The 56933-nt window shown below is 69.0% G+C and carries 50 protein-coding genes (2 of these 50 only partly in view); 26 read left to right on the top strand and 24 right to left on the bottom strand.

Annotation, left to right across the window (positions count from 1 at the left end; all coding sequences use genetic code 11):
- The 3 genes from AB6807_RS23650 to AB6807_RS23640 all read left to right on the top strand — a co-directional run.
- Positions 1-593, top strand: partial view of a hypothetical protein gene (locus tag AB6807_RS23650; protein WP_371086460.1) — the 3' portion only. It extends 64 nt beyond the left edge of the window; the window shows 593 of its 657 coding nt (coding positions 65-657); the start codon falls outside the window, past its left edge; the stop codon is at positions 591-593.
- Positions 586-1488: a 2OG-Fe(II) oxygenase gene (locus AB6807_RS23645; RefSeq protein ID WP_371086459.1), complete on the top strand. Its 903-nt coding sequence runs from the start codon at positions 586-588 to the stop codon at positions 1486-1488. Before AB6807_RS23650 ends, AB6807_RS23645 begins: the two co-directional genes overlap by 8 nt.
- Positions 1489-1584: 96 nt before the next feature.
- On the top strand, positions 1585-2991 hold the full coding sequence (locus AB6807_RS23640; protein WP_371086458.1) for a cytochrome-c peroxidase: 1407 nt from the start codon (positions 1585-1587) through the stop codon (positions 2989-2991).
- Between the two features lie 3 nt (positions 2992-2994).
- Here the strand turns inward: AB6807_RS23640 and AB6807_RS23635 are convergent, their stop codons facing one another.
- Positions 2995-3471: a MarR family winged helix-turn-helix transcriptional regulator gene (locus tag AB6807_RS23635; protein WP_371086457.1), complete on the bottom strand. Its 477-nt coding sequence runs from the start codon at positions 3469-3471 to the stop codon at positions 2995-2997.
- Positions 3472-3556: 85 nt separating this feature from the next.
- On the opposite strand from AB6807_RS23635, the gene AB6807_RS23630 reads away from it, so the two are divergent.
- The 4 genes from AB6807_RS23630 (at position 3557) to AB6807_RS23615 (ending at position 6704) form a co-directional block, all read left to right on the top strand.
- Entirely contained in the window at positions 3557-4735 is a 1179-nt protein-coding gene (locus AB6807_RS23630; RefSeq protein ID WP_371086456.1) for an FAD-dependent oxidoreductase, read from the top strand.
- Positions 4736-4834: 99 nt separating this feature from the next.
- Positions 4835-5410 carry a PadR family transcriptional regulator gene (locus tag AB6807_RS23625; RefSeq protein WP_116913092.1) on the top strand — a complete coding sequence of 192 codons (576 nt, stop codon included), beginning with the start codon at positions 4835-4837 and terminating at the stop codon, positions 5408-5410.
- Positions 5411-5458: 48 nt separating this feature from the next.
- Positions 5459-5872 carry a DOPA 4,5-dioxygenase family protein gene (locus tag AB6807_RS23620; RefSeq protein ID WP_116913001.1) on the top strand — a complete coding sequence of 138 codons (414 nt, stop codon included), beginning with the start codon at positions 5459-5461 and terminating at the stop codon, positions 5870-5872.
- Positions 5865-6704, top strand: a complete 840-nt coding sequence (locus AB6807_RS23615) for a siderophore-interacting protein (RefSeq protein ID WP_371086455.1) — start codon at positions 5865-5867, stop codon at positions 6702-6704. Before AB6807_RS23620 ends, AB6807_RS23615 begins: the two co-directional genes overlap by 8 nt.
- 175 nt (positions 6705-6879) lie before the next feature.
- Here the strand turns inward: AB6807_RS23615 and AB6807_RS23610 are convergent, their stop codons facing one another.
- From AB6807_RS23610 to AB6807_RS23595, 4 genes are all read right to left on the bottom strand, one after another.
- Complete coding sequence (locus tag AB6807_RS23610) at positions 6880-8412, bottom strand: DHA2 family efflux MFS transporter permease subunit (RefSeq protein ID WP_371086454.1); 1533 nt, start codon at positions 8410-8412, stop codon at positions 6880-6882.
- Complete coding sequence (locus AB6807_RS23605) at positions 8409-8882, bottom strand: MarR family winged helix-turn-helix transcriptional regulator (RefSeq protein ID WP_371086453.1); 474 nt, start codon at positions 8880-8882, stop codon at positions 8409-8411. Before AB6807_RS23605 ends, AB6807_RS23610 begins: the two co-directional genes overlap by 4 nt.
- Before the next feature lie 79 nt (positions 8883-8961).
- Complete coding sequence (locus tag AB6807_RS23600) at positions 8962-9939, bottom strand: magnesium and cobalt transport protein CorA (RefSeq protein WP_286517423.1); 978 nt, start codon at positions 9937-9939, stop codon at positions 8962-8964.
- Positions 9940-10000: 61 nt separating this feature from the next.
- Positions 10001-10627: a hypothetical protein gene (locus tag AB6807_RS23595; protein WP_371086452.1), complete on the bottom strand. Its 627-nt coding sequence runs from the start codon at positions 10625-10627 to the stop codon at positions 10001-10003.
- A 273-nt stretch (positions 10628-10900) separates the two neighbouring features.
- On the opposite strand from AB6807_RS23595, the gene AB6807_RS23590 reads away from it, so the two are divergent.
- The 5 genes from AB6807_RS23590 (at position 10901) to AB6807_RS23570 (ending at position 15945) form a co-directional block, all read left to right on the top strand.
- The gene (locus AB6807_RS23590; protein ID WP_371086451.1) at positions 10901-11236 is read left to right on the top strand and encodes a type II toxin-antitoxin system RelE/ParE family toxin; all 336 of its coding nucleotides are present in this window, start codon (positions 10901-10903) and stop codon (positions 11234-11236) included.
- A 2-nt stretch (positions 11237-11238) separates the two neighbouring features.
- Positions 11239-11571, top strand: a complete 333-nt coding sequence (locus AB6807_RS23585) for a helix-turn-helix domain-containing protein (RefSeq protein WP_371086450.1) — start codon at positions 11239-11241, stop codon at positions 11569-11571.
- Between the two features lie 90 nt (positions 11572-11661).
- Positions 11662-14259 (top strand): DNA mismatch repair protein MutS, encoded by a 2598-nt coding sequence (gene mutS, locus AB6807_RS23580; protein WP_286517432.1) that lies wholly within the window; start codon positions 11662-11664, stop codon positions 14257-14259.
- Between the two features lie 28 nt (positions 14260-14287).
- On the top strand, positions 14288-15127 hold the full coding sequence (locus AB6807_RS23575; protein WP_116912950.1) for a proteasome-type protease: 840 nt from the start codon (positions 14288-14290) through the stop codon (positions 15125-15127).
- Positions 15128-15132: 5 nt separating this feature from the next.
- A complete protein-coding gene (locus AB6807_RS23570; protein ID WP_371086449.1) occupies positions 15133-15945 on the top strand; it encodes an alpha/beta fold hydrolase in 813 nt (270 codons plus the stop codon).
- Between the two features lie 99 nt (positions 15946-16044).
- Here AB6807_RS23570 and AB6807_RS23565 read toward each other — a convergent pair whose 3' ends face one another.
- The 7 genes from AB6807_RS23565 to AB6807_RS23535 are packed head-to-tail and all read right to left on the bottom strand — an operon-like array spanning position 16045 to position 23748.
- Entirely contained in the window at positions 16045-17517 is a 1473-nt protein-coding gene (locus AB6807_RS23565) for an amidase (RefSeq protein WP_116912948.1), read from the bottom strand.
- Positions 17518-17568: 51 nt separating this feature from the next.
- A complete protein-coding gene (locus tag AB6807_RS23560; RefSeq protein ID WP_207786819.1) occupies positions 17569-17913 on the bottom strand; it encodes an AzlD domain-containing protein in 345 nt (114 codons plus the stop codon).
- Complete coding sequence (locus tag AB6807_RS23555) at positions 17913-18653, bottom strand: AzlC family ABC transporter permease (RefSeq protein WP_371086448.1); 741 nt, start codon at positions 18651-18653, stop codon at positions 17913-17915. Before AB6807_RS23555 ends, AB6807_RS23560 begins: the two co-directional genes overlap by 1 nt.
- On the bottom strand, positions 18650-20320 hold the full coding sequence (locus AB6807_RS23550; RefSeq protein ID WP_371086447.1) for a dipeptide ABC transporter ATP-binding protein: 1671 nt from the start codon (positions 20318-20320) through the stop codon (positions 18650-18652). The genes AB6807_RS23555 and AB6807_RS23550 overlap by 4 nt, the downstream gene beginning before the upstream one ends.
- Positions 20321-20333: 13 nt before the next feature.
- Complete coding sequence (locus AB6807_RS23545; RefSeq protein ID WP_116912946.1) at positions 20334-21206, bottom strand: ABC transporter permease; 873 nt, start codon at positions 21204-21206, stop codon at positions 20334-20336.
- Between the two features lies 1 nt (position 21207).
- Entirely contained in the window at positions 21208-22149 is a 942-nt protein-coding gene (locus tag AB6807_RS23540; protein ID WP_286517426.1) for an ABC transporter permease, read from the bottom strand.
- A gap of 24 nt (positions 22150-22173) precedes the next feature.
- Entirely contained in the window at positions 22174-23748 is a 1575-nt protein-coding gene (locus AB6807_RS23535) for an ABC transporter substrate-binding protein (RefSeq protein WP_371086446.1), read from the bottom strand.
- A gap of 253 nt (positions 23749-24001) precedes the next feature.
- Here AB6807_RS23535 and AB6807_RS23530 point away from each other — a divergent pair, with 253 nt between their 5' ends.
- From AB6807_RS23530 to AB6807_RS23515, 4 genes are all read left to right on the top strand, one after another.
- Entirely contained in the window at positions 24002-25420 is a 1419-nt protein-coding gene (locus AB6807_RS23530; RefSeq protein ID WP_371086445.1) for a PLP-dependent aminotransferase family protein, read from the top strand.
- Positions 25421-25523: 103 nt separating this feature from the next.
- Entirely contained in the window at positions 25524-26126 is a 603-nt protein-coding gene (locus AB6807_RS23525) for a GNAT family N-acetyltransferase (RefSeq protein ID WP_371086444.1), read from the top strand.
- 118 nt (positions 26127-26244) lie between these two features.
- Positions 26245-26967, top strand: coding sequence for a LuxR C-terminal-related transcriptional regulator (locus AB6807_RS23520; RefSeq protein WP_371086443.1), 723 nt, complete (start codon positions 26245-26247; stop codon positions 26965-26967).
- 71 nt (positions 26968-27038) lie between these two features.
- On the top strand, positions 27039-28823 hold the full coding sequence (locus AB6807_RS23515) for an ATP-binding protein (RefSeq protein ID WP_371086442.1): 1785 nt from the start codon (positions 27039-27041) through the stop codon (positions 28821-28823).
- Between the two features lie 4 nt (positions 28824-28827).
- Here AB6807_RS23515 and AB6807_RS23510 read toward each other — a convergent pair whose 3' ends face one another.
- Together AB6807_RS23510 and AB6807_RS23505 are read right to left on the bottom strand one after the other, a co-directional pair.
- Positions 28828-31239 (bottom strand): cytochrome P450/oxidoreductase, encoded by a 2412-nt coding sequence (locus AB6807_RS23510; RefSeq protein ID WP_371086593.1) that lies wholly within the window; start codon positions 31237-31239, stop codon positions 28828-28830.
- The gene (locus AB6807_RS23505; protein WP_116912938.1) at positions 31236-32228 is read right to left on the bottom strand and encodes a tripartite tricarboxylate transporter substrate binding protein; all 993 of its coding nucleotides are present in this window, start codon (positions 32226-32228) and stop codon (positions 31236-31238) included. The genes AB6807_RS23510 and AB6807_RS23505 overlap by 4 nt, the downstream gene beginning before the upstream one ends.
- A gap of 134 nt (positions 32229-32362) precedes the next feature.
- Here AB6807_RS23505 and AB6807_RS23500 point away from each other — a divergent pair, with 134 nt between their 5' ends.
- Positions 32363-33187 (top strand): IclR family transcriptional regulator, encoded by an 825-nt coding sequence (locus AB6807_RS23500; protein ID WP_371086441.1) that lies wholly within the window; start codon positions 32363-32365, stop codon positions 33185-33187.
- A gap of 32 nt (positions 33188-33219) precedes the next feature.
- On the opposite strand, the gene AB6807_RS23495 is transcribed toward AB6807_RS23500, so the two are convergent.
- Entirely contained in the window at positions 33220-34047 is an 828-nt protein-coding gene (locus AB6807_RS23495) for an undecaprenyl-diphosphate phosphatase (protein WP_116912936.1), read from the bottom strand.
- A 156-nt stretch (positions 34048-34203) separates the two neighbouring features.
- On the opposite strand from AB6807_RS23495, the gene AB6807_RS23490 reads away from it, so the two are divergent.
- Entirely contained in the window at positions 34204-35100 is an 897-nt protein-coding gene (locus tag AB6807_RS23490) for a hypothetical protein (RefSeq protein ID WP_371086440.1), read from the top strand.
- Between the two features lie 55 nt (positions 35101-35155).
- Here AB6807_RS23490 and AB6807_RS23485 read toward each other — a convergent pair whose 3' ends face one another.
- The 3 genes from AB6807_RS23485 to AB6807_RS23475 are packed head-to-tail and all read right to left on the bottom strand — an operon-like array spanning position 35156 to position 38156.
- Entirely contained in the window at positions 35156-35827 is a 672-nt protein-coding gene (locus tag AB6807_RS23485) for an aspartate/glutamate racemase family protein (protein ID WP_371086439.1), read from the bottom strand.
- 23 nt (positions 35828-35850) lie between these two features.
- Entirely contained in the window at positions 35851-36768 is a 918-nt protein-coding gene (locus AB6807_RS23480) for a transporter substrate-binding domain-containing protein (protein ID WP_371086438.1), read from the bottom strand.
- Positions 36769-36821: 53 nt separating this feature from the next.
- Positions 36822-38156 carry an aspartate aminotransferase family protein gene (locus AB6807_RS23475; RefSeq protein ID WP_371086437.1) on the bottom strand — a complete coding sequence of 445 codons (1335 nt, stop codon included), beginning with the start codon at positions 38154-38156 and terminating at the stop codon, positions 36822-36824.
- Positions 38157-38341: 185 nt separating this feature from the next.
- Between AB6807_RS23475 and AB6807_RS23470 the strand changes: the two genes are divergently transcribed.
- Positions 38342-39208, top strand: coding sequence for a MurR/RpiR family transcriptional regulator (locus AB6807_RS23470; protein ID WP_116912931.1), 867 nt, complete (start codon positions 38342-38344; stop codon positions 39206-39208).
- Positions 39209-39230: 22 nt separating this feature from the next.
- Here AB6807_RS23470 and AB6807_RS23465 read toward each other — a convergent pair whose 3' ends face one another.
- On the bottom strand, positions 39231-39926 hold the full coding sequence (locus AB6807_RS23465; protein WP_371086592.1) for a GntR family transcriptional regulator: 696 nt from the start codon (positions 39924-39926) through the stop codon (positions 39231-39233).
- Positions 39927-40212: 286 nt separating this feature from the next.
- On the opposite strand from AB6807_RS23465, the gene AB6807_RS23460 reads away from it, so the two are divergent.
- On the top strand, positions 40213-40578 hold the full coding sequence (locus AB6807_RS23460; RefSeq protein WP_371086436.1) for an SPW repeat protein: 366 nt from the start codon (positions 40213-40215) through the stop codon (positions 40576-40578).
- A gap of 115 nt (positions 40579-40693) precedes the next feature.
- Here AB6807_RS23460 and AB6807_RS23455 read toward each other — a convergent pair whose 3' ends face one another.
- From AB6807_RS23455 to AB6807_RS23440, 4 genes are all read right to left on the bottom strand, one after another.
- Positions 40694-42196 carry an efflux transporter outer membrane subunit gene (locus AB6807_RS23455; RefSeq protein ID WP_371086435.1) on the bottom strand — a complete coding sequence of 501 codons (1503 nt, stop codon included), beginning with the start codon at positions 42194-42196 and terminating at the stop codon, positions 40694-40696.
- Positions 42197-42209: 13 nt separating this feature from the next.
- Positions 42210-45503 carry an efflux RND transporter permease subunit gene (locus tag AB6807_RS23450; RefSeq protein ID WP_371086434.1) on the bottom strand — a complete coding sequence of 1098 codons (3294 nt, stop codon included), beginning with the start codon at positions 45501-45503 and terminating at the stop codon, positions 42210-42212.
- Between the two features lie 625 nt (positions 45504-46128).
- Positions 46129-49242, bottom strand: coding sequence for an efflux RND transporter permease subunit (locus AB6807_RS23445; protein ID WP_116912900.1), 3114 nt, complete (start codon positions 49240-49242; stop codon positions 46129-46131).
- Positions 49243-49303: 61 nt separating this feature from the next.
- Positions 49304-50830 (bottom strand): efflux RND transporter periplasmic adaptor subunit, encoded by a 1527-nt coding sequence (locus tag AB6807_RS23440; RefSeq protein WP_371086433.1) that lies wholly within the window; start codon positions 50828-50830, stop codon positions 49304-49306.
- A 296-nt stretch (positions 50831-51126) separates the two neighbouring features.
- On the opposite strand from AB6807_RS23440, the gene AB6807_RS23435 reads away from it, so the two are divergent.
- Genes AB6807_RS23435 through AB6807_RS23415 form a run of 5 tightly spaced genes read left to right on the top strand, consistent with a single transcriptional unit; the run spans position 51127 to position 54966 of the window.
- The gene (locus AB6807_RS23435) at positions 51127-51648 is read left to right on the top strand and encodes a DUF6622 family protein (protein WP_116912898.1); all 522 of its coding nucleotides are present in this window, start codon (positions 51127-51129) and stop codon (positions 51646-51648) included.
- Between the two features lie 57 nt (positions 51649-51705).
- Complete coding sequence (locus AB6807_RS23430; RefSeq protein WP_371086432.1) at positions 51706-52680, top strand: sterol desaturase family protein; 975 nt, start codon at positions 51706-51708, stop codon at positions 52678-52680.
- Complete coding sequence (locus tag AB6807_RS23425) at positions 52677-52991, top strand: 2TM domain-containing protein (RefSeq protein WP_116912896.1); 315 nt, start codon at positions 52677-52679, stop codon at positions 52989-52991. The genes AB6807_RS23430 and AB6807_RS23425 overlap by 4 nt, the downstream gene beginning before the upstream one ends.
- Positions 52988-54094: a sensor histidine kinase gene (locus tag AB6807_RS23420; protein ID WP_371086431.1), complete on the top strand. Its 1107-nt coding sequence runs from the start codon at positions 52988-52990 to the stop codon at positions 54092-54094. The genes AB6807_RS23425 and AB6807_RS23420 overlap by 4 nt, the downstream gene beginning before the upstream one ends.
- Before the next feature lie 38 nt (positions 54095-54132).
- Entirely contained in the window at positions 54133-54966 is an 834-nt protein-coding gene (locus AB6807_RS23415) for a LytR/AlgR family response regulator transcription factor (RefSeq protein WP_371086430.1), read from the top strand.
- 93 nt (positions 54967-55059) lie between these two features.
- Here the strand turns inward: AB6807_RS23415 and AB6807_RS23410 are convergent, their stop codons facing one another.
- Entirely contained in the window at positions 55060-55404 is a 345-nt protein-coding gene (locus AB6807_RS23410) for a hypothetical protein (RefSeq protein ID WP_116912893.1), read from the bottom strand.
- A gap of 149 nt (positions 55405-55553) precedes the next feature.
- Between AB6807_RS23410 and AB6807_RS23405 the strand changes: the two genes are divergently transcribed.
- On the top strand, positions 55554-56933 hold the 5' portion of the coding sequence (locus AB6807_RS23405; protein WP_371086429.1) for a glutamine--tRNA ligase/YqeY domain fusion protein. The gene runs 441 nt beyond the window's last position; 1380 of the gene's 1821 nt are visible here — the first part of the coding sequence; its start codon is at positions 55554-55556; the stop codon falls past the right edge of the window.

Raw genomic sequence — 56933 nt, 5'->3', positions numbered from 1 at the left:
CCGGCTGCGGCCCGCAGCAACCCGAAGCCAACCTGCAGGACATGACGGCCGCGATGAACGCCTACCTCGCGAAGAAGGGCGACCTGTGCCTGGGCAAGACCCAATGGCCCATCGACGTGCCGCAGCGCGAAGTCGGCACGCGCGCGCGCAACGCGGTGCAGATGCCGGTGCTGGAGCACGTGGGGCTGGTGAGCGCGTCCGAGGCGAAGGTCGAGGACGCCAAGGAAGGCGAGCAGCCAACCGAGATCACCGTCACTCGCTATGTGCTGACCGAAGAAGGCAAGAAATACCTCCACACGCGCGGAACACCTGACACGCAAGCCGACTTCTGCGCCGCGCACCTCACGCTCGACAAGGTCGTCGGCTGGGAAGCGCGCAAGGAAACCGGCGACGCCGACAAGGCGAAGAACGCGGCAGCCGCTGCCGTCTCTGTCACCTACACCTACAAGGTCGAGGCCGCGCCGTGGACCGGCGACGCCGACGTGCAGAAGGCCTTCCCCATGGTCGACCGCGTGGTGCGCGGCGCCGGCACGATGCAGCTGAAGCAGAACTTCAGGCACACCGACAGCGGCTGGGTGCCCGAAGGTGTCTGAGCCGGCGGACGCGGTGCTGCGCTTCGCGCCCGCGCTGAGCGAGTGGGTGCTGCACAACCTGCGCCAGGGGTGCGCGCCCGCGCAGGTCATGGAGGCCATGCGCGCGCAGCGCATGCCGGCCGAGGCGGCCCGGTCCATCGTCGATGCCTTCGTGTTCGCGCTGCGCACCGGCAGCCCCGTGCCCGTCGATTCGGTGACGGTGGCGCCGCCCTACCAGTACGAGCCGTCGCGCCTGCCGCAGGGCACGTCGATTCGCGCGGCGGACCGCCTCGTGCGCGTCGCGGCCCGCGCCGCGCAGCCTGCGATGGCCGTGCTGAACGACGTGCTCGACGCGCAGGAGTGCGAGGAACTGATCGCGCTGGCGCGCCCGCGGCTCACGCCGTCGACCACGGTCGATCCGCTGACCGGGCAAGACCGCGCGGGCGGCCATCGCAGCAGCCTGGGCATGTTCTTCAGGCTGCGCGAAAACCCGCTGGTCGCGCGCATCGACGAGCGCGTCTCCGCGCTCATGAACCTGCCGGTGGAGAACGGTGAGGGGCTGCAGGTGCTGCACTACCCCGCGGGCGCGCAGAGCCTGCCGCACTTCGACTTTCTGGTGCCGTCCAACGCCGCCAACCAGGCGTCGCTGGAACGCAGCGGCCAGCGCGTGAGCACGCTGGTGAGCTACCTGAACGACGTGGAGGAAGGCGGGGAAACGGTGTTTCCGGAAACCGGCTGGTCGGTGTCGCCGCAGCGTGGCAGCGCCGTGTACTTCGAGTACTGCAACAGCCTGGGCCAGATCGACCCGGCCTCGCTGCATGCGGGCGCCGCGGTGGTGCGGGGCGAGAAATGGGTCGTGACCAAGTGGATGCGGCAGCGCCGCTTCGTGCCGGCGCCGGCACCGCTGGGTCGCTGACATGCGATTGACACACCGCTGACACACACCCGGCCGATCCTCGCGGCTGCGCTGCGGCCCTGCCCCTTGCTCCGCGCCCCGCTCCTCCAGTTCCACGTGCCTGCGACGTTCTTTTCTTCCACCCGCCTGGGCCACCCGGTGCGCCCGGCTGCAGCTGCCGTGCTCTGCGCCCTGCTGGCCGCATGCGGCCCCGCGCCCGGTGCGGCGTCGCTGACCGCCGCTACACCGGCACCCGCGCCGCAGGCCGCGCCCACGCCGGCCACCCCCGGTACTGGCGAAACAGGCGCGACGGGCGCAACAAGCCCCACCGGCGCCACGCCCGCCTATGTGGGCGCCACCTACGCACCCGTTCCCGGCCGCCCGCAGCCCAGCGCCGCGCAGCTCACCGACATCGGCCGGCGCATCTTCTTCGACGGCAGCCTGTCGGCGTCTGGCAAGGCGTCTTGCGCGAGCTGCCACGATCCGCAGCACGCCTGGGGGCCGCCGAACGCACTGTCGGTGCAGCTCGGCGGCGTGGACGGCAAGCGCGAGGGCCCGCGCGCCGCGCCGTCGTTGCGCTACCTGGAAACGCTCGCCGCCTTCACCGAGCACCACCACGACAACGACGGCGACGACAGCGTGGACGCCGGCCCCACCGGCGGCCACATGTGGGACGGCCGCGCCGGCTCGGCGCACGAGCAGGCCGGCATGCCGCTGCTGTCGCCCGACGAGATGGGCAATGCATCGGTGCAGGAGGTGGCGGCCAAGCTCGAACGCGCGAGCTATGCCGGCGAGCTTCGCAAGGCCTTCGGCGACGACGTGTTCAAGGACCCGAACGCCGCCTTCAAGGCCGCGGGGCTGGCGCTGGAGGTGTTCCAGCAGTCGCCGGGCGACTTCTACCCGTTCACCAGCAAGTTCGACGCGGTGCTGCGCGGCCAGGTCAAGCTCAGCGCGGCCGAGGCGCGCGGGCAGCGGCTGTTCAACGACGCGGGCAAGGGCAACTGCGCTTCGTGCCACATCAGCGAACGCACGCAGGACGGTGCGTTTCCCTTCTTTACCGACTACGGGCTCATTGCGCTCGGCGTCCCGCGCAACCGAAAGCTGAAGGCCAATGCGGACCCCGCCTTTCATGACATGGGCCTGTGCGGCCCATACCGCACCGACATGAAGGACCACCCCGAGTACTGCGGCCTGTTCCGCACGCCCACGCTGCGCAACGTGGCGGTGCGCCAGAGCTTCTTTCACAACGGGGTCTTCCACTCGCTGGAGGAAGCCATTCGCTTCTATGCCCAGCGCGACACCGCCCCCGAGCGCTGGTATGGGCGCACGCGCAACGGCATCGTGCAGAAGTACGACGACCTGCCCGCGCAGTACCACGCCAACGTCAACACCGAAGCCCCCTTCGGCCAGAAGCGCGGCGACAAGCCGGCGTTGACCGAGGCGGAGATCCGCGACGTGGCGGCCTTCTTGCGCACGCTGACGGACGCCGACCAGAAGAACGCGCCGGTCACCGCGGCGCGATAGGGCCTATCGGGCGTCGTTCTCAGCGCCGGTCCCTGCCGCGCCCCCGGCGCCCATGCCCTCGACATTCGCATCGAGCCGCACCAGCAGCGCCGTCAACTGCGCGATCTCTTCCTGCGAGAAGCCGGCCAGCGCGCGTTGCGCGTGCGCATCCATCAGCGCCTTGGCCTTGGGCAGCCGCCTGGCGGCCAGCGGCGTGAGCGAGATGAGGCGGCTGCGGCCGTCCTGCGGGTCGGGCACGCGCTCGACCAGGCCGTCGCGCTCCATGCGGGCCAACAGCTGCGCCATGCTGGGCTGCTCGACCTGCGCGATGCGCGCGAGCTCGGCCTGCGAGAGCGCCTTGCGCAGCTTGAGCGACACCAGCACCGGCAACTGGCCCACCGCCAGGCCCAGCTCGCGCAGGCCGCCGTCGGCAATGCGCATGAAGCCGCGCGTGACACGGCCGATGAGCTTCAGGGGGTTGGGTTCGTGGATGTCGGTCATGCGGGGCATTCTAACTTCATAGCCTCCTATGCTAATATAAATAGGAACCTATCTTTCAACGCGCATTCCCTTCGGAGATCGACCGATGACCCACCCTCCCCGCATCGCCATCGTCGGCGCCGGCCCCGGCGGCCTCACGCTGGCGCGCATTCTTCACCTGTCTGGCATTGCCGCCACCGTCTTCGAGCGCGAAGAAGGCCCGCTCGTGCGGCCCCAGGGCGGCACGCTCGATCTGCACGAAGAGTCGGGCCTGCTGGCCGTGCGGCGCGCCGGGCTCGACGCCGAGTTCCAGCGCATCGCGCGCTACGACGACCAGGGCTCGCGGCTGCTCGACAAGTCCGGCCGCGTGCTGTTCGAAGAGCCCGACGCCTCGGCCGGCAACCGCCCCGAGGTCGATCGCACCGCGCTGCGCGACATGCTGCTGGCGTCGCTGCCGCCCGGCCGGGTGCAGTGGGGCCGCGCGCTGCGTGACGTGCGGCTGCAAGGTGGCGGCAGTGGCGGCGGCTGGAACCTGTTGTTCCCCGACGCCGAAGCCGGCCCCTTCGACCTGGTGGTCGGTGCGGACGGTGCCTGGTCGCGCGTGCGGCCGATGCTGTCGCCGTACAAGCCGCAGTACAGCGGGCTGACCTTCGTCGAGTTCGGCATCGACGATGTCGACCGCCGCCACCCGGCGCTCTCGCAGCTGGTGGGCCGCGGCAAGCTCGACGTGCAGGGCGACGGCAAGATGCTCATCGCGCAGCGCAACGGCAATGCGCACATCCGCGGCTACGCGATCTTCCGGGTGCCGCCGGACTGGGCCGCGAAGCGCTTCGACTTCACCTCGCCCGCCGCCGTGCGCAGCGCCCTGCTCGCGGAGTTCGCGGGGTACGCGGACGCCATCACCGACCTTTTTCGCGCCAGCAACGACCACTTCGTGCCGCGACCCATCCACGCGCTGCCGGTGGGCCATTGCTGGACGTCGCGGCGCGGGCTGACGCTGCTGGGCGACGCGGCGCACCTGATGTCGCCCTTCGGCGGCGAAGGCGTGAACGCCGCGATGCGCGATGCGGCCGAGCTGGCGGCGCTGCTTGCCGCGCAGGACGACTGGGCGGCGGCGGTCGCCACTTACGAAATGCACATGTTCGAACGCGTGGCCGAAGCCGCCGAAGGTTCGGCCGAGGGCGCGGCGGTGCAGATGTCGCATGTGGGCGAGGCGCTGGCGCTGGCGCACCTGCAGGCACATCGGGCGGATCAACCACAAAGGAGTGAGGCAACGACCGCCTGAAGCTTCCGCCACCTCGCGGGGCGTCCTTGCTGTATCGATTTGACTTTATTTTAGATATATCTAAAATAATTCCGATACACATCAAAAAGGATGCCCACCATGAGACATTTCCATCACGCCCATCACCACTGCCGCACCGCCCGCGGCGAACATGAAGACGGCCTTTCCGGTGGCCGCGGACCGCGCGGCGGCCGTGGCGGCGGCGGCGGGCGCGTGTTCGGCCACGGCGGCCTGCGCTTCGTGCTGCTGCAGCTCATCGCCGAAAAACCAGCCCACGGCTACGAGCTGATCAAGGCCATCGAAGACCGCCTGGGCGGCAGCTACGCACCCAGCCCCGGCGTGGTCTACCCCACGCTCACTCTCCTCGAAGAGCTCGGCTACCTCAGCGTGGAAAACGCCGACGGCGGCGGGCGCAAGCGCTACAGCGTCACCGACAGCGGCCAGGAGTTCCTGGCGGCCAACCGCGAGACGGCCGACGCCATGATGGCCCGCATGAACGGCGGCGTGGACGGCGCCGGCCCGCGCGGCGGGCGCCCGCCGCAGGTCACGCGCGCCATCGAGAACCTCAAGCTCGCCATGCGCATGCGCCTGTCGGGCACGCCGCTGACCGAGCAGCAGGCGCACGACTTCGCCGCCGTGCTCGACAGCGCCGCGCAGCAGATCGAGAAGATCTGAGCCGCACCCCGTCGCTGCACGCAACCGCCCTCCTCATTCGCCACGGCCATGCCCCACAACATCGCAACGATCAGGGGCTACCACGCCCATGTCTACTTCGACGCCGCCACGCGCGCCACGGCGCTCGCCGTGCGGCATGCGCTCACCGGCTGCTTCGAGCTGCGGGTGGGCGGCCTGCGCGACGCGCCCGGCGGCCCGCACCCGAAGCCGTCGTACCAGCTCGGGTTCACGCCCGGCCAGTTCGACCACGTGGTGCCCTGGCTCATGCTCAACCGCCAGGGCCTCGACGTGCTCGTGCACCCGCTGACGGGCGACGACGCCGGCGACCACGCTTTTCGCGCGCTGTGGCTGGGCACGCCGCAGCCGCTGGACATCGACTTCCTGCGCGGCCCGCCGGTCACGGCCGCCGCGCCTTCCCCATCTCAACCCGCCCTGCTCACACAGGAAACCTGCAATGACTGACTTCAGTACATCACCTGCTTCCACCGCACCCGACCGCACGCCGCGCCGGGTGCGCCACGACCTGCGGTTTCGCCAGCTCACGGTGAAGACCGCCGAGCGCGTCACGCCGCACCTGATCCGCATCACGCTCACCGGCGCCGACCTCGCGGGCTTCAACAGCCCCGGCTTCGACGACCACGCGAAGATCTTCTTTCCCGATGCCAATACCGGCAAGCTCACGCTGCCGACCGCCGGCCCCGACGGCCCGGTGTGGCCCGCCAGCGGCCGCCCCACCATGCGCGACTACACGCCGCGCCGCCACGACGCCCAGGCCGGCACGCTTGAAATCGACTTCGCGCTGCACGAGGCCGGCCCCGCCACCCAGTGGGCCGAGCAGGCCAAGCCCGGCGACGTGGTCGGCGTGGGCGGCCCGCGCGGCTCGTTCATCGTGCCGACCGAGTTCGACTGGCACCTGCTGATCGGCGACGACACCGCCCTGCCCGCCATCTCGCGCCGGCTGGCCGAACTGCCCGCCGGTGCGCGCGTGGTGGTGCTGGCCGAAGTCGACAGCGAAGCCGACGAGCTGCCGTTCGAGACGCAGGCCGAGCTCACGCTGCACTGGGTGCACCGCCGCGGCGCCGAGCCGGGCACGAGCACCGTGCTGGTCGACGCGCTGAAGGCGGCCAAGCTGCCGGCCGGCGACTTCCATGCATGGGTGGGTTGCGAGTCGGCGATTGCCAAGGCGCTGCGCGCGCACCTGGTCGGCGAACGCGGCGCGAACCCGAAGTGGACGCGGGCCTCGGGGTACTGGCGCAAGGGCGCCGCCGCGACGCACGATTCGCACGACGAGTGATTCGTCTTGCTCCTTCCCCCTTTGGGGGAAGGCTGGGATGGGGGCAAGCGGCGTTCGATAAGCCGCTGATGACGTACAGGCCGTCGTGCAGCCACCCCTGCCCTCCCCCGGAAGGGGAGGGAGAAATACCGCCCCCCTTGCTCCTTCCCGTTCTGAGCGAGGGAGAAATGCAGAGTCAGTGCGGCACTTCCGCCGGCCCCGACGACGCCGCGTTCCGCCGCGGGCTCCTGATCAACAACAGCAGCGGAATCGCCAGCACCGTGATCACCATCATGATCCCGAAGTCGTCCAGGTAGCCGATCAGCGCGCCTTGCCGCGTCACCTCGGCGTTGATCAACGCCAGCCCGGTCATCGTGTCGGGCGACATCATCTGCGGCAGCGTCGACAGCGCCTGGTTGCCGGGCGCCACGGTCGCGGCGATCTGCGCATGCGCCTTGCTCGAACCCTCGGTCAGCAGCGCCTGCACGATCGAAATGCCCACGCTGCTGCCGATGTTGCGCAGCAGGCTGAAGATGGGCGTGCCCTGGTTGCGCAGCCGCGGCGCCAGCGTGGCGAAGGTGGCGGTCGACAGCGGCACGAAGGTGAACCCAATGCCCAGCCCCTGGATGAAGCCCGACATGATGATCAGGCTGCTGTCCATCTGCAGCGTGAGCCGCGTCATCTGGTAGAGCGAGAACGCCGTCAGGCCGAAGCCCACCGCCATGATCGCGCGCACGTCGATGCGCTGCACCAGCCGGCCCACGATGATCATCGCGATCATCGTGCCCACGCCGCGCGGCGCGGTCACCTCGCCCGTATAGATCACCGGATAACCCATCAGCCCCTGCAGGAAGTTGGGCAACAGCGCCATGGTCGCGAACAGGATCATGCCGACGATGAACGCGAACAGCAGGCCGGTGACGAAGTTGCGGTCTTTCAGCAGGTCGCGGTCGAAGAACGACACGCCCTGCACCGTCCACGTGTGCACCACGAAGAAGCCGAAGGCCACCAGCGCGGCGGCCGCCTCGAGCTTGATTTCCCACGAGTCGAACCAGTCGAGCTGCTCGCCGCGGTCCAGGAAGAGCTGCAGCATGCCGATGGCCAGGCTCAGCGTGACGAAGCCGAAGATGTCGAGCTTCTCGCCCTGCGGCCGGCTCTCGGGCAGGTAGCGCGCAATGCCCCAGAACGCGAAGATGCCCACCGGCAGGTTGATGAAGAACACCCAGCGCCAGTCGAAGTTCTCGGTGAGCCAGCCGCCGAGCAGCGGCCCGAGGATGGGCCCGACCATGATGCCCGCGCCCCAGATGGCCATGGCCTGGCCGACCTTTTCGCGCGGGTTGATGTCCAGCAGCACCGCCTGCGACAGCGGCACCAGCGCCGCCCCGAAGATGCCCTGCAGCAGCCGCGCCGCCACGATGCCCACCAGCGAGGTCGCCAGCCCGCACAGCGCCGACGCCACCGTGAAGCCGATCACCGAGATGATGAACACGCGCCGCCGGCCCCAGTGGCCGCACAGCCAGCCGGTCAGCGGCAGCGCGATGGCCGAGGCCACGATGTACGAGGTGAGCACCCAGGTGATCTGGTCCTGCGAGGCCTGCAGGCTGCCCTGCATGTGCGGCAGCGCGACGTTGGCGATGGTCGTGTCCAGCGCCTGCATGATGGTCGCCAGCATGATCGAGATGGTGATCATGCTCTTGTGCGGCACGGTGGTCCCGGGCGCGACGCTCATGGCTTCTGCCCCCCGCCGGTGATGTCCACCAGGCTGCCCTGCACACGGCCCAGCAGGCTCAGCAGCTGCGCGCGCTCGGCCTGCGTCAGCACCGACATCACGCGCGTGTTGAGGCCGTCGCTGATGCTCAGCGCGGCGTCGAGCGCCTTCTCGGCGCTGGGCTCCAGGAGGATGTTGTTGACGCGGCGGTCGGTGGCGCTGGGCTCACGGCGAATCCAGCCGGCGGCGGCCATGCGGTCGCACAGGCCGGCCACGGCCATCGGGGTCAGGTCGAGGCGCTGGGCCAGCTCGGCCTGAGAAAGCGGTTCGACCTCGCCCGGGTCGCCGTGCATGGCCAGCGCGCCGAGCAGGCGGCATTGGGCGCTGGTGAGGCCGATGCGTTCGCGCGCCAGGCGGTCGAACTCTTCGATGTAAAGCTTGCCGACGCTCTTGACGAGAAAGCCGAAACGCTGGGTGAAGTCCCTTTTCATAAGGGACTGGATTATCTACATGTTTATTAGTTTGGCATTAGCAACGCCAAGTCAATGCTCGTCCCCTACAGCCCGCCCCCTACAGCCAGCCTGCGCGCCTGAACCGGTAGTACAGGTAGCCGCAGGTGCTCACGATGAGTGCCAGCGCCACCGGGTAGCCGTAGTGGAATTTCAGCTCCGGCATGTGCTCGAAGTTCATGCCCCAGATGCCGGCGAACGCGGTGCACACCGCGAAGATGCTGGCCCAGGCCGCCAGGCGCTTGGTGACTTCGCTTTCTTCGATGGTCACCATCGACAGGTTCACCTGGATCGCCGTGCCGATGGTGTCGCGCATGGCGTCGATGGAGCCGTTGATGCGCCCCAGGTGGTCGCCCACGTCGCGAAAGTACTCCTGCGAGCTCATGCAGATCTGCGGCACCCGCCCGCCGTGCATCTTGCCGGCCGCCTCCAGCAGCGGCGCCACCGCGCGCTTCAGGATCATGCTGCGGCGCTTCAGGTCGTACAGCTGCTTGATCTTGTCGCGCGCCGCGCCGCCCTGGCCGAAGATCTGCTGCTCGATGCTCTCGAGCTCCACTTCCAGCGCGTCGATCACCGGAAAGTAGCGGTCGACCACCGCGTCCATCAGCGCATACAGCACGAAGCCCGCGCCGTTGCGCAGCAGGTCGGGCTCGCGCTCGCAGCGCTCGCGCACGCCCAGGAAGCCCTGCTTGCTGCGGTTGCGCACCGACAGCACGTAGTTGGTACCGACGAACACGTCGACCTCGCCCACGTTGGTGCAGTGCTCGCCTTCGGGCGAGGGCTCCACCAGGTGCATGACCACGAAGAGCGAATCGCCGTACTCCTCCACCTTCGGGCGCTGGTGGCCGTGGTGGGCGTCTTCGACCGCCAGCGGATGCAGGTTGAATTCCTTCTGCATCTCTTCCAGCTCTTCGTTGGAGGCGTCGCTCAGCGCCACCCACACGAAACAGCCCGGGCGGCTGATGTAGTCGCTGATGTCCTCGACCGAGATGTCGGCGAGCTTGGCGCCGTTTTCATACGCCACGCAGTTGATCAGCATCGGTGCTCCGAATGAATCGCGGTTGGTTGGAATGGCCGGGGGTGGGCCCGTTCAGGACAGTTCAGGGCGCGTCGGCGTCGGCGGTTGCTGCGAGGCGAGCCGTGGCGGCCAGCGCCGCGTCGATGGCTTGCGTTTCGCCGCGAAGCAGGGCAAGGCCCTTCTCGGCGAGAGCGGTATGGCTGGCCACGTCGGCCCACAGGCTGGCAGCGGCCTCGGCGCAGGTGAGCGAGGCGAAACGGATGCGGCCCTTCGCCAGCTCGACGAAGCGTTGTTCGCGCAACGGATCCGCGCGGTCCCAGGCGCCGCCGATGAGCACGCGCTTGCCGCGCTTGACGCGCGGTTCCAGCTCGGCGAAGAAAGGCAGCTTGGCGGAGAGCCAGCCGGCCAGGCCGGTGTTCAGCGCGGTGTCGAATGCCGAAGGCGCGGCATGCGCCCTGGCGAACTCGCGCAGGGTGCCGAGCTGGTAGAGCACCGCGTCTTTCGGGCCGGCCGCGCCGCCTTCGACGGGCCGGATCACCGACGGCGGGCCGCCCGCGCGGCCTTCGGGCCGTTTCGATTTGCGCAGGTCCGCGAGCTGGGCCGGGGACATGCAGAGATAGAGCGCAGCCAGTTCGGCGGGCAAGGTGGCGGTGTCTGGCAGCGCCGGGGCGCCGGCATCAGGGCCTTGGAGTTCGTTCATTTTGGCCATGGGCGCCTTGTTCTTCATACGCGGGTCGCGCTGGCGGATTTTAGGGGGGTGGGTGCGTGCGAGTGGCGCCGGGATTTGGACGAACCTGAGGTCGCTTTCTGACGCCATGCATTTGAACGGTCGAGTCGCCCACAAAGTCACGGTGATCGAGGTAGACAGGCGGCTTGGAGACGCGAAAGCATCGCGACCCTGCTGAGAATAGGAACCGAGGGAGTCAGGGGCATTGGTGTCGCTCGGCTTCGCGTATAAAATTTTATACATCCAGTCGCATCGATGGACGAAAAAGAAATTCGCTGGGTCGGCTCTTCCTTTGCGGACCTGCTGGCCTTTCCCATGCAAACGCGCCGTGCGGCCGGCTTCGAATTGGGCAGGGTCCAGGCCGGGCTGGATCCGACGGACTGGAAACCTTTCAACGATGTGGGCCCCGGCACGCGGGAGATTCGCCTCAGGGAGCCGGACGGCATCTTCCGGGTGATGTATGTGACCAAGTTCGAGGAAGCCATCTATGTGCTGCATTGCTTCCAGAAGAAAACACAGGCAACCAGCCAGCAGGACAAGGCCATCGCAGACGCACGCTATCGGGCAGTGATCAACGCAAGGAAGAACTGACCATGAAGACAGACACCGCAATCCGACATGTCACCAAGCCTGGCGCCAATCTTTTCCTGGAACTGGGCTTTTCGCCAGGCGAGGCCAAGCGCCTGCAGACCGCGTCGAAAAAGCAGATCAACGACACGCAGCTGCTGAAGCAGCAACTGATGGAAGAGTTGTCGAACTGGATCGCCGAGCATCAGCTGAAGCAGGCTGAAGCGGCTGAGATCCTGATGGTTTCCCGCCCCCGCGTTTCCGATGTCATGAACAGGAAAACGGCCAAGTTCACCATCGATACTCTGGTCGAAATGCTCAGCCGCATTGGCAAACCCGTCAACCTGGTAGTCGGCTGAGCCGTCCGCCCGTCCCCGATAATCGCCCGAGTGAAAACGACGACTGCCCAACCCTCCCCCTCGACCAGCGACTTTTCCGGGCATACGCCCATGATGGCGCAGTACCTAGGCCTCAAGGCCAACCACCCGGACACGTTGCTGTTCTACCGGATGGGCGACTTCTACGAGCTGTTCTGGGCCGACGCCGAAAAGGCCGCGCGCCTGCTCGACATCACGCTCACGCAGCGCGGCCAGTCAGCCGGGCAGCCTGTGGTGATGTGCGGCGTACCCTTTCATGCGGTCGACACCTACCTGGCGCGGCTCATCAAGCTGGGCGAATCGGTGGCCATCTGCGAGCAGGTGGGCGAGGTCGGCGCGAGCAAGGGGCCGGTCGAGCGCAAGGTGATGCGGGTGGTCACGCCAGGCACGCTGACCGACTCCGAACTGCTCAGCGACAAGAGCGAATCGCTGCTGCTCGCGGTGCATGCGGGCACGCGCAATTTCTGCGGGCTGGCCTGGCTCAGCGTGACGGGCGCGGAGCTTCGGCTGGCCGAATGCCCGGCCGACGCGCTCGAGACCTGGATCGCCCGCATCGCGCCCAGCGAGTTGCTGTACAGCGCCGAGGTCACGCCCGCCTTCGAGCAGCGCCTGAAGGCCGCGCGCGCCGCCACGCCGTTCACGCTGTCGATCCGACCCGCGTGGCAGTTCGACGGCGGCCTGGGCGAGCGCAAGCTCAGCGAGCAGATGGGCAGCAACAGCCTGGCGGCTTGGAACGCCGAGTCGCTCACCAACGCCCATGCCGCGGCCGCCGCGCTGCTGGGCTACGCAGAACATACGCAAGGCCGCGCGCTCTCGCACGTGCAGCGCCTGTCGGTGGAGCGCGACGGCGACCTGATCGAGCTGCCGCCCACCACGCGGCGCAACCTCGAGCTGGTGCAGACGCTGCGTGGCGAAGAGTCGCCCACGATGTTCTCGCTGCTCGACACCTGCATGACGGGCATGGGCAGCCGGCTGCTGAAGCGCTGGCTGCTGTCGCCGCGCCGTGATCGCTCCGAGGCGCAGGCGCGGCTCGAGGCCATCGGCGCGCTGCAGTCCACGGTGCTCGGCGGCACGGCCGCGCCGTGGCGCACGCTGCGCGAGCAACTGAAGAACACCAGCGACGTGGAACGCATCGCCGCGCGCATCGCGCTGCGCCAGGTGCGCCCGCGTGAACTGCTGGCGCTGCGCCTGGCGCTATCGAAAGCGGAGCAGCTCGCCCCGCTGCTGCCCGCCGCCTCCGAGCTGCTCTCCCGCATCACCGAGCGCCTGGCGCCGCCGCCGGGCTGCGCCGACCTGCTGGTGAGCGCCATCAAGCCCGACCCGTCCGCGCTGGTGCGCGATGGCGGCGTGATCGCCACCGGCCACGACGCCGAGCTCGACGAGCTGCGCGCCATCAGCGACAACTGCGACGACTTCTTGCTGAAGCTCGAAATCAGCGAGCGCGAGCGCACCGGCATCAGCAACCTGCGGGTGCAGTTCAACCGGGTGCACGGCTTCTACATCGAGGTGACGCAAAGTGCGCTCTCCAAGGTGCCCGACAACTACCGCCGCCGCCAGACGCTGAAGAACGCCGAGCGCTTCATCACGCCCGAGCTGAAGGCCTTCGAGGACAAGGCGCTGAGCGCGCAAGACCGCGCGCTGGCCCGCGAGAAGTGGCTGTACGAGCAGCTGCTCGATGCGCTGCAGCCCTCGGTGGGCGCGCTCACGCAACTGGCCGGCGGCATCGCCACGCTCGACGCGCTGTGCGCGCTGGCCGAGCGCTCGCACACGCTGCACTGGCGCGCGCCCAGCTTCGTGTCGCACCCGTGCATCGAGATTTCGCAGGGCCGCCACCCGGTGGTGGAAGCGCGGCTGGCCGAAAAATCGTCGGGCGGCTTCATCGCCAACGACACGCAACTGGGCCCGCAGCAGCGCATGCAGGTCATCACCGGCCCCAACATGGGCGGTAAATCGACGTACATGCGCCAGGTGGCCATCGTGGTGCTGCTGGCCTCCATCGGCTCGCACGTGCCGGCCGCGGCCTGCAGGCTCGGGCCCATCGACGCCATCCACACCCGCATCGGCGCGGCGGACGACCTGGCCAACGCGCAGTCGACCTTCATGCTGGAGATGACCGAGGCCGCGCAGATATTGCACAGCGCCACGGCCCAGTCGCTGGTGCTGATGGACGAAATCGGCCGCGGCACCAGCACCTTCGACGGCCTTGCGCTGGCCGCGGGCATCGCGGCCCAGCTGCACGACCGCAGCAAGGCCTTCACGCTGTTCGCCACGCACTACTTCGAGCTGACCGAGTTCCCGGCCACGCACCACGGTGCGGTGAACATGCATGTGAGCGCGACGGAAGCGGGCCGCGACATCGTCTTCCTGCACGAAATGCAGCCCGGCCCGGCCAGCAAGAGCTACGGGATCCAGGTGGCGCGGCTGGCCGGCATGCCGGCGGCTGTAGTCAACCATGCGCGCCAGGCGCTGGAGGCGCTCGAATCGCAGCATGCGCAAACGCGTGCGCAGGTCGACCTGTTCGCACCGCCTCCGGTGGCCGAAACGCCCTTGTCCAGCGCCGTAGAATCCGCCCTGGCTGCGCTCGACCCCGACACCATGAGCCCGCGCGAGGCACTCGACGCCTTGTACGCCCTTCAAAAATTGAACAAACGCGAACAGGCCGCCGGCTGACCGGGCACTGTTCATGCGAGATGAACTCATGACTTACTGCGTAGGCATCAAACTCAACGCCGGCCTGGTGTTCCTGTCCGACTCGCGCACCAATGCGGGCGTGGACCACATCAGCACCTTCCGCAAGATGATCGTCTATGAGCAGCCAGGCGACCGCGTGATGGTGCTGCTGTCTTCGGGCAACCTCAGCATCTCGCAGTCGGTGCGCGAAATTCTCCAGATCGAAGAGCTGCGCGAAACCCGCGAAGACGGCACGCCCGGCGAGCCCATCACCATCTGGAACGCCAAGAGCATGTTCGATGCCGCCCGCGTGCTCGGCTCGGCGGTGCGCCATGTGTACGACCGCGACGCCGAGGCGCTCAAGCATGCGGGGCTGGACTTCAACGTGTCCTTCATCTTCGGCGGGCAGGTCAAGGGCGAGGGCATGCGCCTGTTCCTGGTGTACGCGGCCGGCAACTTCATCGAAGCCACCACCGAAACGCCCTACTTCCAGGTCGGCGAATCGAAGTACGGCAAGCCCGTGCTCGACCGCGTGCTCACCCCCGAGACCCCGCTGGACGAAGCCGCCAAGTGCGCGCTGGTGTCGATGGACTCGACCATGAAGTCGAACCTGTCGGTCGGCCTGCCGCTCGACCTGGTGGTGTACGAGGCCAACAAGCTCGAGACCGACCGCGTGATCTGCATCGACGCCGACAACCCCTACTACCGCATGATGCACAACAGCTGGGGCCAGAAGCTTCGCGAGGTGTTCGACAGCATCGAAGACCCGGTGTGGGACGACAGCCATACCGAGCATCCGCTGAAGATGCCCGCCACCCGCCACGGCGCGCTGCGCAAGATCTCCACCCCCGACGAAAAGCTGATCTGAACCCCGTGCCCCCGGTCGTTTTCTCGCACGGCAACAGCTTTCCCGCCAGCACCTACCGCGTCGTTCTCGACAGCCTGCGCGCCCGCGGCTTCGAGGTCGACGCCATCGAGAAGTTCGGGCACGACCCGAAGTACCCGGTGACCGACAACTGGCCGCACCTGGTGCAGCAGCTGGCCGACTTCGCCAAGCTGCGCGCCGAACGCGCGGGCGGCCCGGTGTTCCTGGTCGGTCACTCGCTGGGCGGCTTCCTGAGCCTGATGTGCGCGGCGCGGCACCCCGAGCTGGCACGCGGCGTGGTGCTGGTCGACTCGCCCATCCTCGGCGGCTGGCGCGCCAACACGCTCAACGTGGTGAAGCGCACGCCGCTCATGAAGAGCATTTCGCCCGGCGCCATCAGCCGCAAGCGCCGCAACAGCTGGGAGCACTGCGAAGCGGTGTTCGAGCATTTCCGCAGCAAGAAGGCCTTCGCGAAGTGGGACGAGCAGGTGCTGCATGACTACATCGACCACGGCACCTTCGACGGCGACAAGGGCGGGGAAGACGGCCGCGAGCTCAGCTTCGACCGCGACGTGGAAACCGCCATCTACAACACCCTGCCCCACAACCTGGGCGCCTTGCTGCGCGCGCACCCGCTCAAGTGCAAGGCGGCCTTCATCGGCGGGCGCCAGTCGGCCGAGATGAAGCGCGTGGGCATGACGATGACCCAGCTGGTCACCAAGGGCCGCATCGCCATGCTGGACGGCACGCACCTGTTCCCGATGGAAAAGCCGCTCGCGACAGCGGCGGCCATCGAGGCCGCGCTGCGCAACCTGCTCTGAGCGGCTGCAGGCGCCGCGTCATCACCCCGTGATGACGCACGCGCAGGTCACGTGTCGGTGAGGTGCAAGCAGGTCACGCGTTCGTGAGGTGCAAGCAGGTCACGCGTTCGCGACGTGCACCCCCGGCCGCTGCCCCGCGTTCCACTTGCCCCCCAGCGCCCGCTCGATCTGCGCGGCCAGCTGCAGCAGCAGCCCGTCGTTCGCCTGCGCCGCCTGCGCCTGGATGCCCAGCGGCAGGCCGTTTTCCTGCGCCGCCATCGGCAGCGAGATGCCCGGCAGCCCGCACAGGTTCGACAGCGGCGTGTACGCAAAGTTTTGCCACAGGTTGGCGAACCAGTCGTACACCGAGGGGTTGGTGCTGGTCGTCAGGTATTCGCTGGTGCCCACCTTGGGCGTGGGCAGCGCGGTGATGGGCGTGAGGATGATGTCCCAGCGCTGGAAGAAATTGCCGAACGCGCGCGAGGTGGTGTTGAACACCGCCTGCATCTTCGAGCGCTCGGTGTACGAGGTGTTGAGCCCGGCTTCCCAGATCTTGATGTTGATGGGCTCCAGCAGCTCGGCCGGCGGGCGCTCCAGCCCCAGGCGGTGCAGGTGGCCGTCGATGACCTGCGCGAAGTTGCTGATGTAGCAGGTGGTCTGCGCGGCAAAGGCGGTCTGAAAGTCGACTTCGGGCAGCACCCACTCCACGTGGTGCCCCAGCCCTTCGAGGAACTTGCCCGTGCGCTCCAGCTCGGCCACGAAATGCGGCGTGGCGCGAAAGTCGCCCCACTCGTGCGACAGCGCGATGCGCAGGCGGCCCGGGTCTTTGCGGATGAGTTCGCTGTACGGCTCGGCGGGCGACCAGAAGGGCATGAACTCGCCCGGTGCGCCGCCGCGGCAGTGGTCGACAAAGGCGGCCGTGTCGCGCACGGTGCGGCTGTGGCAGCCCTGGATGGACACCAGCCCCGACAGGTCCGACAGCCCCGGCGCCAGCGAGAACACGCCGCGCGACACCTTCAGGCCGATGTTGCCGTTCACGCCCGCCGGAATGCGGATGGAGCCGCCGCCGTCGGTGGCGTGCGACAGTGGCAGCACGCCCGCGGCCACGGCCGCCGCCGTGCCGGCCGACGAGCCGCAGGTGGTGTATTCGAGGTCCCACGGGTTGCGCGTGACGTGCAGCGCGTTTTCCACCGAGCTGCATACGCCGAACTCCGGCGTGGTGCTGCGGCCGACGATGTTCAGGCCGGCCTTGCGCAGCTTTTCCGTGAGGAAGCTGTCGGCCGCCGGGCGGTTGCCCTGCATGATCATCGAGCCGAACTCCTGCAGCCGGCCCTTCAGCGTGGGGCCCAGGTCCTTCATGAGGTACGGCAGGCCGGCGAACACGCCTTCGGGGTCCATGCCGTCCTTCAGCGGGTCGGCCACCACGTCGTCGAACACCTCGACCACCGCGTCGAGCCGCGGGTTGACCTTGGCGATGCCGGCCGCGGCCTGCGCGGCCAGTTCGGCCGCCGTCACGTCGCCCTTGCGCACGCGCTCGGCCAGCGCCATGCCGTCGTGCGCGGCCCATTCGTCCCAGCTCATTGCCAGCGTCATCTCATGTACTCCAGTTCGCTTCAAAAAAATGTGGATCGGTCGTTGTTCGTTTCATGGCCAGCCGAAGCCCAGCCGCAGGAGCATCAGCGTACCCGTGCCGACCAGGATCGTCCCGGCCACGTCGTTTCGCCGGACCAGGTAGTAGGCCAATGCGGCGCCCACTGCAAAAAGCCGCGCATCGTGCCAGTCGGACAACAGGCGCCCGTTGCTCAGGAACACGTCGGGCACCACCATGGCGAGCAGCGCCGCTACCGGTGCGTGGCGCAGCCCGCGCCACAGCCAGCCGGGCAGCCGGGGTTCGCTGTCGGGCAGCAGGAAGAAGCTGCGCGTGAGCACCGTCACCACCACCAGCGCGCCCACGGCCAGCCACACGTAGGCCTCGTGCCCCAGGTGCATCAGCGCGCACCCCAGCGGCGGTCGGCCCAGGTGCCCGCCACGAAGGCGGTGGCAATGGCCGCGACCACATTGAGCCCCATCGGCAGCGATGCTGTCGCCAGCGCCACCGCGCCCGCGGCCAGTGCCGAGCAGCGCACCGCGCGATCGGTGAGCATCGGCAAGGCCAGCGCCAGCAAGGCGAGCACGCCGATGAAGCGCAGGCCCCACGCAGCCGGAATGGCGTCGGCCAGGAAGATGCCCGCCAGCGACGCGACGTGCCACGCCGCCCAGTTGGTCAGCGCCAGCCCGAGAAAGTAGCCCTGCTGGCGCGCCGTGGCGCGCCCTTCGGGCGAAGGCTGCGGATGCCGGTGCACGAACTGCGCATACACCGGGTCGCCCGCCAGGTACGACAGCAGCACGCGCGCGAGCCGGCGGTGCGCGCCGAAATAGCGCCGCCAGTTCACGCTGAACACCACGAAGCGCAGGTTCAGCACGCACGCGGTCGCCACGATCACCCACAGCGGCGCGCCGGCCGCGATGAGCGGCAGGCAGGCCAGCTGCGAGGCGCTGGCGAACACCAGCAGCGACATCGCCAGGATCACGCCCAGCCCGACGCCGCTCTTGGCCATGGCCACGCCGGCCACCAGGCCCATGGCCATGGTGCCCAGCGCCGCGCCCGCGATGTCACGCCGCCCTTCGGCGAAGGCGCCGCGCCAGGCGGGGTCGTCGATGGCCGCGCGCCAGGCGCCCCGCAGGCTCACTGCGCGCTCGCGAGTTCCGCGCGCGGCGCCGCCGCCAGCAGCCGTCGCGTGTACGCGTCGGCCGGCGCGTTGAACACCTGCCCCGTGGGCCCCTGCTCCACGATGCGGCCCTGGCTCATGACGATGACGCGGTCGCACAGCTGCGCGGCCACGCGCAGGTCGTGCGTGATGAACAGAATGCCCAGCCCCAGGTCGCGCTGTATCTCGCGCAGCAGGTCGAGAATCTGCGCCTGCACCGACACGTCGAGCGCCGACACGGCCTCGTCGGCCACCAGCACCTGCGGCTGGCAGGCAATGGCGCGCGCGATGGCCAGTCGCTGGCGCTGGCCGCCGGAGAACTGGTGCGGGTAGCGCTCCAGCGCGGTGCGCGGCAGCTGGATGCGGTCCATCAGCTCTTCGGCGGTCTGGCGCGCGTGCAGCTTGCTCAGCCCGAAGTTCATCGCGCCCTCCACCATCGACGAGCCCACGGTGCGCCGCGGGTTCAGCGAACGGTTCGGGTCCTGGAACACCACCTGCACGCGCGAGCGCAGCGGCCGCAGCCGGCCCTCGGGCAGGTCGCGCACCTCGGCGTCGCCCCACAGGATGCTGCCCGCGCTGGGCGCGATCAGCCGGATCATGCAGCGCGCGAAGGTCGACTTGCCCGAGCCCGACTCGCCCACCACGCCCACCGTTTCGCCGCGGTGCACGGCCACGCTCGCGTCCTGCAGCGCGGTGTTGTGCTTCGCGCGGCCGAGCCAGTCGCGCCGCGTGTAGACCTTGCCGACGCCAGTGCCGCTCAGCAGCGGCTTGCCGCCGGGCAATGCGCGCGCGGGCGGCGGCGTCATGCCGGGCACGGCGTCGAGCAGCATGCGCGTGTAGGCCTCGCGCGGCTGGCGCAGCACCTGTTCGCACGGGCCCTGCTCCACCAGCGCGCCGCGGTGCATCACCATCACGTCGTCGGCAATTTCCGCGACCACGCCCATGTCGTGCGTGATGAAGAGCACCGCGCTGCCCTGCTCGGCCTGCAGCTCGGCGATGAGCTTCAGTATCTCGGCCTGCGTGGTCACGTCCAGCGCGGTGGTCGGCTCGTCGCAGATCAGCAGGCGCGGCTTCAGGATGATGGCCATCGCGATCACGATGCGCTGGCGCTGCCCGCCCGAGAGCTGGTGCGGGTAGCTCGCATGAATGCGCGCCGGCTCGGGCAGCCGCACGCGCTCGAAGATGGCGATGGTGTGCGCCTTGCGCTCGGCCGCGCCCCACGCGGTGTGCGTGCGCAGCAGCTCGTCGACCTGCTCGCCGCAGGTGAGCACCGGGTTCAGCGCCGTCATCGGCTCCTGGAACACCATGCCCATGCCGGTGCCGCGCAACTGGCGCAGCCGCTTGTCGGAGGTGAAGCGGCCCTGCGCCACCAGCTTCTCGCCGCACAGCATCACGTCGCCGGCCTTCAGCGTGAGGCCCTTGGCCAGCAGGCCCATCACCGTGGTGGCCAGCACGGACTTGCCCGAGCCCGACTCCCCCACGATGCACAGCGTGCGCCCGGCCTCGATGCGCAGGTCGAGCCGTTCGATGGCGTGCGGGCGGTCGGCGTCGGAGGGCAGCGCCACCTGCAGGCCGCGCACTTCGAGGATGGGGGCGCCCGGGTTGGAACCGGGTGCGGAACCGGATGTGGAATCGGATGTGGGGGTCATGAAAATCTGCGCCTCACACGCGTTTGGAGAACTTGGGGTCGAGCACGTCGCGCAGGCCGTCGCCCAGCATGTTGATGGCCAGCACCGTGGGCACCAGGAAGAGCGCGGGGAACAGCACGTTGCCCGGGCTCTGCGAGAACTGCACGCGCCCCTCGGCCATGATGTTTCCCCAGGTGGGCACGTCCGACGGCAGGCCCAGCCCGAGGAAGCTCAGGATGGCCTCGGTCAGCACGGCCGAGGCCGCGATGAAGGTGCCCTGCACGATCAGCGGCGCCAGCGCGTTGGGCAAGATGTCGCGCCACAGGATGGTCGCGTCGGCCGTGGCCAGCGCACGCGCGGCCTCCACGAAGGGCTCGTCGCGCAGGCTCATCACCAGCGCGCGCACCAGGCGCGTCACGCGTGGCACCTCGGGCACGGCAATGGCCAATATCACCGTCGGCAGGCTGGCGCCCAGCACCGCCACCAGCGTGATGGCCAGCAGCACGGCGGGAATGGCCATCACGCCGTCCATCACGCGCATCAGCACCGCGTCGACCGCGCGGAAGTAGCCCGCCAGCATGCCCAGCAGGCAGCCGAAGGCGATGGCGACGAAGGCGGTGAACAGGCCCACCGTCATCGAGATGCGGGTGCCGTAGAGCACGCGGCTCCACACGTCGCGGCCCACGCTGTCGCTGCCCATCCAGAAGGTGTGGGCGAACTGCGCGCCGTCGGGCAGCGTCACCTGGCCCGCGGTACCCGCGCCCACCGAGATGAAGCTCGGGTCCATCACCGAGGGGTCGAAGGTGCCCAGCCAGGGCGCGAACACGCCCAGCAGCGCCAGCACCACCAGCACGACGATGCCGCCGCGCACGGCGCTGTTGCGCCAGAGTCTTTTCAAGGTGCTCATGTCAGTAGCGAATGCGTGGATCGATGAACAGGTAGCTCACGTCCACCAGCAGGTTGACGGCCACGTACACCACGGCGAAGAACAGCACCACGCCCTGCAGCACCGGAAAGTCGCGGTTCAGCACCGCGTCCACCGTGAGCTGGCCCAGGCCCGGAATGGCGAACACCGTCTCGGTGACCACCACGCCGCCCAGCAGCAGCGCCGCGCTCACGCCGATCACCGTGACCACCGGCACCGCCGCATTGCGCAGCGCGTGGTGCTTGAGCACCTGCAGCTCGGTGATGCCCTTGGCGCGCGCGGTGCGAATGAAGTCTTCGGTCAGCGCCTCGCTCACCGCGGCGCGCGTCACGCGCGACAGCAGCGCCACGTAGGTGATGGCCAGCGTGAGGCACGGCAGCACCAGCTGGTTCAGCCACGGCCCCACGCCTTCGCCGATGCGCCGGTAGCCCTGCACCGGAAACCACTGCAGCTTCATCGCCAGCAGGTAGATCAGCACATAGCCGACCACGAACACCGGCACCGAGAAGCCCGCCACCGAGAACGCCATGACGGCCTTGTCGAGCCAGCCGCCCATGCGCCACGCGGCCAGCGTGCCCAGCGGCAGCGCGATGGCCACCGCCAGCAGCAGCGTGCCGCCGGCCAGCGAGAGCGTGGGCTCCATGCGCTGGCCGATGAGCTCCAGCACCGGCTTGTTCAAAAAGAACGAGAAGCCCAGGTCGCCGTGCAGCACGCCGTTGCCCCAGATCGCGAACTGCTCCCACAGCGGCCGGGTCAGGCCGAGCTGCACGCGGATGCGGTCCAGGTCTTCGTTGGTGGCGCTGTTGCCGCCAATGACGGCCGCCGGGTCGCCGGGCGTGAGGCGCACGATCATGAAGATCGCCACCGCCACCACCAGCAGCACGGGAATGGTGGCGAGCAGGCGCTTGCCGAGGAAGGTCAGCATGGACGGGCCCTCTTCTCTTCGTTCTTATTGCTTCTTGATGTTCCAGTACACCTGCGCACCGGCCGGCACCAGGCCGCTCACGTTCTTGCGCACCGCGGCGGGCTGGTTGTACTGGCCCACGGGCACGTGCGTGGCGGTCTCGAAGGCGCGCAGCTGGGCGGCCTGCGCCAGCTTCTTCTTGTCGGCGTCGGTCTTGGCCTGCGTGAACTGCACCTTGATTTCCTCGAGCTTGGCGTCGGTCTGCCAGCCGAACCAGCCCTTGTCGCCGGTGGCATTCATCATGGCCATGGTGATCGGGTTCAGGATGTCCGAGGCGGTCCACGAGGTCATGAACGCGCTCCAGCCGCCGGCCGCGGGTGCGTCCTTCTTGGCGCGGCGCGCCACCAGCGTGGACCAGTCCATCGACTGCATGTCGACCTTGAAGCCGGCCTGCTCCAGCTGCTGCTTGGCCACCAGCGGCAGCTTGCCGATGGTCGGGTTGTCGGTCGGGCGCATCAGCACCACCGGCTCGCCCTTGTAGCCCGCCTCTTCGAGCAAGGCCTTGGCCTTCTGCGGGTTGGCCACGCCGGTGTAGTCGCCGGTTTGCTCCGACTCGAACAGCGTGCCGCAGGGGAACATGCTCTTGCAGTAGCGCGTGAGGCCGGGCGTGCCGACCTGGGTGCGCAGGAAGGCTTCCTGCCCCAGCGCCAGCAAGGCCGCGCGGCGCACCTTCTCGTTGTTGAAGGGAGGCTGCAGGAAGTTGAAGCGCAGGATGAACTGGTTGCCCGCGGGTTGCGCGTCGACCAGCTTGATGTCGGGGTTGGTGCGCAGCGTGGCGTACTGCTCGAACGCCGGCTGCTCCAGGATGTCGGCCTCGCCGTTGAGCAACGCGTTCATCTGCGTCTGCGCGTCGCGAATGATGAGCCACTCCACGCGGTCCACGTACACGTTCTTGCCGCCGGCGGTGCCCGAAGGTGCTTCGGCGCGCGGCTTGTAGCGCGTGTTCTTGGTGAACACCACGCGCTCGCCGGGGCGGAACTCGTCGGCCTTGAACACGTAGGGGCCGGAGCCGATCGACTCCTTGATCTGCACGTCGCCCGAGGTGTCGGCAATGCGCTTGGGCATGATGAACGGCACGTTGGAAGACGGCTTGCCCAGCGCCTCGAGCACCAGGCCGAAAGGCTCCTTCAGCACGATGACGAAGGTCTTGGCGTCGGGCGTGTCGTAGCGCTCGGTCACCTTCGACAGCTGCGCGCCGAAGGTGTCGCGGCTGGCCCAGCGCTTGATGGACGAGACCACGTCCTCGCTGGTGACGGGCTTGCCGTCATGGAACTCCAGGCCGTCGCGCAGCGTGAAGGTCCAGGTCTTGTTGTCGGGCGACACCTTCCACTTGTCGACCATCTGCGGGCGGATGTGGCCTTCGAGGTCGGTGGCGAACAGCGTGTCGTACACCATGTAGCCGAAGTTGCGCGTCACGTAGGCGGTGGTCCAGATCGGGTCGAGCACGGTGATGTTGCTGCTCGGAATGATCTTCAGCGTGGTGGTCTGCGCCATCGCCGGGGCAATGAACGCACCGGCCAGCAGCGCGGCGGCGCCCCATCGGGCAAGGCGGCGCGACAAGATTCCTGCCGGGCGGACAGGCGAAGGCGAGAAGGGCTGCGGTTGCATGTGATTTCCTGACAAAGGATGAACGGGGAACGCCGTGCCGGGGAGCCTCGGAAGGCGTGCGGCGGCGAGGTCTCCATTGAGACATCTGCCAGGGGAAATGCATATATACAGTTGAGAGGGTCTGTAGTAGAACAGTCGCTCTTCTTCCCTGTGTTCGTCCCCGTGTTGGGGCTTTTTCGTGCACACGAAACGTGCATGCCATGCCGTGATCACTGTCAACCCTTCGCTGCCCACGCCCCTGGTGCGCCAGGTCTACGACGCGCTGCTCGCGCAGATCGCCTCCAGCGCGATGAAGCCCGGCGACAAGCTGCCCTCGGTGCGCGCGCTGTCCACCGACTGCGGCGTGAGCACCATGACCATCACCAACGCCTACCAGCGGCTGGTGGCCGAGGGCCATGTGGAGGCGCGGCGGGCCAGCGGCTACTACGTGGCCGAGGCGGAGCGCTCGGCCGCCACGCGGCGCAAGCCCTTCCTGGGCCGCACCTCGGTCGACTCGCTGTGGCTGCTGAAGCACGTGTACGAAGACGACCGCACGCTGCTAAACGCCGGCTGCGGCTGGATCCCGCCCGAGATGCTGCATATAGACGGTGTGAAGCGCGCGCTGGCGGCGCTGTCGCGCAAGTCGGCCGCCGGCCTGGCGAACTACGGCACCCCCTACGGCTACCTGCCGCTGCGCCAGCAGGTGCAGACGCTGCTCGCGCAGCAGGGCATCGAGACCGCGCCGCACCAGATCGTGCTGACGCACGGCGCCTCGCAGGCGCTGAACCTGGTGGCGCGCTGCCTGCTGCAGCCGCGCGACGTGGTGCTGGTCGACGAGCCCGGCTCCACCAACCTGTACGCGATGCTGCGCTCGCTCGACCTGAAGCTGGTGGGCGTGGAGCGCACCGTGCACGGCCCCGACGTGGCCGCGCTGCAGGCGCTGGCGCAGCGCCACGGGGCCAAGGCCTTCTTCACCACCACCAACCTGCACAACCCCACCGGCGGCCACTGCACGCCGGCGGTGGCCTACCAGATGCTGCGGCTGGCCGAGCAGTTGGACTTCCACATCGTCGACAACGACGTGATGGCCGGGCTGGAGCCGCCCGGCGCCGCCACGCCGCTGGCGAGCCTGGACCGGCTGCAGCGCGTGATCCACGTGGGGAGCTTTTCGAAGACGGTGTCGCCCGCGCTGCGCGTGGGCTTCGTGGCGTGCAACGAGGAGTTCGCGGAAAAGATGATCCTGCAGAAGATGGTCAACAGCCTCACCACCTCGGAACTCACCGAGCGGCTGCTGCACGGCGTGCTGGTCGAGGGCCGCTACCGCGCGCACGTGTCGAAGCTCGCCGAGCGGCTGCAGGCCGCGCAGCACACGGTGTGCGACAGGCTGGAAGCCGCGGGCATGCAGCTGTTCACGCGGCCGGCGGGCGGGCCCTTTCTGTGGGCGCGCTTCGAGCGCGACGACGTCGACATGCGCGCGCTGGCGCAGCGCGCCATTGCCGAGAGCTTTCTGCTGGCGCCGGGCGACCTGTTTCGCACCGACCTGCGGCCCACGCCGTGGCTGCGCTTCAACGTGGGCTACGCGGACGACCCGAGGCTGTACCGCTTCCTGGCGCAAGAGGCCAAGCGGCTGCGCGCCAGGGCCTGAGCGCGCGCCTTTCGCCACACAGGCGCTTCCTAGAATCACACGGGTTCCGCCGCCCCCCCAAAGTCCAGTCCAGTCCAGTCCCGTCCCGTCTCTGCAGACCCGCATGCCACCCCCACATCTCTCCACGCCCGCGCTGGCCGACGCGCTGATCGTCGATCCGTTCTACCTCGCGATTTCCGTCGACTTCGCGCACGACATGCACCAGCGCAAGGCGGTGCTCGCCGCGTACTTCGGCTACTCGATGGGCGAGGCCGCGCGCACCGGCCGCTGCCTGGTGCCCGATGAGCCCACGCTGGGCGCCGCGGCGTGGCTGCTGCCGCGCGCGGACGATGTGGACGCCACGGAGTCCGCCGCCAAGAGCGCCTTTCTGGCCGACACGCTGGGCCCGCGCGGCCTGGCCAACTACGAGCGCATCGTCGCGTTCATGTCGGCGCGCGCGCCGACCGTGGTGCCTGCGGGTGCGTGGTACCTGTCGATCCTGGGCATCGCGCCGGCGGCGCAGAGGCGCGGCATCGGCGCGCGGCTGCTCGCGCCCACGCTGGCCGAGGCCGACGCGGCGGGCGCGCCCTGCTTCCTGGAAACCTTCACGCCGCCGAGCGTGGGCTTCTACGAGCGGCTGGGCTTTCGCAGCGAGGCCGCGCACCATGAGCCGATGTCGGGGGCGCAGTACCTGATCATGTGCAGGCCGCCTTTCAAGCCCCTTTGATCCGCGCGCGCGGCGGGGTCGATAGATACAGCTGGCAATACTTGGCAACATTTCCGGGACAATGGCCGCCCAGGCCCCACCCACCTCGGGCAAACGGCCTGGCAACAGAATCCGCCGCATGTCCGCCGTCGCTTTCACCGAAGAAGTCCAGCCCGTCTCGCTGAGCCCCGCGCTCATCGTCGAAGACGACCCTGCCATGCAGGCCCGCCTGCGCCACGTGCTGTCCACGCTGGGCTGCAACGCCGCGCACATCGCCGTGACCGACAGCGTGGCCGGCGCGCAGCGGCTGCTGGCCGACAACCGCTACAGCGTGGCGCTGGTCGACATCGGCCTGCCCGACGGCAGCGGCGTGGAGCTCATCGGCTGGCTGCAGGCGCACCACCCGGGCGTGCCGGCGGTGGTGATCTCGGCCTGGCGCACCGAAGAAGTCATCTTCGCGGCGCTGCGCGCGGGCGCCATCGGCTACCTGCTGAAGGAGCGCGACGACCTCGAGCTGGGCCTGGCGCTGCGCAGCATCGAGCAAGGCGGCGCGCCCATCGACCCGACCATCGCGCGGCGCATCCTGGCCTGGGTGGCCGCGGCGGCGCCGCCGACTGCCGCTACGGCGTCCACCCCGGCGCAAACGCCCCCGGTCGACGCGCTGCGCTCCGCGCTCACGCCGCGCGAACGCAAGATCCTCGAGCTCGTGGCGCAGGGCCTGAGCAACCGCGACATGGCGGAGTCGCTGTCGATCTCCAGACTGACCGTGGAATGCCACACCAAGAACATCTACCGCAAGCTGGCCGTCAACTCGCGCACCGAAGCGGTGTTCCAGGCGCGGCGGCATGGCTTGCTGCGCTGATCGGCGCGCTGCCTCCCGTTCTCGCAGTCCTTTTCGCGTTCTTTCTCGCGCTCTTTCTCGCGGCCACGCCCGTGCCTGTGTTCGCGCAGGAGGCGGCCACGCCCGCGTTGCGCGTGGAGGCCGTGCGCGCCGCCGGCTGGCACGACACCGCGCCGCCCGCCGAGGGCTGGACGCCCGTCGCCCTGCCCGACAGCTGGGCCCAGCGCTGGCCCGGCTTCGACGGCGTGGTCTGGTACCGGCTGAGCTGGACGCAGCCTGAGCCGGTGCACGAAGCCGGCCTGCTGCTGCGCTACCTGAACATGGCGGGCGAGGTGTCGCTCAACGGCACGCCGCTTTCGCGCGACGACAGCCTGGTGGAGCCGCTCAGCCGCGCCTGGAACACGCCGCGCTACTGGCTGCTGGCGGCGCCGCTGCTGCGCCCCGGCGCCAACACGCTGCTGGTGCGCGTGTCGGGCCTCGCGGCCTACCAGGCCGGGCTCGGGCCGGTGGAGCTGGGCGCGCCCCGCGCCATGCAGGCGGCGTTCGACCGCGAACGCCTGCTGCGCCGCGACCTGCAGGTGCTGGGCCTGGCGGTGAGCGCGGCGGTGTCGGCCTTCTTCGCGGCGTGGTGGTGGCTGCGCCGGCGCGAGACAGCCTACGGCTGGTTCGCGGCCATGTCGGTGCTGTGGCTGCTGTTCGCCTACAACCAGATCGCGACCAGCCCCTGGCCCTTTGCGTCGAACCATGGCTGGCAGGCGCTGAACACCTCGCTGCTGCTGGTGTTCAGCCTGTCGTACCTGGTGTTCGCGCTGCGCTATGCCGGGCGGCGCAAGCCGCGCCTGGAAGGCGCGGCGCTGCTGGTGGTGGCCGCGGGCGTGGTCGACCTGTGGACCGCGCCGCTGGCCGACCTGATGGCGCACCGCGCGCTGTGGACGCTGGTGGGCGGGCTGACCATCATCGTGGTGAACAGCGTGGCCGTCGTGCACGCGTGGCGCCACCCGGGCAGCCCGATGCGCGCGCTCACGCCGTTCATGGCGCTGTCGGCCATCACCGGGGCGCACGACCTCCTGGTGTTCACGCAGGTGATCGACAGCAACATCTACTACACCAACATGTCCTCGTACGTGCTGCTGCTGGGGATGGCGCTGGCGCAGGCCGCGCGCTTCGCGCAGAGCCTGCGGCGCATCGAGAACTTCAACACCGAGCTCATCGAGGAAGTGAACGCCGCCAAGGCCGAGCTGGCGGCCACGCTGGCGCAGCAGCACGCGCTGGAGCTCGCGCACGCGCGCATCGGCGAGCGCGTGAACCTGGTGAGCGACCTGCACGACGGCCTGGGCGGCATGCTGGTGGGCAGCATCGCCACGCTGGAGCGCGCGCCCGAAAACCTGAGCGCGCCCGAGCTGCTGGCCATGCTCAAGCGCCTGCGCGACGACCTGCGGCTGATCATCGACGCCACCGGCCGCGACGACGGCGCCCGCACGCTGGGCGAGCTGCTGGCGCCGATGCGCCACCGCAGCGCGCAGCTGCTGGAGGCCAACGGCATCGACTGCCGCTGGCAGGTGGCGAACATCGACACGCTGGAGCTGCCGCCTTCGCAAAGCCTGGACCTGATGCGCTTCCTGCAGGAGGCGCTGACCAACGTGCTCAAGCACAGCGCCAGCGCGCGGGTGGACGTGAGCGTGGCGCGCGCCGGCGCCGAGCTGCGCCTGAGCGTGCGCGACGACGGGCGCGGCTTCGCGTTGGAAGACACGGCTCGCAACGCGGGCGCCGGGCTGCGCAACCTGCGCGCGCGGGCACGGCGCCTGGGGGGCGAGCTGCAGCTGCAGTCGCGCCCCGGCGAAACGCAGGTGGCGCTGCGGATGCCGCTGGCGCCCTAGGCGTTCAAAGCTCCAGCACCAGCCGGCCTTGCCCCTCGCCCTGGGCGCTACAGGCGCGCGAGCAGCAGGCCATCATCTTGGTGTTGGCCTCGCGCTCCATGCGCGTGAGCACCACGTCGCGGTGGTCGACCTTGCCCGACAGCACGCGCACTTCGCAGGAGCCGCACAGGCCCTCTTCGCAGTCGCTCTGCACATCGACATTGGCGGCGCGCAAGGCGCTCAGCAAGGTCTGGTCGGGCGGCACGGTGAGCACCAGGCCGGAGTCTTTCAGCTCGACCTCGAAGGCATGCTCCTTCGACGGGTCGAGCGTGGCCAGCGTCGATTCGAAATGCTCCACGCGCAGCGCGCCCTCGGGCCATGCGGCGCACGCGTCTTCCAGCGCCTCGAGCATGCGCAGCGGGCCGCAGGCGTACACCTGCGCGCCGGGCACGGGCTGCGCGAGCAGCGCCTGCAGGTCGTTGCGGCGGCCTTCGCTCGCGGCGTGCAGGTGCAGGCGCTCGCCGTGCAGCGCGACCAGCTCGTCGACGAAGGCCATGCTGGCGCGGCCGCGGCCGCTGTAGTGCAGCTCGTAGTCCATGCCCAGCGCCTTGGCGCGCCGCGCCATCGCGCTCACCGGCGTGATGCCGATGCCGCCCGCGATGAAGATGGCCTTCTTCAGCGACTCGTCCAGCCTGAAGTGATTGCGCGGGCCGCGAATGCGCAGCCGGTCGCCAGCTTTCACGTTCGCATGCACCCAGGCCGAGCCGCCGCGGCCCTCGGGCTCGTGCAGCACGGCGATCTCGAGCACGCCGGCCTCGTCCGGGTCGCCGCACAGCGAGTACTGGCGAGACAGGTCGGCGGTGCCGCATTCCACGTCGATGTGCGCGCCGGGCGTCCAGCGCGGCAGCGGCTTGCCGTCGGGCGAGGCCAGGCGCAGCCTGACGATGCCGTCGGCCACCGGCGTCACGCGCTCGACCACCACGGGCCGCGCGATGGCGCCGGCGGAAGGTTCGCCAATGCGTACCGGTACCGGCACCTGCACATCGCGCAGGGCCTTGTTCGCGCGCTCGGGGTTCGCCGCCGGGTCCCATTCCACGAGCAGGTGCTCCGGCCCGCGAAACGAGGTGTTCGGCACGTAGGTGAAGCGCTGCGCCGACAGCTTCATGTGCGGCAGGCGGCGCGTGAACTCCTCCAGGAAGATCTGCATTTCCATGCGCGCCAGGTTCTTGCCCATGCACTGGTGCGAGCCGTAGCCGAAGGTGAGGTGGTCGCTGGCGTTGTCGCGGCGAATGTCGAACAGGTCGGCGTCCTCGAAGTGGCCTTCGTCGTGGTTGGCCGACGAGGTGACGATCAGCAGGCGCGAGCCCGCGGGCAGGTCGACGCCGTCGATGCGCGTGTCCCTGGTGACCAGGCGGCGCCACGCGGCCACCGAGCCGTTGTGGCGCAGGCACTCTTCCACCGCGTTGGGAATCAGGCCCGGGTCTTCGCACAGCTCCTGCCACACCTGCGGGTGCTGCAGCAGCAGCTTCATCGCGTTGGCGGTGGCGTTGGCGGTGGTCTCGTGCGCGGCGACGATGCCGGCCATCATCATCGAGTGCAGGTACGAGTCGGTCACCACCTCGGGCTGCAGCGCCTGCTTGCGAATGCCGTACTGCATCCAGCCGGGCGCGTCGGGGTCTTGCCGCATCTTCTCGAGCACCTTGCCGGCGTACTGCCAGAAGTTGCCCACCGCGTGCGCCACGGCCACCTGCTCTTCGGGCCTGGGGCGGCCCCAAGTGTTGACGGTGTGGGCAATGGAGTACTTGCGCAGCGTGTCCATGTCTTCCTCGGGCACGCCGAGAAAGTGCAGCGCCACGGTCAGCGGAATTTCCCACAGCATCTGGTCGACGAGGTCGGCCTTGCCGTCGTCGATGAAGCGGTCCACATACGTGCGCGCCAGCTCGCGCACCATCGGCTCGTGGTGCTTCAGCGCCTCGGGCGTGAACGGGTCCATGAGGGCGCGGCGGCGCGGCATGTGCGCGGGCTCGTCCTCGTTCACCAGCGTGCGGTTCAGCGCGAAGCCGTACGACGCCAGCACCGCGTTGGCCTCCTCGCCGGTGGGCGTGATCTTTTCCAGCGCGTTCGACGGGCTGAAGGTGATGTTGTCGCGAAACACCGCCTTGATGTCCGCATAGCGCGTGAGCACCCAGTAGCCCAGCTTGGGGCTGTAGAAGACGGGCTCCTGCTCGCGCGCCCAGCGCACGTACTCGGGCGGGTCCTGCTGGTAGCCGTCTTCGAAGGGGTCGAAGCCGGCGGCGCGCTGGCTCACCGGGCAGCCGGTGGGCGTGCGCTCGGTAGACAGCGCGCCGTGCGCGACGGGGCAGCCCGAACGCCGCGGGGCGCTCGTGCTCGCGGCTGGCTGGGCGGGGGCGGTGTCTGGCATGGCGTGGGTTCTCAGTCGAGGGTGATCTTGAGATCGCGGATGAGCTTTTGCCAGCGCACGGTCTCGTTCTTGAGCAGCTCGGCGTACTGCGCGGGCGTGTTGCCCACCGGCTCCACGCCGAAGTCGACCATGCGCGTGCGCACCGACGGCTCGTTGATGGCCGCGACGATCTGGCGGTTCAGCGTCTTCACCACGTCGGGCGGCGTGGCCGAGGGCACGACCACGCCGACCAGCGCGGCGGCTTCGACATTCTTGTAGCCCAGCTCGGCGAAGGTGGGCACGTCGGGTAGCTGCGGCAGGCGGGTGGCGTTGGCCACGGCCAGCGCGCGCACCTTGCCGCCCTTGATGAAGCCCGAGCCCGCGGCCAGGTCGACCATCATGGCCGGCAGCTGCCCGCCGACCACGTCGGCCAGCGCGGGCGCCGCGCCGCGGTACGGCACGTGCACCATGAAGAGCTTGGCCTCCACCTTCAGCAGCTCCATCGCCAGGTGGTGCGGGCTGCCCGCGCCGGCCGAGGCGTAGTTGATGCCGCCGGGCTTGGCGCGCGCCTGCGCGATGAAGTCCTTGGCCGAGGCGAAGCCCGAGTTGGCGCCCACCACCAGGATCATCGGGAACTTGCCCATCAGCGTGACCGGGGCCAGGTCCTTGGTGGGGCTGTAGGTGAGCGACTTGTACAGCGCCGGGTTGAACACCAGCGTGCCGTTGTCGGCCGAGAGGATGGTGTAGCCGTCCGCCGGCGCGCGCGCCGTTTCCGCGGCGCCCAGGGCGGTGTTGCCGCCGGGCTTGTTGTCGACCAGCACCGGCTGGCCGACCTGCGTCGAGAAAGTCTGCGCGACCGTGCGCGCGAGAAAGTCGGAGCCGCCGCCGGCCGCGTACGGAACGATCCAGCGGATCGGCTTGGCGGGGTAGGTCTGCGCGCTGGCGGCGGTGGCGCCAAGGCCGGCGACGGCCGCGATGCCGGCGAAGGAAATGACCGCGAGGGCGCGGGCGGCGTGCTTCTTCATGGGGGTGTCTCCGGGATGGATATTGTGTATTGCGTAATTATCATACGCATTGCGTAATATGCAGATCACGGGTTTACCCGGCCTCCTCGGCCGTTTTCAGGGCGCCCCGGACCTGCACCTAACATCGGGCGCACATGACCTCATCGCCGGAACCCATCGCCGCCCCCACCCCCGCACGTGAACGCCGCCAGCGCGTGCAGGCCGCCGAAACCGGCATGGCCGTGCTCAAGGGGCTGGCGCACCTGGGTGGGCGCAGCAGCCTCACCGCCCTGTCGACCCACGTGGCCGAAAGCCCGGCCAAGGTGCACCGCTACCTCGCCAGCCTGATGGAAGAAGGCCTGGTGGCGCAGGATGCCGCCTCGCAGCACTACTACCTGGGCACCGAGGCCATCCAGATCGGGCTGGCCGCCATGCGCCAGGCCGACCCCATTCGCGCGGCCGAGCCCTGCCTGATAAGCCTGCGCGAAATGCTGGAGGTGACCTGCTTCGTCGCGGTCATGGGCAACAAGGGCCCGACCATCGTGCGCTTCGAGGAACCGGGCCTGCCGGTGACGGTGAACGTGCGCGTGGGCTCTGTGATGTCGATGCTGTGGTCGGCCACCGGGCGGGCCTTCCTGGGGCTGCTCGACGAGTCGCGCGTGCTGGCGCTGGCCGAGCAGGAACTGGGCGACGCCACGCCCGACATGCGCGCGCTGCTCGACGCGAAAGACCCGATCGGCAGCTTGCGCCGCGAGGTGCAGCAGGCGCGCTGCGCCAGCGTGAAGGACACCTACCTGCGCGGCATCAGCGCCGTGGCGGCGCCGGTGTACGACTACGCGGGCCGCGTGAGCGCGGTGATTACCGCGCTGGGCGCCACGGGCGGGTTCGACCCCGCCATCGACGGCCCCATCGCCGTGGCGGTGCGGCAGGAGGCCCGGGCCGCCAGCGCCCTGTTGGGCGCGGCCGTGGCCTCGGCCTGAAGTTTCAAACGCTCAAGTTTTGCGCAGGCGGCTCAGTCCGCCCACACCACCACGCCGCTCCAAGCGGTCGCCAGCACCACGATGCCGAAGGCGATGCGGTACCAGGCGAAAGGCACGAAGCTGTGGCTGCTGATGTAGCGCAGCAGCCAGCGCACGCACAGCCAGGCGCTGATGAACGAGAACACCAGCCCCACCGCGAACAGCGGCAGGTCGGCCATCGACAGCGCCGCGCGCTCCTTGTAGACGCTGTACACGCCCGCACCGATGAGCGTGGGAATGGCCAGGAAGAACGAGAAATCGGTCGCCGCCTGGCGCGACAGGCCCAGCAGCATGCCGCCGATGATGGTCGAGCCGCTACGGCTGGTGCCCGGGATCATGGCGAAGCATTGCACCAGGCCCACCTTGAGCGCGTCCCACGGCGTCATGTCGTCCACGTGCTCCACGCGCACCGAGCCGGGCGGGCGCTTCTCGGCCCACAGGATGATGAAGCCGCCGATGATGAAGGTGCTGGCCACCACGGTCGGGATGAACAGGTGCGCCTTGATGACCTTGCCGAACAGCAGGCCCAGCACCACCGCCGGCAGGAAGCCGATGAAGATGTTCAGCGCCAGGCGCTGCGCCTTGGGCTGGCGGGGCAGCGCCACCACGGTGGAGCGGATCTTCTGCCAGTACACCAGGATCACCGCGAAGATCGCGCCGGTCTGGATGGCGATCTCGAAGACCTTGCCCCGGTTGTCGCCGAAGCCGCCGAGCAACGAGCCCGCAAGAATCAGATGGCCTGTCGACGAAATCGGAAGAAATTCGGTCAGCCCCTCCACGATGCCCATGATGGCGGCCTTGACCAGCAAAACGATGTCCACGCGTACTCCTTGAAAGAGCGGCAATTATGGCGAGGCGGGTGGTCAGCCGGCGTTCAGGTGAGCACCCCGGATACCCAGTTCTGGTGATGTTCGGATGCATTGTGTTGACACATAGTCACAAATGCGCGGACCCCGCGGTCCGCAGGAGCCTCACCCATGCAGACGTTCACCCCCGGCAACGGGCTCGAAGAACACGTCTCCACCGCCGACGACCACGGCGAAGACCGGCGCAAGAACGTGCACGACCTGGAGCGCGAGCAGTGCGAGTCGATCCGCCGCGTGAGCCAGGCCACCGGCGCCTCGGCCGGCGAGCTGCGCCGGCTGATGCAGCGCCTGCTCGACATCGACCGTTCGGGCACCAGCGCGGGCATCGTGGCGCAGGGCCACATCGCGGCCGACCGCATGCAGTCGGCGATGCCGCTGCTCGACCTGGGCGACGGGCGCACCGCCGACCAGCGCAGCGACGCGGTGCAGAGCCTCGACTTCTGGCTGCTCGAGCCGCTGGACCCGGCGCACGACAAGAAGTGGTACGCGCGCTGGAAGTTCTGGAGCTTCGTGCTGGGCGCCTCGGGGCCCGACGTGGCGCTCACGCTGCAGGGGCTGGCGCTGCGCCCCACCGAGCCCGGCGACACGCATGCCGACCTTGTGGCCAAGGCGCGCAAGGTGCTGGAAAGCTGGCGCCGCACCTCGGAGCCGCTGTTCTGGGCGGCGGTTGAGTGCTACGTGCGCCAGCATTCGTTCTCGCTGGAAACGCAGGCCTACCTCATGCACTGCATTGCCGCCATGTTCCCGGGCGACGGCATGAAGCTGTCGAACGCGCAGAGCGAGCAGCTCACCGCCGTGCTGGCCGACACCTGGTGCAACGCCCTGGGCAACGCCGCGGCCATGCCCTCGGCCGACATCTACCGGCGCCTGTCGCAGGGGCTGCAGGCCACCGACCGCGAAAGCAACATCACCCGGACGCTGGGGCGCAGCGACGCGGCGCAGATCGCGATCACGGCGCTGTTCTCGATCATCGAGAGCAGCCGCGCGGCGATGAAGCAGCGGGCCTGAGCTTGCGGGCCTGAGCTTGCGGGCCTGAGCTTGCGGGCCTGAATCAGCGGCTGGATCAGCGCTGCGTGGCGCGGCGCCGCAGCGCGCGCACCGCGCTGTCCACCGTGGTCAGCACCGGCAACCCGCTCGCAGCCTCGCAGGCCGTGCGCGCCCGCGCCATGCTGAACTGCGCCAGCGCGATGCGCGTGCAGCCGCGCTCGCGCAAGGCGGCCGCCTGCGCGGCGATGAGCGCGTCGTGCCGCTGCGTGTCGCCGGCGTTCAACGCGTCGAGAGCGCCTTCGGCCAGCGCCGTTTCCAGCTCGGTGTCCGACGCGAACTCCGGCGGCATCGAGGCCAGCGTGGGCGCGAAGGTAGCAATGAGCCCTAGCCTGCCCTGCCCTTGCGCCATCGTCTCTGCCACTTTCTCGGCAGCTTCCTCGACCATGGCCTCGTTCGGCTTGAGCACCGGAATGCCCGCGTGCCGGCGCGCCACCGCCTCGATGCACGGCCCGAAGGCCGAGCAGGTGAACAGGATGCCGCGCGCGCCCGTGTCCACCGCGTACTGCGCCAGCCGCTGGAAGCGCTCGTGCATGGCCGCGTCCAGCCCCTTGCCGTCGCGCGCCAGGTCGGCGGAGAGGCTGTCGTCGAGCAGGTTCATGCGCACCGCCTCGGGCCAGTCGCGCGCAAAGGCTTCGTTGATGGGCGCGACGGAGTGCGAGAGCGCGTGGATCAGGGCAATGCGGGTCATGGTGCGGCGAGCTTCGGATGCGCTCAGATGCCTTTGGACGACGGGTTCGCGAACGCGTCCTTCGTCTCGGCATTCAGCGGGTAGTTGATGTTGATGCCCTTCGGCGGAATGGGCGACATGAACCACTTGTTGTACAGCTTTTCCATGTCGCCCGACTTCATCATGCCGGAGACCACGCGGTCCACCAGCGCCTTGAAGGCCGGGTCGTCCTTGCGGAACATGAGCGACTGGTTCTCGGTGCGCAGGCTCTCGCCGGTGATGACGAAGTCCTTCGGGTTGCGCGCGTTCGCGAGCTGCCCGGCCAGCAGGATGTCGTCGAGCACGAAGGCCTGCGCGCGTCCACTCTCCACCAGCAGGAAGGAGTCGCTGTGGTCCTTGCCCGCGAGGTTGGTCACGTCGAGGCTGCGGCCGCGGTCGGCCTCGCGCAGCAGGCGGAACGAGGTGGTGCCGGTGGTGGTGGCCACGGTCTTGCCCTGCAGGTCTGCGATGCCCTTGATGCCCGAATCGGCCTTGACCAGCATGCGCACGTTGTAGCGAAAGATGTCGGGCGAGAACGCCACCTGCTTCTGCCGGTCGACCAGGTTGGTGGTGGAGCCGCACTCGATGTCGACCGTGCCGTTCTGCACCAGCGGCATGCGGTTGGCCGAGGTGACGGCCTGGTACTTGATTTCGATGGCGGGCATCTTCAGCTCGGTCTTCAGCGCCTCGACGATGCGGTTGCAGATCTCGATGCTGTAGCCGACGGGCTTCAGGTTGCCGTCGAGGTACGAGAAGCCGAAGGACGACTCGCGGTAGCCGAAGGTGATGGCGCCGCTGGCCTTGACCTTGGCGAGCGTGTCGGTGTCCTGCGCGCGGGCGGCGAAGGCCAGCGCGAAGGAAAGCGAAAGGGAGAGCGACAGTGAAAAGGCACCGCGCGAAAACGACAGACGTGGCTTGGGCATGGAACGCTCCTTGGAACGACGGTTGAAGGAAAAAGCGGAAAGAAAAAAGGCGCTCAGCGCACGGCCGCGCGCGTGACCGCGTCGATGGACTCGGCCAGCCGCTCGGCAATGGCCTGCAGGTGCTGCCGCGTGGCGATGAAGGGCGGCGCCAGCAGCACGTGGTCGCCCTGGCGCCCGTCGACCGTGCCGCCGAAGGGGTAGCACAGCAGGCCGCGGGCCATGGCGTCTTTCTTCACGGCGGCGTTCAGCTTGAGCGCCGGGTCGAACGGCGCCTTGCTGGCGCGGTCGGCGACCAGCTCCAGGCCCCAGAAGAAGCCGCGGCCGCGGATGTCGCCCACGTGCGGGTGCCCGCCCAGCGCCTCGCGCAGCATCGCGCCGAAGGCCACGCCGTCTTCGCGCACCTTGGCGACCAGCCCGTCGCGGCGGATCACGCGCTGCACCGCGAGCGCGGCGGCGCAGGCCATCGGGTGGCCCAGGTAGGTGTGGCCGTGCTGGAAGAAACCGCTGCCCTGCGACATGGCCTCCACGATGCGGCGCTGCGCCAGCACCGCGCCCACCGGCTGGTAGCCGCCGCCCAGGCCCTTGGCGATGGTGATCAGGTCGGGCACCACGCCCTCTTGCTCGCAGGCGTGCAGCGTGCCGGTGCGGCCCATGCCGCACATGACCTCGTCGAGGATCAGCAGCACGCCGTACCTGTCGCACACCGCGCGCACCGCCTTGAAGTAGCCCGGCACCGGCGTCAGCACGCCGGCGGTGGCGCCGCCGACCGTCTCTGCCACGAAGGCGATCACGCGGTCGGCGCCCTGCGCGAGGATGGCCGCTTCGAGCTCGGCCGCCAGCCGCAGGCCGTACTGCTCCGCGCTTTCGTCGTCGCGCTGCTCGCGGTACGGGTAGCACGGCGCCACGTGCGTGGCCGGCACCAGGATGGGTGCGAAGGGCTCGCGCCGCCAGGCGTTGCCGCCCACCGCCAGCGCACCCAGCGTGTTGCCGTGGTAGCTCTGGCGTCGCGCGATGAAGTGGGTGCGCTGCGGCTGGCCGGTTTCCACGAAGTACTGGCGCGCCATCTTCAGCGCGGACTCCACCGCCTCGGAGCCGCCGCTCACCAGGTACACGTGGCTCATGCCCTCGGGCGCGGAGCCGATGAGCTCGTCGGCCAGCTGCTCGGCCACCTCGCTGGTGAAGAAGCTGGTGTGCGCGTAGGCCAGCGTGTCGAGCTGCGCGTGCATGGCGGCCAGCACCTCGGGGTGCGCATGGCCCAGCGAGGAGACCGCGGCGCCGCCGGAGGCGTCGAGGTACTCGCGGCCTTCGGCGTCGCGGATGAACATGCCGTGCGAGCCGGCGGCGACGGGTGGGGTCTGGCGGAGGTGGCGGTGGAAAACGTGCGTCATGGCGGGTGGGGTCGGGTACGGAAGAGTCCGGGACGGTCCGGGTGGCAGTTCGGGTAGCGGTCAGGTTTCTTTTGGAACTAACGTTTCGGTTGAATTATTGTTTGAAACATTTGTTCCGTCAACTGTTCCATTCGAACCCCTCCGGTACATTTGTTCCAGACACAGCCGAAGAGAGACACCACGCCATGGGCGCCAGAGACCAGATCCGCCAGCGCTTCAACGAACTGAGCCCCGCCCTGCAGCAGGTGGCGCGCTACGTGCTCGACCACCCGAACGAGGTGGTCACGGGCTCGATGCGCAACGTGGGCACGCGCTCGCAGAGCACGCCGGCCACGCTGGTGCGCTTCGCCCAGCACCTGGGCTTCGAGGGCTGGCCGCAACTGAAGGAGGCCTTTGCCGCGGACATGGGCCTGGGCACCGACACCTACGGCGGTCGCGCCAAGCAGCTGGTGGGCCGCGCCCAAGACCAGAGCCTGACCGGCGAGATGTTCGAGGTGCAGCGCCGCAACCTCGAGGCCACGCACCAGCAGAGCGAGCAGGCGCTGCAAAAGGCCTGCGCGCTCATCGAGAAGGCGCCGGCCGTGCATGCGGCGGGGTTCCGGGCGTGCTTTCCGATCGCGTTCTCGTTCGTGTACGTCTACCGCATCTTCCGCAGCAGCGTGCACCTGGTCGACGGCCAGGGCGGCTCGCTCGAAATGCAGCAGCGCGCCTTCGCCAAGGGCGACGCGCTGGTGGTGGCCAGCTTCGCGCCCTATTCGCGCGAGGCGCTGCAGGTGACGCAGGCGGCCAAGGCGGCGGGCTGCCGCATCGTGGCCATCACCGACAGCCTGGGCTCGCCGCTGTCGCTGCTGGCGGACGAGACGCTGCTGTTCACCATCCACAGCCCCTCGTTCTTCCCGTCGGTGGCGGCGGGGGTGGCGCTGTCGGAGGCGCTGGTCGAGCTGCTCGCGAGCCGCGCGGGCAAGCCGGTGGTGCGGCGCATCGACCAGGCGGAGGCGCAGCTGTTCGAGTCGGGCGCGTACCTGGCGCCACCGGCGTCGCGCGGCGGGTAGGCGCGCGGCAACGGGCGCAGGGTCAGACCCTGGCCATTGCGCGCGCCTCGGTCGCGTTCTTGCGCAGGTGGTGCACCAGCAGGTCGCGGTGGCCCAGGATGTGGTCGCGCATGGCCGCCTCGGCCTCCACGCCGTCGCGCTGGCCCAGCGCCTCCAGGATGCGGGTGTGGTCGTCCAGCGCCTGCAGCGCCTGCTCGTGGCGGTAGAGCTGCATCGACGCGTCGCGGTTGTGCGGGCGCAGGTTGCTGTCGAAGATGATGGGCAGCTGGCAGGCCCGGTACACCGCCTCGGTCAGCCAGCGGTTGTCCGCCGCCTGCAGCAGCTTGCGGTGGAAGTCGAGGTTCAGCTCGTGCCAGCGCAGCGCCCGCGCCGAGGTCCAGTCCCTGTTCTGCAGCAGCCGGGCCTGCTCGCCCACCAGGGCCGCCAGCTGGGCGAACACCTCGTCGTCGATGCCGCGCTCGCCCAGCAGCCGGCAGGCCATGCCTTCGAGGTTGGCGCGCAGGGTGAAGGCGTCGAACACGTCCTTGGCGTTGAAGCGGCGCACCTGGAAGCCCTTGTTGGGCAGGTACACCAGCAGCCCCTCGTCCGCCAGCCGCGCCATGGCGCCGCGCACCGGCGTGCGCGACACGCCTAGCTCGGTGGCCAGCGCAATCTCCATAAGGTGGCAGCCGGGCGCGAACACGCCGTCGAAGATCTTGTTGCGCAGCGTTTCGGCCACGGACAACGCGCGTGTCCGGGAAGGATCTGGGGGGGTCATCGAGGGTCGAGAACGGGTGGTGTCAGCCAGGGCTCGGGAATGAGCCGGGCGCATGGTACGGCCCCGTATCGAAGCTTCATATCCCCGGTTTCCGTAAAAATTCGAAGAAAGTTGATTTTTCGAAAATTGAGGAAAAGTTCCTAACTGCTGTCTGCATTCATATGGCATGCACGCCGTGGAACCTCGCCGCGCCGAAACGGGTCCAACACCGCGTCGCGGCGTCGTGTCGCGACAGGAGGCAATGACCATGAAGCAATTGAAGCACTGGCAAGACCCCGTCAACGCCGTCGCCGGCGCCTGGCTGATCGTCTCGCCCTGGGTCCTGGGCTTTTCGGACATGACGCCCGCCATGTGGACCATGGTGGCGACCGGCATCGTGCTGGGCGCCGTGGCACTGGGCGCGACCTTCGTGCCCCGACAGTGGGAAGAGTGGACCGAGGTCGCGCTGGCGGCCTGGCTTGCGGTGTCTCCCTGGCTGGTCGGTTTCCGCGGCCTGGAGCCGGCGCTGGTCAACGCGGTGCTGGTGGCCGCGGTGATATTGGTGCTCGCGCTCTGGGTGCTGGTGACCGACAAGGACTACCTGGGACACACCATCGACCGTCCGGCGCATTGACCATCGGTGCGCCGCGACATGACAAGGCCCGCCCCGGCGGCATGCGCGCCGGCCAGCGGGCCTGAGGACGGGCAAGGCCGGCATTGGCGCCCTGCCCGCCCGCCAGATCAGCCGTTCACTGCGCGCGGGGCGTGGTGGCGGGATCCGTTTGTTGCGTGTTTGCGCTGCCGCCCATCCACCCCGCCTGCCAGCCACCGCCCATCGCCTGGACCAGCGCGATGGCGGTGGTCTGGCGGTTCACCTGCAACTGCACCAGCGTGCGCCGCGCGCTCAGCGCAGCTGCCTGCGCCGTGACCACGTCCGTGTAGCTCACCTGGCCCGCGCGATAGCGGTTGAGCAGCTGCTGCTCGGTCTTGTCGGCCGCCGCCGAGGCTTCGCGCCGCAGGCCCTCCTGCTGCGCCAGCGTGGCGCTGGCGGTGAGCTGGTCTTCCACCGCCTGGAAGGCCGTGAGCACGGTCTGCCGATAGCGCGCCACGCTCGATTCGTAGCCGGCCTTGGCCGAATCGACATTGGCCGCGATGGCGCCCGCGTCGAACACCACCTGCGCCACCGAGAAGCCCAGCGACCACAGCGAGTTGGCCGAGCTGAACAGGTCCTTCACGCGGCTGGCGTTGCTGCCCACCGAGGCCGTGAGGTTGATGTTGGGAAAGTACGCCGCCCGCGCGATGCCGATCTGCGAATTGGCCGAGGCCACCGTGCGCTCGGCCGCGGCAATGTCGGGCCGGCGCTGCAGCAGCGTCGAGGGCACGCCGGTCGGCACGCCCGGCACGCTGGGCGTCCATTTGTCGGCCGGCAGGCTGAAGTCGGCCGGGGCCACGCCCAGCAGCGTGGCGATGGCGTGCTCGTAGGTGGCGCGGCTGCGCTGCAGGCCCACGCGGTCGGCCTTGGCGTTGACCAGCTGGGTCTGCGCCTGCAGCACGTCGGTCTGCGCGGCGATGCCTGCGGCGTAGCGGTTGCTGGTGATGTCGAAGGCGCGCTGGTAGCCCTGGATGGTTTCGTCCAGCAGCACCATTTCGGCGTCGGCCTCGCGCAGCGAGAAGTAGTTGATGGCCAGGTCGCCTATGGCCGAGAGGCGCGCCGCGGCCAGGTCGGCCTCGCTGGCCTGCGCATTGGCCTGCGCGCTGCTCACGGCCTCGCGCAGGCGGCCCCACACGTCGGGCGTCCAGCTGGCGCCCAGCGTGGCGGAAAACGCGTTCGACGGGCTCGATCCGCTGGTGCCGCCACCGCCCACCGTGCCCGTGCGCTTGCCCGAGCCGTCGAGCGACACCGACGGGAACAGCGCCGCCCGCTCGCCGCGCACCAGCGCCTGGGCCTGCGAGTAGTTGGCCACCGCCGCGGCGATGTTCTGGTTCGACACCTGCACACGGCCGGCCAGGTCGTCGAGCGTGGCGTCGTTGAACAGCTTCCACCATTCGCCGCGGTCCAGCGCGTCCGCCGGCGCGGCCGGCAGCCAGCCTTCGGCGGTCTGCAGCTCCTTCCAGTTGGAGGGCAAGGCGGTGGTGGGCTGCTCGTAGCGCGGGCCCACGGCGCAGCCGCTGACGGTGAAAGCGATGGCAAGGGCCGCGGCCAGTGCGAGCGCCGAGCGCGGAAAACGGGAGGCGAAAGGCAATGCGTTCATGGTGTCGTTGTTCTCAGGCGGGCGTGGCGCGGCTCAGTTCGTGTTCGTTCTTGCCGCGGCGGCGCAGCTTGTCGAGCAGCAGGTAGACCACCGGCGTGGTCAGCAGCGTCAGCAACTGGCTCGCGATGAGCCCGCCGATGATCGCCACGCCCAGCGGCCGGCGCAGCTCGGCGCCCTCGCCGAAGCCGATGGCCAGCGGCAGCGCGCCCAGCGCCGCGGCCAGCGTGGTCATCAGGATGGGGCGAAAGCGCAGCAGGCAGGCCTCGCGCACCGCCTCCAGCGGCGTGAGCCCGCGCGAGCGCTCGGCCTCCAGCGCGAAGTCGATGATCAGGATGGCGTTCTTCTTCACGATGCCGATCAGCAGGAACACGCCGATGAGCGCGATGATGGAGAACTCCATGCGGAACATCAGCAGCGCCAGCACCGCGCCCACGCCGGCCGAGGGCAGCGTCGACAGCACCGTGATCGGGTGCACCAGGCTTTCGTACAGGATGCCCAGCACGATGTAGATCACCACCAGCGCCGCCGCGATCAGCATCACCTGCTGGCCCTGCGACTGCTGCGCGCTGGCGGCGGTGCCCGCGAAGGCGCCGCGCACGTTGGTGGGCATGGCGATGTTGGCCTCGGCCTTGGCGATGGCCTCGCGCGCGTCGCCCAGGTTGGCGCCTTCGGCGAGGTTGAACGAGATGGTGGTGGCCAGCTCGCCGTCTTCGTGGCTCACCGAGGTGGCCACCGACTGCTCCTCGAACTTCGCGACCGCCGACAGCGGCACCAGGCTGGTGGCCGTGTTGCTCAGCACGTTGCCCGACGAGGCATTGCGCAGCGCCGGGTTGGCGGACACGGGGACCGCGGCGCTGGCGGCGCTGGAATTGCTCGAAGAAGAAGAAGAAGAAGAAGAAGAAGAAGAAGAAGACGACCCCGTCGAAGTGGCTGCCGCCACCTGCGTGGTCACCGTCTGCCCCGCCACCACCGACGTTTTGGTCGCCGGCACGTAGATGTCCTTCAGCGCGTTCGGGCTGCGCGTGTAGCGTGGCGCCCATTCCATCACCACGTGGTACTGGTTCAGCTCGGTGTAGATGGTGGCCACCTGCCGCTGGCCGAAGGCGTTGTACAGCGCGTTGTCGATCGAGGTCGAGGTCAGCCCGAGCCGGCGCGCGCTGTCGGGGTCGATCTTGGCCACCGTTTCCACGCCGTTCTCGTCCTGGTCGGTGTCGATGTCGGTGAGCACCGGCTGCTGCTTGAGCTCTTCGGACAGCTTCAGCGCCCAGGTGCGCAGGTCGGCCAGGCTGTCGCTCTTCAGCGTGTACTGGTAGGTCGAGTTGCTCGACCGGCCGCCCGAGCGCACGTCCTGCACCGTGCCCAGGAACACCCGCAGCCCCGTCACCTCGGCCAGCTGCGGGCGCAGCCGCGCGATGACGGCCAGGCCGCTTTCGGTGCGCTGGTTGGCCGGCTTCAGGTTGACGAACATGAAGCCGCCCCCGGCCCGGCCGGCGCCGGTGAAGCCCACCACCGTGTCCACGGCCGGGTCCTTGCGGATGATGTCCACCACCTGCCGCAGCTTGGCCGCCAGCGCCTGCGAAGAAATGCTCTGGTCGGCGCGCAGGCCGCCGTTGAGCTGGCCGCTGTCCTGCTGCGGAAAGAAGCCCTTGGGCGCGGCACTGAACAGGTACACGTTCAGCCCCACCACCGCCACCAGGATCAGCATGACCAGGCCCTTGCTGTCGAGCGCCCAGTCGAGGCTGGTCTCGTAGCGCTTCAGGATCCAGTCGTAGCTGCGCGCGGCCATGCGGCCCAGGCGGCCTTGCGGCTTGTTCTTGTCGTGCTCGCCGCCCGGCTTGAGCAGCCAGGCGCACATCATGGGCGTGGTGGTGAGCGAGATGACCAGCGAGATCAGCACCGCCGCCGACAGCGTGACCGCGAACTCGCGGAACAGCCGCCCCACCTGCCCGCCCATGAACAGCAGCGGAATGAACACCGCCACCAGCGACACGCTGATCGACAGCACCGTGAAGCCCACCTCCTTCGCGCCGAGCAGCGCCGCCTTCATGCGCGTCATGCCCGACTCGATGTGGCGGCTGGTGTTCTCCAGCACCACGATGGCGTCGTCCACCACGAAGCCGGTGGCCACCGTGAGCGCCATCAGGCTCAGGTTGTTCAGGCTGAAGCCCAGCAGGTACATGACCCCGAAGGTGCCCAGCAGCGCCGCCACCGTGGCCACCGCGGGCACGATGGTCGCGCGCACGCTGCGCAGGAACAGGCTCACCACCAGCACCACCAGGATCACCGAGATGACCAGCGTGAACTCCACCTCGCGCAGCGAGCCGCGGATGGAGTTGGTGCTGTCCGACGCCACCTGCAGCGTGACGTCCGGCGGCAGCTGCGCCTGCAGCTCGGGCAGCAGCGCGCGCACGCTGTCGACCGTCTCGATGATGTTGGCCGAAGGCTGGCGCGTGATGAGCACGATGATGGCCGGCTCGCCGTTGAAGAGGCCGAGCGTGCGCGTGTCTTCCACGCCGTCGATCACCTCGGCCACGTCCTGCAGCCGAACCGCCGCGCCGTTGCGCCAGGCGATGACCATCGAGGCGTAGTCGCTCGCGCGCAGCGCCGGCGTTTGCGTGTAGATCTGCAGCTTGCGCCCGTCGCCCTGCACCGTGCCCTTGGGCCGGTTGGCGTTGGAGGCCTGGATGGCCGCGCGCACGTCGTCGGTGCTGATGCCGTAGCGGCTGAGCGCGAACGGCAGCAGCTCGATGCGCACCGCCGGCAGCGAGCCCCCGCCGATTTCCACGTCGCCCACGCCGTCGACCTGCGACAGCCGCTGGCTGACGATGTTGGACACCGCGTCGTAGATCTGGCCCGGCGTCTTGGTCTTTGAAGTGAGCGCCAGGATGATGACCGGGGACGCGGCCGGGTTGGCCTTGCGGTAGGTCGGGTTGCTGCGCAGGGTGGCGGGCAGGTCGACGCGGCTGGCGTTGATGGCGGCCTGCACTTCGCGTGCGGCGCCGTCGATGTTGCGGCTCAGGTCGAACTGAAGCGTGACACGGGCGGAGCCCACCGAGCTGGTGGACGTCATTTCGTTGACGCCTGCGATGGTGCCCAGGTGGCGCTCCAGAGGGGTTGCCACGCTGGTGGCCATGGTCTCGGGGCTGGCGCCGGGGATGGAGGCTCTGACGGAGATGACGGGGTAGTCGACCTGGGGGAGCGGGGATACCGGCAATACGAAGAATGCCGCTATGCCGGCCAGGGCGATGCCTATGGTCAGGAGGACTGTGCCTATCGGGCGCTTGACGAAGGGGAGCGACAAGTTCATGGTCGCGCTCCTTGCGGAGGGCAGAGGCCGGGTCTCGCCCCGGCAGGCGATCTACTTTCTTTTGCTTCGCCAAAAGAAAGTAGACAAAGAAAAGGCGACCCTGCTGTCCGCGTCCCTCCGCTTCGCTGCGGGCAACCTGCGGTGCTCACGTTTCGCGGGGTCCCGCCCAAACTCGCTTCGCTCAAACAAGGGCGAGCCCTGATCCGCGAAACGCTCCGCTCCTCGGCACGGCCAGAAGGGAGGTGAATGCCAACAGGCCATCGCTGCGCTCGGCCTGCCTGTTTCCAACAGCCGATAGCAGTACCAGGCATCGCAGCCGCAAAGCGGCAGCGATGCCTTGGGGGCCGAGCGCAGCGATGGCCCGTCTGGTTCCCTGCCCCTCTGGCTGCGCCGAGGAGCGGAGTGTTTCGCGGATCAGGGCTCGCAGCTGTTTGAGCGAAGCGAGTTCTGCGAGACCCCGCGAAACGCGAGCACCGCAGGTTGCCCGTAGCGAAGCGCAGGGTCGCAGACAGTGGGGTCGCCTTTTCTTTGGCAACTTTCTTTTGGCGAAGCAAAAGAAAGTGGCTCGCCCGCCGGGGCGAGACCCGGCCCCGGACAGCAAACGGCAAGCAGGAGCAAAAACGATTCAAACCGCTTCCTCCTCAACCACCCGCCGCGTACTCCCCCCACCCATCCGATCAAACGCCAGATAAATCACAGGCGTGGTGAACAGGGTCAACAGCTGGCTGACAATCAGCCCCCCAAAAATCGCAAGCCCCAGCGGACGGCGCAACTCCGCCCCATCCCCGAAGCTCAACATCAATGGCACGGCGGCGAACAACGCAGCCAGCGTCGTCATCAGGATAGGCCGCAACCGAAGCAGCGCAGCCTGGTGAATCGCCTCCCGAGGCGACTTCCCCTGCGTACGCTCCGCATCGATCGCAAAGTCGATCATCATGATCGCGTTCTTCTTCACGATGCCGATCAGCAAAATGATCCCGATGATGCCGATCACCCCCAGGTCGTTGCCCGTGATCATCAGCGCCAGCAACGCGCCGACGCCGGCGGATGGCAGCGTCGACAAGATCGTCAGCGGATGCACGTAGCTCTCGTACAGCACGCCCAGCACGATGTACACGCACACCACCGCCGCAAGAATGAGCCAAAGCTGGTTCGACAGCGACCGTTCATAAGCGCCCGACGCCCCCAGGAAGGTCATCGTCACGCTGCTGGGCAGCCCGATGTCCTTGGCGGCCGCGCGAATGGCGTCCACCGAATCGCCGAGCGACACGCCCGGCGCGGTGTCGAAGTTCAGCGTGCTGGCCGGGTACTGCGCCACGTGCGTGATCTGCAGCGGCGCCTGCTGCTCTGAAATCTGCGCGATGGCCGACAGCGGCGTGGCCGTGCCCGAGCCGGCGATGAGGTTCAGCTGGCCCAGGGTCTGCGGCGTGTTCACCATGCCGGGCTGCGCCTCGAGGATCACGCGGTACTGGTTGGTCTCGGTGAAGATGGTCGAGACGATGCGCTGGCCGAAGGCGCTGTACAGCGCGTCGTCAACAGTGCTCGCGGTGATGGACAGGCGCGCGGCGGTGTCGCGGTTCACGTTCACGAAGGCGGCCAGCCCCTGCGCGCCGGCGTCGCTGCTCACGTTGCGCACCTTGCTGGAGTCCTGCAGCCTGGCCACGAGCTTCTTCATCCACTCGGTGATGGCCGCGCTGTCCACGCCTTCGAGCGACACGCGGTACTCGGTGGGGCCGGTCTCGGCGTCGATGGTCAGGTCTTGCGTGGGCTGCAGGTACAGCGTCACGCCGGCCACCTGGTGCACGCGCTCGCGCAGGCGGTCCATCACCTCCTGCTGGCTGCCGCGGCTCTTCTTCAGGTTGATGAGCATGCTGCCGGTGTGCAGCATGGTGTTGTTGGCGGCGTCCACGCCGACGAAGGAGCTCAGGTTCTCGACGTCGGGGTCTTCGAGCACGGCGTGCGCGGCCTGCAGTTGCAGCTGCGCCATGCGGTCGAAAGACACGTCTTGCGCGGCCTGCACGCGGCCTTGCAGCTGGCCGGTGTCCTGCGTGGGGAACAGGCCCTTCGGAATGCTCAGGTAGAGCACCACGGTCAGCACCATGGTCAGCAGCGCGACCAGCAGCGTGAGCGGCTGGTGGTCGATCACCCAGTGCAGCGAGCGGTCGTAGCGCACCATCACGCGGTCGAAGAAGCGCTGGGCGCGCGCGCCGAAGCCCTTGCCGCCGGGCTCTTTCTTCGGCTCGTGCTTGAGCCAGCGCGCCGACATCATCGGCACCAGCGTGAGCGAGACCACGGCAGAGATCAGGATGGTGATGGCCAGCGTGACCGCGAATTCGCGGAACAGCCGCCCTACCACGTCGCCCATGAACAGCAGCGGAATCAGCACCGCGATGAGCGACACCGTCAGCGAGATGATGGTGAAGCCGATTTGCGTGGCGCCCTTGAAGGCGGCCTGCAGCGGCTTCTCGCCCTCCTCGATGTAGCGCGCGATGTTCTCGATCATGACGATCGCGTCGTCCACCACGAAGCCGGTGGCGATGGTGAGCGCCATCAGGCTCAGGTTGTTCAGGCTGTAGCCCAGCAGGTACATGAGCCCGAAGGTGCCGATGAGCGAGATGGGCACCGCGATGCTCGCGATGACGGTGGCGCGCAGGCTGCCCAGGAAGGCGAAGATCACCAGCACCACCAGCACCACGGCCAGCACCAGTTCCATTTCCACGTGTTCCACCGAGGCGCGGATGCCGGCGGTGCGGTCGCTGAGCACGTCGATCTTCAGGCCCGCCGGAAAGCCCGCCTGCAGCTCGGGCAGCTGCTTCTTGATGGCGTCGACCGTGGCGATCACGTTGGCGCCGGGCTGGCGCTGCACGTTCAGGATGATGGCCGGGGTGAGCTTGTTGTCGGTGGCCTTGCTGCCGGCCCAGGCGCCGAGCTGCGTGTTCTCGGCGCTGTTGACCACCTGCGCCACGTCGACCATGCGGATCGGCGCGCCGTTCTTGTAGCTGACGATGAGGTTCTTGTAGTCCTCCACCGTGAGCAGCTGGTCGTTCGAGTTGATGGTGTACGCGCGCTTGGGGCCGTCGAAGCTGCCCTTGGCGCCGTTGGAGTTGGCCGCGCTGATGGCGGTGCGCAGCGTGTCCAGCCCGATGCCGTTAGCCGCGAGCGCCTGCGTGTTGGCCTGGATGCGCACGGCCGGGCGCTGCCCGCCGCTGAGCGACACCAGCCCCACGCCCGAGACCTGGCTGATCTTCTGCGCGAGCCGCGTGTTGACCAGGTTCTGCACCTCGGTGAGCGGCAGCGTGTCCGAGGTGATGGCCAGCGTGAGCACGGGCGCGTCGGCCGGGTTCACCTTGGCGTACACGGGCGGCGCGGGCAGGTCGGCCGGCAGCAGCGAGCCGCCGGCGTTGATGGCGGCCTGCACCTCCTGCTCGGCCACGTCCAGCGTCTGGCCCAGGGTGAACTGCAGCGTGATGATCGACACGCCCGCGGCGCTGGTCGAGCTCATGCGGTCCAGCCCCGACATCTGGCCGAACTGGCGCTCCAGCGGCGCGGTGACGGTATTGCTCATGACCTCGGGGCTGCCCCCGGGGTAGAGCGTCTGCACCTGGATGGTCGGGTAGTCGACCTGCGGCAGGGCCGACAGCGGCAGGAAGCGGAACGCCACCAGGCCGGCCAGCACGATGGCCACCATCAGCAGCGAGGTCGCCACCGGTCGAAGAATGAACGGGCGTGAGGGACTCATCGGGCGCGGCGCTTGCTGTCGTTCGGGGTGTCGGGGGAATCTGCGGCGGTGCCTGCCGGGCTCAGCGGATAGCGCCGCCCGGAGCGGCGGGCGGGGTGCCCGGCGTCAGGTTGGGCGCGGCCGGCGGCGTGGACGTGGCCGGTGGCGAGGTGGGCGATTCGGCCGGAGGGGCGCTGCGGGCGCCGCCTGTGCCGCCGGTACCGCCTGGGCCACCTTGCCCGGCACCGCCTTCGCGGCGACCCGCGCCGCGTTCGCCACGCTCACCCCGGTTCCCGCGCCGCGCCCCCGACGCCGCGCCGGCCGCCGGCACCGCCGGCCGGTCGACCGAGGTCTGCACGCGCGCGCCGTCCTTCAGCCGGTCGCCGCCTTCGGTCACGACCTGCTCGCCGGCCTTCAGGCCCGACATGACCGCCACGTTGTCCACGCTCGACTCGCCGCGCGTCACCGTGCGCTGCGACACGGTGCTGTCGTCGTTCAGCACGTACACGTAGTCGCCGTTGGGCCCGTGGCGCAGCGCCGTCACCGGGATCACCACCGCCCCGCTCACGGTGCGCAGCAGCAGCCGCAGGTTGACGAACTGGTTCGGAAACAGCGCGTTGTCGGTGTTGGTGAAGCGCGCCTTGGCCTTCACGGTGCCGGTGGCGGTGTCGACCAGGTTGTCGAGCGTGGCGAAGGTGCCGTTGGCCAGCCGCCGCGTGCGGGTGCGGTCGAAGGCGGTGGCGTCGAGCCTGGCGCCCTGGCCCAGGCGCTCCTGCACCTCGGGCACGCGGTCTTGCGGAATGGAAAACTCCACGTCGATGGGCGCGATCTGCGTGATGGTCGCCACGCCGTTGGTGGTGCCGGTCGAAATGTAGTTGCCCGCGTCGATGGGCCGCAGGCCGATGCGCCCGCTCACAGGCGCGGTGATGCGGCTCCAGGCGAGGTTGAGCTTGGCGGTGTTCTCGTTGGCGCGGTCGATGGCCACCGTGCCTTCGAGCTGCTTGACCAGCGCGGCCTGGGTGTCGACGTCTTGCCGGGCGATGGAGTCCTGCCCCAGCAGGGTCTGGTAGCGCTGCAGCGTGACGCGTGCGGCGGCCAGCTGCGCCTCGTCGCGCTGCCGCGCGCCGCTGGCCTGCGCCAGCGCGTTCTGGAACGGCGCGGGGTCGATGGTGGCGAGCACGTCGCCCTTCTTCACCATCTGCCCCTCCTGGAAGAGCACGCCCGTGAGCACGCCCGACACCTGCGGCTGCACGATCACGTTGGCCAGCGGGGTGACCGTGCCCAGCGCCTCGAGCTGCACCGGAATGTCGGCCTGCTTGGCCGTGGCGATGCCGACGGTGCTGGAAGCGGCGCCGCCGCCACCTCTCCCACCAGGGCCGCCGGGGCCACCAGGCCCCCCGGGCCCACCCGCGCGGGCGCCGCCCCCAGGGCCCGCCCCCGGACCGGCCGCGGGCGTCTTCGACCGCTGGATCAGGTACCAGGCCCCGCCGCCCAGCGCCACGAGCAGCAGCAGGGTCAGCAAGGCGCCGACCCAGCGGCGCCGGCGCACCGGCGGATGGGTTGGCGACACGTTGGAGGGCAAGGCTTCGGGTTGTTTTTCTTGTTCCATGGACGGTGCGTGCGAAGGATGCGGAGGTGCGAACCGGGGTAGTACAGCGCGGAATGGTAGTCCGGCTGTTTGCTGGGCCGTAAAGCGACGGTAAAGCTGTCACATGTCGGTGCGGGACGCCCGATCGTGCCTGCAATTCGCGCCGCCCCGATGCAACTCGCGCCCCCGTCCTGCATTCCGTCGCACGCCCGTGGCGAGGCGGCGCGCGCCCCGGCACAGTCCGCTCCATCGATCCCCGTCCCTTGCCCTCGTTCTTCCAGATTCCTTCAACCTTCAACCGTCAACGGAGCGCCACCATGCTGATGCAAGTCATCCTCCATACGCCCAAGTGGGTGTTCGCCGTCTTCTTCCTGCTGCTGTGGCTGGGCGCCAAGCAGCTGCTCACCAACCAGGTGAGCCTGAGCCGCGTCACCCTGATGCCCGTGGCCATGGGCGGCCTGTCGGTGTACGGCATGGTGTCGGTGTTCGGCGATGCCGTCGGCCCGCTGCTGGGCTGGGCCGCCGCCGCGGTGGTGATGCTGTCGCTGGTGCTGCAGCGCCCGCTGCCCGCCACCACCCGCTACGACGCGGCGCAACGCCGCTTCCACGTGGCCGGCAGCGCGGTGCCCCTGGCGCTGATGATGGGCATCTTCCTGACCAAGTACGTGGTGGGCGCCGCCCTGGCCATGCACCCCGAGCTGCGCCAGCAGGCCGCCTTCGGCCTCGTGGTGCCGGTGCTTTACGGCGCCTTCACCGGCGTGTTCGTGGGCCGTGCGGTGCGCCTGTGGAAGCTGGCCATCCGTACCGACGCCATGGCGGGCCAGGTCAGCGCCGCCTAAGATCTTCGAGCGGTACCCAAGCAGCCCTGTCGCTCCAGCCTTCCAGGAACAGCCACCATGAACGCCCTCCTGCTGATCCTCAAGATCTCCGTCGCGGTGGTGCTCGTCGCCTCCATCGCCGAAGCGCTCGTGCTGTCTTTTCGCCATGGCTGGCGCGGCTACGACTGGAAGGCCTCCGCCATTTCGGTGGTCGACTTCCTGGTGCGGGAGTACCCGCTGCGCTGGGTGCTGCCGCTGGCGTTCTGGACGGGCGCCATGGACTGGTTCTACGCCCACCGCCTGTTCAGCCTGCCCATGGACCACTGGAGCGGCTGGGTCGCCTGCTTCATCGGCCAGGAGTTCTGCTACTACTGGTACCACCGGGCGGCGCACCGGGTGCGCTGGTTCTGGTGCACCCATGCCATCCACCATTCGCCGAACCAGCTGAACCTGTCGGCCGCCTACCGCTTCGGCTGGACGGGCCGGCTCACCGGCACCCTGGCCTTCTTCATGCTCGCGCCGCTGCTGGGCATGCCGCCGAAGGTGGTGCTGCTGATGTTCACGCTGAACCTGCTGTACCAGTTCTGGATCCACGCCACCTGGATCCCGCGCCTCGGCCCGCTGGAATGGGTGCTGAACACGCCCTCGGCCCACCGGGTGCACCACGCCTCGAACCTGGAATACCTGGACGGCAACTACGGCGGCGTGCTCATCGTGTTCGACCGGCTGTTCGGCACCTACATTCCCGAGCGCGCCGACCTGCCCTGCCGCTACGGGCTGGTGAACCCGATCACCTCGTACAACCTGCTGGAGATCGAGTTCAGCCAGTGGCGCGCGCTGCTGCGCGACCTGGCCTCGGCCCGCTCGCTGCGCGCCTTCGCCGGCTACCTGGTGAAGCCGCCAGGCTGGAAGCCCGAAGGGCCCGGCGACACGACCGAGGAGCTGCGCGAGCGCGCTGCGTTGCAGGCCGCGCCGGTGCCACCGGCGGCACCGGCTCCGGCGGGCCCCCTCCCCGACTTCATTCCCGTGCAGTACAACAAGGAGCTGTCATGAACTACACCTCTTCCAATCTTCCGAACGCCTCCAGTGCCTCGCCTTCCGAGGTCGAGCGCCTCGCCCGCCGCCGCGCCGGCGCCAAGATGGGCTGGTACATCCACGCCTTCGTCTATGTGCTGGTCAACGTCGGGCTGGTCGGGCTGTCGGCCTCCAGGGGCCACACCTGGGCGATCTACCCGCTGATGGGCTGGGGGCTGGGGCTGCTGATCCACGGGGCCGTCATCTGGTTCGTGGCGCCGGGCGGCGGCTTCTACGACCGCCTGGTGGAGCGCGAACGCCGCGCGCTGGCCGGCAGGAACCACGGATGAGCGTGGGCCCGCTCGCGGCCAGTCCGAGGCCGCCCGTTCCCCGGTTCGGGGCCGAGAACCTGCGGGACATGCTGCGGCATGGGCTGATCACGGCCGTGTTCTGCTGCCTCATCGCCGGGGCGCTGACGCTGAGCGAGCACGGCAACGGCAACTGGGCCGACCACCTCGTCTACTCGCTGGCGATCGGCATGCTGAGCTGGCTGTTCATCGACATCAGCCGCCTGCTGGTCACCGGGCACCGCGACATCCGCTGGCCGCTCGGCGGCTGGGGCTACCTGCTGGTGGCCGTCGGCGTGACCTTCGGCTTCGTGGGCGGCAACTTCATCGGCGACGCATGGATCGGCGCGCCGATGCTGGATTTCGCCGGGCAGAAGCTGGCCACCGGCGTCGTCATCACCATCGCCGCGACCATCGGCATGTGCTACTTCTTCTACAGCCTGGGCAAGAGCAAGCACCTGCAGGTGCAAATCGACCTGGCGCAGCGCGCGGCCACCGAGGCGCGGCTGAAGCTGCTCGAAACGCAGCTGGAGCCGCACATGCTGTTCAACACGCTGGCCAACCTGCGCGTGCTCATCACCCTCGACCCGCCGCGCGCCGTGGCCATGCTCGACCGGCTGAACAGCTACCTGCGCATGACGCTCAGCGGCTCGCGCGCGCTGTCGCATCCGCTGTCGGCGGAGTTCGACCGGCTGGGCGACTACCTGGAGCTGATGTCGGTGCGCATGGGCGAGCGGCTGCGCTACACGCTGGAGCTGCCCGACGCCCTGCGCGACGTGCCCGTGCCGCCGCTGCTGCTGCAGCCGCTGGTCGAAAACGCCATTCGCCACGGGCTGGAGCCCAAGGTGGAAGGCGGCCTTGTCGCGGTGCGCGCGCGGCGCGAGGCCGACCTGCTGGTCATCGAGGTGAGCGATACGGGTGTCGGTGTCGGTATCGGTGTCGGACTCGATGCGGCGCCGTCGTCCGAGGGTGGCGGTTTCGGCGTCGAGCAGGTGCGCGAGCGGCTGGCCACCGTGTACGGCGACCGGGCGCGCATGCGCCTGGCGCCGTCGCAGGAACCCGAAGGCGGCACCTGCGCCACGCTGAGTTTTCCGCTGCCGGGCTGACCCCGCAAACCAAGAACACACCTGACGACTTCCCCAAGATGCAACCCACCGCCCTCATCGCCGAAGACGAACCCCTGCTGGCCCAGGCCCTCAAGGCCGAGCTGGCCGCCGCCTGGCCCGAACTGCAGGTGGTGGCCACCGCGGGCGACGGCCGCAGCGCCGTGCGCGAGGCGCTGCGGCTGCTGCCGCAGGTGCTGTTCTTCGACATCCGCATGCCCGGCCTCGACGGCCTGGGCGCCGCCGCCGAACTGGCCGACTGCTGGCCCACCGACGAGGCGCCCATGCCGCAGCTGGTGTTCGTGACCGCCTACGACGAATACGCCGCCCGCGCCTTCGAGGCCCAGGCCATCGACTACGTGTTGAAACCCGTGCAGCCCGAGCGCCTGCGCAAGACGGTCGCGCGGCTGCAGCAGGCGCTGGCGGTGCGGCAGCCCTCCACTCCAGCCACGCCGGCCGTGGCCGACGAAGCGCTGGAACGCACGCTCGCGCAATGGCGGCAGGTGCTGGGCGCCGCCGGTGCCGGGGCCGGGGCGCCGACCGCCCCGCTGCGCATGATCGCCGCCAGCGATGCTGGCGGCAGCACCGTGCGCATGGTGCCCATCGACGAGGTGCTGTACTTCGAGGCGGCCGACAAATACCTGCGCGTGCTGACGGCGTCGCACGAGTACCTGATCCGCACGCCGCTCAAGCAGCTGCTGCCGCAACTGGACGCTGACACCTTCTGGCAGGTGCACCGCGCGGTGGTCGTGCGCAGCGCGGCCATCGAGTCGGTGCACCGGGACGAGGCCGGCAAGATGCACCTGGCGCTGCGCGGGCGGGCGGAGAAGATTCCGGTCAGCCGGCTGTACGCGCACCTGTTTCGCGCGATGTGAAATTGCACCGCTAAGCCAAAAGAAAAACAGGCAAAGAAAAAGCCGGCCCTTGCGGAGCCGGCTTTTTCAATCAGTCACAAACACTGTGGCAATTTAGCGCCAGTGGCCATGGCCACGGTAGTAGCCGCGGTTGTAGTAGCGCGGGCCGTAGTACGCCGGCGGGCCGTAATAGACCGGAGCCGGACGGTAGTACACCGGCGGCGGCGGTGCGTAGTACACCGGGGCCGGCGGGTAATAGGCCGGTGCGGGCGGGTAGTACGCAGGTGCCGGCGGATAGTAGGCCGGAGCGCCCACACCCACCGCGACGCCCGGCACGCCGACGCCGATCGACCAGCTCACGTCGCTGCGGGCGCTGGCCGATGTGGCTGCAAACAAGGCGCCCGCTGCCACGACACCGGCGGCGGCCCATTTGAAGAAAGTAGAACGTGTGAGGCTCATGATGTTGGACTCCTTGAATCTGTCGGGCCGGCTCGGGTCTGAGCCGCCCATGTATGTATTGAACGCGGCAATTGCAAACCGGGTGCACCCGCCAATGTGAAGAACGTTGCCAAAGGTAACCCCTAAGGGGTGCCCTCTAGAATGGACCAATGACCTCCCCGACCGACAAAAACGGCGCCAAAACGACCGCTGCACCGAGCAATTTCCTGCGCCACGTGATCGAGAACGACCTCGAACAGGGTGCCTACGCAGGCCGCAAGTGGGGCGGATCGCCCGGCAGCGCCGCCCACCACGCCGAGGGCATGGCCGACCCGGCCAAGGTGCGCATGCGCTTTCCGCCCGAGCCCAACGGCTACCTGCACATCGGCCACGCCAAGAGCATCTGGCTGAATTTCGAGCTCGCCAAGGAATACGGCGGCGTGTGCCACCTGCGCTTCGACGACACCAACCCCGAGAAGGAAGACCAGGAGTACGTCGATTCCATCCGCGACGCCGTGAAGTGGCTCGGCTACGAAACCTACCTGGCCGACCGCCCCAGCGCCCCCGGCACCCTGCAGCCGCACGAGTACTTCGCCAGCAACTACTTCGACTTCATGTACGAGGCGGCCGAATACCTCATCGGCGCCGGCCTGGCCTACGTGGACGAGCAAAGCGCCGACGAAGTGCGCGCGAACCGCGGCGACTTCACCACGCCCGGCAAGGACAGCCCCTTCCGCAGCCGCAGCGTCGAGGAAAACCTGGCGCGCTTTCGCGCCATGCGCGACGGCCAGGTCGCCGACGGCGCCGCCATCCTGCGCGCGAAGATCGACATGGCCAGCAGCAACATCAACATGCGCGACCCCGCGCTGTACCGCGTGCGCCGGGCCCACCACCACAACACCGGCGACAAGTGGTGCATCTACCCGATGTACACCTACGCGCACCCCATCGAAGACGCGCTCGAGCAGATCACCCACAGCATCTGCACGCTGGAGTTCGAAGACCAGCGCCCCTTCTACGACTGGCTGCTCGACCGCCTCGCCGAAGGCGGCCTCATCGCCAGCCCGCACCCGCGTCAATACGAATTCGCGCGGCTCAACGTCACCCACGTCATGACCAGCAAGCGCAAGCTGCGCCAGTTGGTGGAAGAAAAGCACGTCGACGGCTGGGACGACCCGCGCATGCCCACCATTGCCGGCCTGCGCCGCCGCGGCTACACGCCGGAGGCGCTGCGCCTGTTCTGCGAGCGCAGCGGCACCACCAAGTCGGGCGGCTGGATCGACTACGCCAGCCTGGAAGCCGCGCTGCGCGACACCCTCGACCCCGTCGCCCCGCGCGCCATGGCCGTGCTCGACCCGGTCAAGCTCGTCATCACCAATTGGGGCGAGCTGATGGGCGGCCCCGACAAGGATGAAAGCGCGCTGGACGACTGCTCGGCCCCCGTGCACCCGCACCACCCCGAAATGGGCAAGCGCGAGTTCAAGCTGGGCCGCGAGGTGTGGATCGAAAGCACCGACTACGAAGACGTGCAGCCCAAGGGCTTCTTCCGC

The organism is Variovorax sp. RCC_210 (assembly GCF_041355175.1).
GTDB lineage: Bacteria > Pseudomonadota > Gammaproteobacteria > Burkholderiales > Burkholderiaceae_C > Variovorax.
This window is presented reverse-complemented; position numbering and strand designations above follow the sequence as displayed.

Coding starts and splice junctions, on each gene's coding strand:
- AB6807_RS23520 (WP_371086443.1), top strand. CDS start 26,245: ATGTCCGCCGTCGCTTTCACCGAAGAAGTCCAGCCCGTCTCGCTGAGC.
- AB6807_RS23435 (WP_116912898.1), top strand. CDS start 51,127: ATGCTGATGCAAGTCATCCTCCATACGCCCAAGTGGGTGTTCGCCGTC.
- AB6807_RS23430 (WP_371086432.1), top strand. CDS start 51,706: ATGAACGCCCTCCTGCTGATCCTCAAGATCTCCGTCGCGGTGGTGCTC.
- AB6807_RS23565 (WP_116912948.1), bottom strand. CDS start 17,517: ATGACGCTGGCAATGAGCTGGGACGAATGGGCCGCGCACGACGGCATG.
- AB6807_RS23455 (WP_371086435.1), bottom strand. CDS start 42,196: ATGAACGCATTGCCTTTCGCCTCCCGTTTTCCGCGCTCGGCGCTCGCA.
- AB6807_RS23500 (WP_371086441.1), top strand. CDS start 32,363: ATGACCTCATCGCCGGAACCCATCGCCGCCCCCACCCCCGCACGTGAA.
- AB6807_RS23445 (WP_116912900.1), bottom strand. CDS start 49,242: ATGAGTCCCTCACGCCCGTTCATTCTTCGACCGGTGGCGACCTCGCTG.
- AB6807_RS23470 (WP_116912931.1), top strand. CDS start 38,342: ATGGGCGCCAGAGACCAGATCCGCCAGCGCTTCAACGAACTGAGCCCC.
- AB6807_RS23485 (WP_371086439.1), bottom strand. CDS start 35,827: ATGACCCGCATTGCCCTGATCCACGCGCTCTCGCACTCCGTCGCGCCC.
- AB6807_RS23630 (WP_371086456.1), top strand. CDS start 3,557: ATGACCCACCCTCCCCGCATCGCCATCGTCGGCGCCGGCCCCGGCGGC.
- AB6807_RS23540 (WP_286517426.1), bottom strand. CDS start 22,149: ATGCTGACCTTCCTCGGCAAGCGCCTGCTCGCCACCATTCCCGTGCTG.
- AB6807_RS23420 (WP_371086431.1), top strand. CDS start 52,988: ATGAGCGTGGGCCCGCTCGCGGCCAGTCCGAGGCCGCCCGTTCCCCGG.
- AB6807_RS23605 (WP_371086453.1), bottom strand. CDS start 8,882: ATGAAAAGGGACTTCACCCAGCGTTTCGGCTTTCTCGTCAAGAGCGTC.
- AB6807_RS23615 (WP_371086455.1), top strand. CDS start 5,865: ATGACTGACTTCAGTACATCACCTGCTTCCACCGCACCCGACCGCACG.
- AB6807_RS23620 (WP_116913001.1), top strand. CDS start 5,459: ATGCCCCACAACATCGCAACGATCAGGGGCTACCACGCCCATGTCTAC.
- AB6807_RS23610 (WP_371086454.1), bottom strand. CDS start 8,412: ATGAGCGTCGCGCCCGGGACCACCGTGCCGCACAAGAGCATGATCACC.
- AB6807_RS23415 (WP_371086430.1), top strand. CDS start 54,133: ATGCAACCCACCGCCCTCATCGCCGAAGACGAACCCCTGCTGGCCCAG.
- AB6807_RS23425 (WP_116912896.1), top strand. CDS start 52,677: ATGAACTACACCTCTTCCAATCTTCCGAACGCCTCCAGTGCCTCGCCT.
- AB6807_RS23550 (WP_371086447.1), bottom strand. CDS start 20,320: ATGACCCCCACATCCGATTCCACATCCGGTTCCGCACCCGGTTCCAAC.
- AB6807_RS23505 (WP_116912938.1), bottom strand. CDS start 32,228: ATGAAGAAGCACGCCGCCCGCGCCCTCGCGGTCATTTCCTTCGCCGGC.
- AB6807_RS23625 (WP_116913092.1), top strand. CDS start 4,835: ATGAGACATTTCCATCACGCCCATCACCACTGCCGCACCGCCCGCGGC.
- AB6807_RS23575 (WP_116912950.1), top strand. CDS start 14,288: ATGACTTACTGCGTAGGCATCAAACTCAACGCCGGCCTGGTGTTCCTG.
- AB6807_RS23590 (WP_371086451.1), top strand. CDS start 10,901: ATGGACGAAAAAGAAATTCGCTGGGTCGGCTCTTCCTTTGCGGACCTG.
- AB6807_RS23490 (WP_371086440.1), top strand. CDS start 34,204: ATGCAGACGTTCACCCCCGGCAACGGGCTCGAAGAACACGTCTCCACC.
- AB6807_RS23600 (WP_286517423.1), bottom strand. CDS start 9,939: ATGCTGATCAACTGCGTGGCGTATGAAAACGGCGCCAAGCTCGCCGAC.
- mutS (WP_286517432.1), top strand. CDS start 11,662: ATGATGGCGCAGTACCTAGGCCTCAAGGCCAACCACCCGGACACGTTG.
- AB6807_RS23450 (WP_371086434.1), bottom strand. CDS start 45,503: ATGAACTTGTCGCTCCCCTTCGTCAAGCGCCCGATAGGCACAGTCCTC.
- AB6807_RS23545 (WP_116912946.1), bottom strand. CDS start 21,206: ATGAGCACCTTGAAAAGACTCTGGCGCAACAGCGCCGTGCGCGGCGGC.
- AB6807_RS23525 (WP_371086444.1), top strand. CDS start 25,524: ATGCCACCCCCACATCTCTCCACGCCCGCGCTGGCCGACGCGCTGATC.
- AB6807_RS23410 (WP_116912893.1), bottom strand. CDS start 55,404: ATGAGCCTCACACGTTCTACTTTCTTCAAATGGGCCGCCGCCGGTGTC.
- AB6807_RS23585 (WP_371086450.1), top strand. CDS start 11,239: ATGAAGACAGACACCGCAATCCGACATGTCACCAAGCCTGGCGCCAAT.
- AB6807_RS23560 (WP_207786819.1), bottom strand. CDS start 17,913: ATGCACCTGGGGCACGAGGCCTACGTGTGGCTGGCCGTGGGCGCGCTG.
- AB6807_RS23635 (WP_371086457.1), bottom strand. CDS start 3,471: ATGACCGACATCCACGAACCCAACCCCCTGAAGCTCATCGGCCGTGTC.
- AB6807_RS23475 (WP_371086437.1), bottom strand. CDS start 38,156: ATGACGCACGTTTTCCACCGCCACCTCCGCCAGACCCCACCCGTCGCC.
- AB6807_RS23460 (WP_371086436.1), top strand. CDS start 40,213: ATGAAGCAATTGAAGCACTGGCAAGACCCCGTCAACGCCGTCGCCGGC.
- AB6807_RS23480 (WP_371086438.1), bottom strand. CDS start 36,768: ATGCCCAAGCCACGTCTGTCGTTTTCGCGCGGTGCCTTTTCACTGTCG.
- AB6807_RS23595 (WP_371086452.1), bottom strand. CDS start 10,627: ATGGCCAAAATGAACGAACTCCAAGGCCCTGATGCCGGCGCCCCGGCG.
- AB6807_RS23440 (WP_371086433.1), bottom strand. CDS start 50,830: ATGGAACAAGAAAAACAACCCGAAGCCTTGCCCTCCAACGTGTCGCCA.